Origin of the sequence: Burkholderia sp. SRS-W-2-2016, assembly GCF_001931485.1 — a bacterium.
GTDB lineage: Bacteria > Pseudomonadota > Gammaproteobacteria > Burkholderiales > Burkholderiaceae > Paraburkholderia.
Window position 1 is genome coordinate 1 of record NZ_MSDV01000060.1, and the last position, 57,671, is coordinate 57,671.

General features: G+C 61.5%; 41 protein-coding genes (1 of these 41 running past the window's edge). 32 read left to right on the forward strand and 9 right to left on the reverse strand.

From position 1 onward, the window contains the following. Positions 1–189 precede the first annotated feature (189 nt). The 3 genes from BTH42_RS25920 to BTH42_RS25930 form a co-directional block, all read right to left on the reverse strand. Entirely contained in the window at positions 190–1,302 is a 1,113-nt protein-coding gene (locus tag BTH42_RS25920) for a lipocalin-like domain-containing protein (protein WP_075304104.1), read from the reverse strand. Positions 1,303–1,445: 143 nt separating this feature from the next. Continuing rightward, positions 1,446–4,025, reverse strand: a complete 2,580-nt coding sequence (locus BTH42_RS25925) for an FtsX-like permease family protein (protein ID WP_075304033.1) — start codon at positions 4,023–4,025, stop codon at positions 1,446–1,448. Then, positions 4,015–4,752, reverse strand: coding sequence for an ABC transporter ATP-binding protein (locus tag BTH42_RS25930; protein WP_075304034.1), 738 nt, complete (start codon positions 4,750–4,752; stop codon positions 4,015–4,017). Before BTH42_RS25930 ends, BTH42_RS25925 begins: the two co-directional genes overlap by 11 nt. Positions 4,753–5,436: 684 nt before the next feature. On the opposite strand from BTH42_RS25930, the gene BTH42_RS25935 reads away from it, so the two are divergent. From BTH42_RS25935 to BTH42_RS25960, 6 genes are all read left to right on the forward strand, one after another. Further along, on the forward strand, positions 5,437–6,996 hold the full coding sequence (locus BTH42_RS25935; RefSeq protein ID WP_075304035.1) for a NuoM family protein: 1,560 nt from the start codon (positions 5,437–5,439) through the stop codon (positions 6,994–6,996). A 391-nt stretch (positions 6,997–7,387) separates the two neighbouring features. Next, positions 7,388–8,281: a ubiquinol oxidase subunit II gene (gene cyoA / locus BTH42_RS25940; protein ID WP_075304036.1), complete on the forward strand. Its 894-nt coding sequence runs from the start codon at positions 7,388–7,390 to the stop codon at positions 8,279–8,281. 3 nt (positions 8,282–8,284) lie between these two features. Then, a complete protein-coding gene (gene cyoB / locus BTH42_RS25945) occupies positions 8,285–10,300 on the forward strand; it encodes a cytochrome o ubiquinol oxidase subunit I (protein WP_075304037.1) in 2,016 nt (671 codons plus the stop codon). Next, positions 10,300–10,911: a cytochrome o ubiquinol oxidase subunit III gene (cyoC, locus tag BTH42_RS25950; protein WP_075304038.1), complete on the forward strand. Its 612-nt coding sequence runs from the start codon at positions 10,300–10,302 to the stop codon at positions 10,909–10,911. Before cyoB ends, cyoC begins: the two co-directional genes overlap by 1 nt. Then, a complete protein-coding gene (cyoD, locus tag BTH42_RS25955; protein ID WP_075304039.1) occupies positions 10,912–11,253 on the forward strand; it encodes a cytochrome o ubiquinol oxidase subunit IV in 342 nt (113 codons plus the stop codon). It abuts the gene before it with no gap. Positions 11,254–11,488: 235 nt separating this feature from the next. Then, entirely contained in the window at positions 11,489–11,839 is a 351-nt protein-coding gene (locus BTH42_RS25960) for a hypothetical protein (protein WP_075304040.1), read from the forward strand. Here BTH42_RS25960 and BTH42_RS35015 read toward each other — a convergent pair. Beyond that, positions 11,836–12,342, reverse strand: a complete 507-nt coding sequence (locus BTH42_RS35015; protein WP_143752209.1) for a hypothetical protein — start codon at positions 12,340–12,342, stop codon at positions 11,836–11,838. The genes BTH42_RS25960 and BTH42_RS35015 overlap by 4 nt on opposite strands. Positions 12,343–12,567: 225 nt before the next feature. Between BTH42_RS35015 and BTH42_RS25965 the strand changes: the two genes are divergently transcribed. The 22 genes from BTH42_RS25965 to BTH42_RS26075 all read left to right on the forward strand — a co-directional run bounded on the left by BTH42_RS25965 (position 12,568) and on the right by BTH42_RS26075 (position 47,768). Further along, a complete protein-coding gene (locus tag BTH42_RS25965; protein ID WP_075304041.1) occupies positions 12,568–13,353 on the forward strand; it encodes an SDR family oxidoreductase in 786 nt (261 codons plus the stop codon). 106 nt (positions 13,354–13,459) lie between these two features. Next, complete coding sequence (locus BTH42_RS25970) at positions 13,460–14,887, forward strand: LTA synthase family protein (protein ID WP_083654917.1); 1,428 nt, start codon at positions 13,460–13,462, stop codon at positions 14,885–14,887. Between the two features lie 2 nt (positions 14,888–14,889). Then, positions 14,890–22,581 carry a type I polyketide synthase gene (locus tag BTH42_RS25975; RefSeq protein ID WP_143752212.1) on the forward strand — a complete coding sequence of 2,564 codons (7,692 nt, stop codon included), beginning with the start codon at positions 14,890–14,892 and terminating at the stop codon, positions 22,579–22,581. After that, entirely contained in the window at positions 22,551–23,504 is a 954-nt protein-coding gene (locus tag BTH42_RS25980) for a UDP-3-O-acyl N-acetylglycosamine deacetylase (RefSeq protein ID WP_075304042.1), read from the forward strand. Before BTH42_RS25975 ends, BTH42_RS25980 begins: the two co-directional genes overlap by 31 nt. Before the next feature lie 32 nt (positions 23,505–23,536). Further along, the gene (locus BTH42_RS25985; protein ID WP_075304043.1) at positions 23,537–24,868 is read left to right on the forward strand and encodes an aminotransferase class I/II-fold pyridoxal phosphate-dependent enzyme; all 1,332 of its coding nucleotides are present in this window, start codon (positions 23,537–23,539) and stop codon (positions 24,866–24,868) included. A gap of 24 nt (positions 24,869–24,892) precedes the next feature. Further along, positions 24,893–26,062, forward strand: a complete 1,170-nt coding sequence (locus BTH42_RS25990) for a polysaccharide biosynthesis/export family protein (RefSeq protein ID WP_075304044.1) — start codon at positions 24,893–24,895, stop codon at positions 26,060–26,062. Between the two features lie 6 nt (positions 26,063–26,068). Next, the gene (locus tag BTH42_RS25995; RefSeq protein WP_075304045.1) at positions 26,069–26,887 is read left to right on the forward strand and encodes an ABC transporter permease; all 819 of its coding nucleotides are present in this window, start codon (positions 26,069–26,071) and stop codon (positions 26,885–26,887) included. Then, on the forward strand, positions 26,884–27,546 hold the full coding sequence (locus tag BTH42_RS26000; protein ID WP_075304046.1) for an ABC transporter ATP-binding protein: 663 nt from the start codon (positions 26,884–26,886) through the stop codon (positions 27,544–27,546). The genes BTH42_RS25995 and BTH42_RS26000 overlap by 4 nt, the downstream gene beginning before the upstream one ends. Then, positions 27,543–28,715, forward strand: coding sequence for a chain-length determining protein (locus BTH42_RS26005; protein ID WP_083654913.1), 1,173 nt, complete (start codon positions 27,543–27,545; stop codon positions 28,713–28,715). Before BTH42_RS26000 ends, BTH42_RS26005 begins: the two co-directional genes overlap by 4 nt. 162 nt (positions 28,716–28,877) lie before the next feature. Further along, complete coding sequence (gene wecC / locus BTH42_RS26010) at positions 28,878–30,149, forward strand: UDP-N-acetyl-D-mannosamine dehydrogenase (protein WP_075304047.1); 1,272 nt, start codon at positions 28,878–28,880, stop codon at positions 30,147–30,149. Beyond that, positions 30,142–33,198 carry an FkbM family methyltransferase gene (locus tag BTH42_RS26015; RefSeq protein WP_075304048.1) on the forward strand — a complete coding sequence of 1,019 codons (3,057 nt, stop codon included), beginning with the start codon at positions 30,142–30,144 and terminating at the stop codon, positions 33,196–33,198. Before wecC ends, BTH42_RS26015 begins: the two co-directional genes overlap by 8 nt. Positions 33,199–33,348: 150 nt before the next feature. After that, positions 33,349–34,458 carry a UDP-galactopyranose mutase gene (gene glf / locus BTH42_RS26020; RefSeq protein WP_256702271.1) on the forward strand — a complete coding sequence of 370 codons (1,110 nt, stop codon included), beginning with the start codon at positions 33,349–33,351 and terminating at the stop codon, positions 34,456–34,458. A gap of 95 nt (positions 34,459–34,553) precedes the next feature. Next, on the forward strand, positions 34,554–35,600 hold the full coding sequence (locus tag BTH42_RS26025) for an alginate lyase family protein (RefSeq protein ID WP_178392239.1): 1,047 nt from the start codon (positions 34,554–34,556) through the stop codon (positions 35,598–35,600). A gap of 161 nt (positions 35,601–35,761) precedes the next feature. After that, positions 35,762–39,292 (forward strand): glycosyltransferase, encoded by a 3,531-nt coding sequence (locus BTH42_RS34380; RefSeq protein WP_083654915.1) that lies wholly within the window; start codon positions 35,762–35,764, stop codon positions 39,290–39,292. Positions 39,293–39,403: 111 nt separating this feature from the next. Then, a complete protein-coding gene (locus tag BTH42_RS26040) occupies positions 39,404–40,573 on the forward strand; it encodes a nucleotide sugar dehydrogenase (RefSeq protein WP_075304050.1) in 1,170 nt (389 codons plus the stop codon). After that, on the forward strand, positions 40,570–41,682 hold the full coding sequence (locus BTH42_RS26045) for a glycosyltransferase (protein ID WP_075304051.1): 1,113 nt from the start codon (positions 40,570–40,572) through the stop codon (positions 41,680–41,682). The genes BTH42_RS26040 and BTH42_RS26045 overlap by 4 nt, the downstream gene beginning before the upstream one ends. Then, positions 41,679–42,230: a hypothetical protein gene (locus BTH42_RS26050; RefSeq protein WP_075304052.1), complete on the forward strand. Its 552-nt coding sequence runs from the start codon at positions 41,679–41,681 to the stop codon at positions 42,228–42,230. Before BTH42_RS26045 ends, BTH42_RS26050 begins: the two co-directional genes overlap by 4 nt. Positions 42,231–42,235: 5 nt before the next feature. Then, positions 42,236–43,207, forward strand: coding sequence for a polysaccharide deacetylase (locus BTH42_RS26055; RefSeq protein WP_075304053.1), 972 nt, complete (start codon positions 42,236–42,238; stop codon positions 43,205–43,207). Further along, entirely contained in the window at positions 43,204–44,517 is a 1,314-nt protein-coding gene (locus BTH42_RS26060) for a glycosyltransferase family 4 protein (protein WP_075304054.1), read from the forward strand. The genes BTH42_RS26055 and BTH42_RS26060 overlap by 4 nt, the downstream gene beginning before the upstream one ends. Before the next feature lie 5 nt (positions 44,518–44,522). Beyond that, positions 44,523–45,608 (forward strand): glycosyltransferase, encoded by a 1,086-nt coding sequence (locus tag BTH42_RS26065; RefSeq protein WP_075304055.1) that lies wholly within the window; start codon positions 44,523–44,525, stop codon positions 45,606–45,608. A 13-nt stretch (positions 45,609–45,621) separates the two neighbouring features. Beyond that, positions 45,622–47,121 carry a glycosyltransferase gene (locus tag BTH42_RS26070; protein WP_075304056.1) on the forward strand — a complete coding sequence of 500 codons (1,500 nt, stop codon included), beginning with the start codon at positions 45,622–45,624 and terminating at the stop codon, positions 47,119–47,121. Between the two features lie 2 nt (positions 47,122–47,123). Further along, the gene (locus BTH42_RS26075) at positions 47,124–47,768 is read left to right on the forward strand and encodes a GNAT family N-acetyltransferase (RefSeq protein ID WP_075304057.1); all 645 of its coding nucleotides are present in this window, start codon (positions 47,124–47,126) and stop codon (positions 47,766–47,768) included. Between the two features lie 610 nt (positions 47,769–48,378). Here the strand turns inward: BTH42_RS26075 and BTH42_RS26085 are convergent. From BTH42_RS26085 to BTH42_RS26095, 3 genes are all read right to left on the reverse strand, one after another. Then, positions 48,379–49,065, reverse strand: a complete 687-nt coding sequence (locus tag BTH42_RS26085; RefSeq protein ID WP_075304059.1) for an HAD family phosphatase — start codon at positions 49,063–49,065, stop codon at positions 48,379–48,381. Between the two features lie 84 nt (positions 49,066–49,149). Continuing rightward, on the reverse strand, positions 49,150–49,674 hold the full coding sequence (locus BTH42_RS26090; RefSeq protein WP_075304060.1) for a flavin reductase: 525 nt from the start codon (positions 49,672–49,674) through the stop codon (positions 49,150–49,152). A gap of 29 nt (positions 49,675–49,703) precedes the next feature. After that, entirely contained in the window at positions 49,704–51,098 is a 1,395-nt protein-coding gene (locus BTH42_RS26095) for an LLM class flavin-dependent oxidoreductase (RefSeq protein WP_075304061.1), read from the reverse strand. 168 nt (positions 51,099–51,266) lie between these two features. Between BTH42_RS26095 and BTH42_RS26100 the strand changes: the two genes are divergently transcribed. Continuing rightward, positions 51,267–51,836, forward strand: coding sequence for an XRE family transcriptional regulator (locus tag BTH42_RS26100; protein WP_075304062.1), 570 nt, complete (start codon positions 51,267–51,269; stop codon positions 51,834–51,836). A 126-nt stretch (positions 51,837–51,962) separates the two neighbouring features. On the opposite strand, the gene BTH42_RS26105 is transcribed toward BTH42_RS26100, so the two are convergent. Next, positions 51,963–52,343, reverse strand: coding sequence for a BON domain-containing protein (locus BTH42_RS26105; RefSeq protein WP_075304063.1), 381 nt, complete (start codon positions 52,341–52,343; stop codon positions 51,963–51,965). Between the two features lie 479 nt (positions 52,344–52,822). Between BTH42_RS26105 and BTH42_RS26110 the strand changes: the two genes are divergently transcribed. Then, complete coding sequence (locus tag BTH42_RS26110; protein WP_075304110.1) at positions 52,823–53,608, forward strand: IclR family transcriptional regulator; 786 nt, start codon at positions 52,823–52,825, stop codon at positions 53,606–53,608. Between the two features lie 95 nt (positions 53,609–53,703). On the opposite strand, the gene BTH42_RS26115 is transcribed toward BTH42_RS26110, so the two are convergent. Continuing rightward, positions 53,704–55,509 carry an acyl-CoA dehydrogenase gene (locus BTH42_RS26115; protein ID WP_075304064.1) on the reverse strand — a complete coding sequence of 602 codons (1,806 nt, stop codon included), beginning with the start codon at positions 55,507–55,509 and terminating at the stop codon, positions 53,704–53,706. A 277-nt stretch (positions 55,510–55,786) separates the two neighbouring features. Between BTH42_RS26115 and BTH42_RS26120 the strand changes: the two genes are divergently transcribed. Together BTH42_RS26120 and BTH42_RS26125 are read left to right on the forward strand one after the other, a co-directional pair. After that, positions 55,787–56,560 carry an SDR family oxidoreductase gene (locus BTH42_RS26120; RefSeq protein ID WP_075304065.1) on the forward strand — a complete coding sequence of 258 codons (774 nt, stop codon included), beginning with the start codon at positions 55,787–55,789 and terminating at the stop codon, positions 56,558–56,560. Positions 56,561–56,667: 107 nt separating this feature from the next. Next, positions 56,668–57,671 carry the 5' portion of an acyl-CoA dehydrogenase family protein gene (locus BTH42_RS26125; RefSeq protein ID WP_075304066.1) on the forward strand. 220 nt of this gene lie beyond the right edge of the window, so 1,004 of the gene's 1,224 nt are visible here — the first part of the coding sequence; its start codon is at positions 56,668–56,670; the stop codon falls past the right edge of the window.

Sequence of the window (57,671 nt, forward strand, 5' to 3'; positions counted from 1 at the left end):
GGACCGTGAAACGACTCTACGCCGATGATAGTGCGGATTGCCCGTGTGAAAGTAGGTAATCGTCAGGCTTCTTATGCAGTACGTCCAGAACCCCGGTGTCTCCGAAAGAGTGCCGGGGTTCTGGCGTTTACGAGCGGAAAAAGGCCACTGCGTACGGTACGGTACGCGAACCGGTCGCGGTTCCTGTCGTCACTGCCTTCCCATCCGCAACGCGTCCGCGTAGCCCGTCAGTTCCAGATACGCGTGCCCGACCTCCGCATTTGCACGGCTAACTCGCGCCGCACCTTCCCAATACACAGCACCGGTCGATTGTCGTGAATCGAGTTCCTGATCGTCCATCAGCGGATCGAGTTGCCATGTCAGCGCACCGGTCCTGACCGTCATCGACACGGGATACGATGCGCCCGTGCGCGGCGAGCGCCACGTGCGAACAGGCGTGAAGTCGACCTGATCGGGGGCGAAGTTCGTGATCCGCCCGTCGGCCTGGCGAAGCGTCGCGTGCGCCCAGATAGCGCCGCCGTCGCGGCGACGCATCTTGAATGCCATCAGCGCCGCGCCGTCCTTCAGATTGGCGCCCACCCAATCCCAGCCAACCGCATCGGTGGCGAGGTAGGTGCTCGACCATTCGTGATCCAGCCATGCCGTGCCTGTCACCGTCGTAGCGTGCTGCGACGTGTTGCGCGATACCGCCGGCCGTACGACGCTGCCGGTCACGCGCAATTGCGGCTCGCTGTAGTAATAGCTGGCCTGCTCCGGCCGCGGTCCTTTGCGCGAGTAACCGCGTTCGCCCTGAAGCAGCGGTGCCTGCGTCGGCGTCAACGCGAGATGCAACGAGAAGCCGGTCGCATCGACAGTGACGTCGTAATGGCCATCCGCGGCGCGGGTCATTTTCCAGCCGTCGAGCTTGACGTCGGTATTGGCGGGCTTCGCGTACGCGAGCCCGAAACCCTCGCGAGCGATACGCTGATCGTGAACTAGGTGTCCGATCGCCGGATCGCTCAACGCCGCATGCGCGATGATCAGTTGCGATGGTGCAAACGCGCTCGGATCGGCTGTGTCGTGGCCCGTCGCGGAACGGAAGAACGTGATCTGAAAGCCGAGCGGCTGGTTGTCGGGCGTGTTGAGCCAGCCGGTCGCATACCACCATTCGGTGCGAAAAGCCGGGTGTGCGCCGGTGTCTGCGGGAAAGCTGAGCGGATGATCGGGCGTGACCGCGGCGAAGGCGGCCGGGGCGGAAGCGGGTGCATCGCCGCCAGCGGCAAAGGCGGGAAAAACGCCGGTAAATGCGACGGTAGACGCCACGGCAGCAGCGACATACAGCAAGCGGGGAAGATGAGAGTAACGCGAGCGATGCATCGAACCGCTGCTCCTGCGGGCAGCAGTACTCGGTACTCCGAATAGAGCGTCCCGCACATCCACCGCCAAACGGCACATCTTCGTGCGCATCACCAATCCTCCTTCACCGCGCGCACCGCATCCACCGACACCGCGCCGCGTCCAGCGACCACCGCGGTCGAGCACGACAGAATCAGCATCACGAGCGCGACCGTGCCGAGCACGAGCCACGGCACATGCAGCGACATGCTCCAATGAAACGACTGCGGATTGACGACGAATACGAGGATCAGGCTGATCGCGAAACCGAGCGCGAAGCCGAGTGCAATGCCGCAAGCGGTGAGCAGGCCGCCTTCCGACGCGAGAATCGCAAGGATCTGGATGCGTGTCACACCGACGTGGCGCAGCATCCCGAACTCGCGGGCGCGTGCGAGCGTTTGCGCGGAAAACGTCGCGGCGACGCCGAATAATCCGATCACGATGGCCACCGCCTCGAGCAGATACGTGACCGCGAAGCTGCGATCGAAGATCACCAGCGTACGCGCGCGGATGTCACCCGGTTGCGACAACTCCAGCGACGCGCCAAATGGCAGCGCCCGCAACCCGTCGATCACGCGTTCGACGCGCGTACCTTGCGCGACTGTCACGGCGACATCGGTGGCGGTGGTGTCGCCGGTCAAGCGCCGGTAGTCGGCAAGCCGCATCTGGATTGCGCCGCTCTGGCGCGCGTAATCGCGCCAGACACCGGCTACGACGAACACCTGGCCAGGCGCGCCGAGCGGCAACCGTACGCGTTGACCCAACCGGTATCCATACAGATCGACCATTGCTTCGGAGACCCAAACAGGTATTTCGCCGGCGTGAAGCGCGGCAGGCGACAGTACCGCGCCGGTCATCTGCAGATTCGCGCCGGGATCGGCCGCGTCGATTTCGCGCGCAAGCAGCGCAACGTCCGGTCGTGCCGGATCGAGCGTCAGATGGGTGATGCGCGCAAACGCGGCGCTTCTGATGCCGGCCACTGCCGCGATCCGCTTCTGTTCGCCGGGCTGCAAGCCGCCGCTGTCGCTGCTATTGCCACCGGACGCTACCCGCACATACAGATCCGCGGACAGCAGATGCGTGACCCACGCATCGACGGACACGCGAAAGCTCGCCACCATGATCGCCATCGCGACGATCAGCGCGAAGCTCGACAGCACACCGCCCATTGCGATCGATGCCTGCCCCGGCGCATTCGCGAGACGCGCGATCGCCAGCGTGCCCGTCGCGCCGGCGCCGCCGCGTGCGCCGCGCACCCGGCTCGTCGCGCCGAAGATCAGCGCGGTCACGCGCGGCATCAATGCGATGCCGCCGACGAGCAGCAACGCGACCGCGAGATAACCGGCAATCGGCGTATCGAACCACGGCGGCAGCCGGGTCAGAACGCCGGCGATCGCCAGGCAGGCAAGCGCAGGCCACGGCGTCGCGAGCCGGGCCAGTGCGCCTTCTTCGGCGCCGGCCTTGAGCGCCGCAGCCGGACGGGCCCGCGCGGCATCGATTGCGGGCGCGATGCTGCCCAACACCGACACCGCGATGCCGAGCAACAGAAACACCGCGCTCGCGAGCGGCTCGAAACCGACCCGCGGCTGCACCCCGGGAAAATAGCCGCCGCCGAGATCGCTGCCGAAAAAGCGCAGCGCGCCGCTGGCCATCGCATAGCCGAGCACGAGTCCGCACAGCGATCCGAGCACCCCGAGCAACGCACCCTCCAGCAGAATCTGGCGCAACAGCTGCGCACGCGTGAGGCCGAGCACGCGCAGCATTGCGAACTGCGAGCGACGCCGCACGACACTCAGCGCCTGCGTCGAAAACACGAGGAACGCGCCGGTGAACAGCGCGACCAGCGCGAGCACGTTCATGTTGATTCGATACGCGCGCGACAGGCGGTCGGTGCGGCTTTCGGTGTCGCGCGTTTCGGCGACAACCCACGCGTTGCCGAGCCGCGCCTGCAGATCCCGCCTGAAGCGCTCCCGGTCGATGCCGCGTTCGAGCTGCACGTCGACGCGCGACAGCTTGCCGATTTTGCCGAAGCGCCATTGCGCGGCGGCGATATCCATCACCGCGAGCCGCTGACCCGGCCGCGTACGCCCGAGTCCGCCCGCGATGCGCAACTGCACGTTCGAGGTCCCGCTGCGCAGCGTTAGCCGATCTCCGGTTTTGACGTTCAGCCATTGCTGCGCGGCGGTCGACAGAAACACCGCATCGGGCGATAGCGTGTCGAGCGGCTGGTCCGGCGACGGCACGCCGAGCAGATCGGGTGTGATACGACTCGCCTTGAATACGTCGATGCCGAGCACCGGCAGCGCGTCGCGCTGCCCGGGCACCGTGACATCGAACGTGAGCACGGGACTTGCCAGCGCGACGCCGGGCCTATTCGCCAGCCGTGGATAAATCGACTCGTCGATAAAGGGCTGGGCGCCGCGTATCTGCAAGTCGGCCTGACCGGACAAGCTGCGGGTGGCCGCCGAGAATTCGTTGAACGCCGCGCTGTTGATCAACTGCACCGCATAACCGAGCGCGACGCCCAGCGCGATCGTGGCGATGGCGACCAGCGCGCGTGCCCGATGACTGCGCCATTCGGCGCCGAGCAGCCAACGCGCGAGCACGCGATGTCCGGGCGTGCGCGGCAGCGGGCGAAGTTCAGCGGCCATCGTCGTTCGAGCGGGCGGCGGCATGCGCAACGTGGGCAACGGCTCGTGCGGGCGCCGCGTGCAAGCCGCCGTCGCTGAGGATCAACACGCGATCGGCCACCGCGGCGGCCGCCTCCGAATGCGTGACCATGATCGTCGCCGCGCCGGTCGCCTTGCTTTGCGCGCGGAACAGCGCTAGCACGTCGTGCGCGGTGGCGGGGTCGAGATTGCCGGTCGGTTCGTCGGCGAGGATCAGGGACGGACGATGCACGAGCGCACGCGCGATCGCTACGCGCTGCAGCTCGCCGCCGGACAGTTCGCGCGGAAAAGCGTCGCCGCGTCCGCCCAGACCGACCGCCGCCAGCATCTCGAGCGCGGCGGCGCCCGGCAGGTCATTGAGCAGCAGCGGCAGCGCGACGTTCTGCGCGAGCGTCAGATGCGGCAGCACGTGAAACGCCTGGAACACGAAGCCGAGCTTTTGCCGGCGCAGACGCGTCGCGGCGTTGTCGTCGAGTTGCTCGACCGCGCAGCCGTCGATCATCACGCTGCCGCTATCGGCGCGGTCGAGTCCGGCGATCAGATTGAGCAGCGTCGATTTGCCGACTCCCGAGTCGCCCATGATCGCGACGAACTCGCCCGCCGCGAGCGTGAAGTCGAGCTGCGCGAGCACGATGCGGCCGCTGCCGTAACGCTTGCTGAGACCGCGACATTCGAGTGCGGGAGCGGCGGCGTCGGCGGGAAGCGTCATGCGGGAAGATCCGGAAAAGGGTGGCCGACGAGGGGCGTCGGCCGGACGGAACGAGTGTGCCTTGTCGCGCGGATTCGCGCAGCAAACCGACCGAGCGCCTTCGCTTTTTGTAAGGAAAATGGAAGTTTGGATGGCGTGACGGCAGGGTGACCCAGACGGTTCGTAAGGTCCCGCGGAAGCAGCTCTGCGCGGATATTCACGGGCAGATTTAGAGGGCCGCGCAAAAAATTTTTTATCGCGCGAGCCCCGGAATTTTGTCCTGGACGGTGAATACGCAGTTCTCAAACAGGCGAGGAGAGCAGGATCCATTCCACCCGTTCCGTCCCCGGAAAAAGCAAACGCTTAAAAGTTGTCAAATCCATCGAACTACGCGCCTTTTGCGGCCAAAAAATTTAGCGCCCGCAAGCGATCTGTAACAATGTGCAAGCGCACATTTTCATGCGTTTTGCAAGGGTGCGCGTCACAACAATAAATTGTGGCGCGGATTCTCGCGCTGTTGCGATGCAAAAATATCCTTATCTTGGTAATCTCCCACCCTTGGTTAGATGACCGCGGGTAAACGTGTAGCGGAAAACCCGTTTACATGTCCATTTCAGCGAACTCCAGCTTACATATCCATTTCAGCGCCAGCTGTTTTCAGTGGCGCTGAGGCGGCGTTTTGTACATCAAAGTTTGACAGAGCACATGCCATTGCCTCTCCTAAGTCTTCTCATCTGGATTCCCATCGTCGCCGGACTCGTGGTGCTGCGCGCCGGCTCCGACGCCGCGCGTAACCGCACGCGCTGGCTCGCGCTGATCGGCGCGGTGGCGGGTTTCCTGCCGGTGATCCCGCTCGTCGCGAACTTCCGTAACGACGTGACCTCGATGCAGTTCGTCGAGAACGTCCGCTGGTCGCCGACGTTCGACATCGCCTGGCATGTGGGGATCGACGGGATTTCGCTGTGGCTCGTCGCGCTGACCGCGCTGACCACGATCATCATCGTGATCGCGTCGTGGGAGTCGGTCACGCAGCGCACCGCGCAGTACTTCGGCGCGTTCCTGATGCTGTCCGGTTTCATGCAGGGCGTGTTCACGTCGCTGGACGGGATGATGTTCTTCATCGCGTTCGAAGCGACGCTGATTCCGCTGTATCTGCTGATCGGCACCTACGGTCACAAGAACCGTACGTATGCGGCGGTGAAGTTCTTCTTCGTGTCGCTGCTCGGCTCGCTGATGATGCTGATGTCGCTGCTCTATCTGTTCGCGCAGACCCACAGCTTCGACCTCGCGGTGTGGCGCGAGGCGCAACTCGGCATGGTGCCGCAGGCGCTGATCTTCCTCGGCTTCCTCGCCGCGTTCGGCGTGAAGGTGCCGATGTGGCCGCTGCACACGTGGCTGCCCGACGTCCACCTCGACGGCCCGACCGGTGCCGCGGTGATGATCGGTATGCTGAAGATCGGCGGCTACGGTCTGCTGCGTTTCGCGCTGCCGATCGCGCCGCAAGCGAGCCACTTCTTCGCGCCGATGATGATCACGCTGTCGCTCGTCGCGGTGATCTACGCGAGCCTGCTCGCACTCGTGCAAACCGACATGCGCCGTCTGCTCGCGTATTCGACGGTTGCGCACATGGGCCTCGTCACGCTCGGCCTGTTCGTCTTCAACCGCTTCGGCCAGGCCGGCGCGATCGTGCAGATGATCTCGTACGGCGTGGTGTCGGGCGCGATGCTGCTGTGTACCGGCATGCTGCACGACCGCACCAAGACCGCGTCGATCGCCGAATTCGGCGGCGTCGCGAACACGATGCCGCGCTTCGCCGCGTTCGTGATGCTGTTCTCGATGGCCAATATCGGCTTGCCGGGCACTTCGGGTTTCGTCGGCGAATTCATGGTGCTGATGGGCGCGATCCGTTTCAACTTCTGGATCGGCGCGATCGCCGCGAGCACGCTGGTGCTGAGCGCGGCCTACACGCTGTGGATGTACAAGCGCGTGATTTTCGGCGCGATCGCCAATGCGCGCGTCGCCAATCTGAAGGACCTCGGCAAGCGCGAATTCGCGCTGCTCGGCGCGATGGCGCTGCTGGTGCTCGCGATCGGTATCAATCCGAAACCGTTCACCGATGCGATCGACCCGTCGGTCGGCACGCTGCTCGCGCAGTCGGAACGCTCCGCGCTGCCGGGCGATGCGACGCCGGACGGCAACGAGCATCTTCAAGCTGCGACGCCGACACCGGCGCCGGCTGCCGCCGCCGCGCAAAACCCGGGTTAATAGAACAAGGCGCAAGAGCCGCTGTCGCATCCGCGCGTCGGGATGCGGCGGCGCTCTTGCGCTTTTGCGCGTCCGCATCGCCTCCTTGATTGAAAACGAAAGGCGTTAGGTCATCAAAGCCGCACGCTGTCCAGCGGTTTTCGAGGGCTTATTTGAGGGGGCTTTGCGACGCGTCAACTTTTCGATGCTTTGTTTCAAGGCGTCGCAAACGACGCTTGCAGGATCAGGTGTGTGGGGAATTGCGACAACGTGTCACACGATGTCGCAACGCAATAGATCGTTGCTAAATCGAGTGTTTATTGACAATCAGGGCACCCCTATTATGCGAGCGCTTATTAATGGAGAGCCGTCGAATGACGTTCGTTGAAGTCAAAAAAACGAGGCAAGGAATATGAAAGCAAGGGCTCTGACCAGGCCGGCAAGCGTTCTTTCCGCCAGCCTCTTGTTGCTGCTGTCGGGTTGCAGCAACCTCGATATTTTGAATCCGAAGGGCAGTGTGGGCGTGGCGGAGCGCGATCTGATCGCGACTTCGACGTGGGCCATGCTGATTGTGGTGGTGCCGGTGATCGCGCTCACCCTGTTTTTCGCGTGGCGTTATCGCGCGTCGAACAGGAACGCCGACTACCAGCCGGGGTGGACGCATTCCACCGCGGTTGAAGTCGTCGTCTGGACGATTCCGACTTTGATCATTCTGTTCCTCGCCGTGCTGACGTGGCGGACGACTCATGAGCTCGATCCGTATCGCCCGCTCGAGTCGCAGGTCAAGCCGATCAACGTCGAAGTCGTCGCGCTCGACTGGAAGTGGCTGTTCATCTATCCGGACCTGGGCATCGCTTCGGTCAATCAACTGGCGATCCCGGTCGGTACGCCAGTGAATTTCCGCATTACGTCGGACACGGTGATGAACTCGTTCTTCATCCCGCAACTCGGCGGCCAGATCTACGCGATGGCGGGCATGCAAACGCGCCTGCACCTGATCGCCGATCACGCCGGCGACTTCGCGGGCACCGCGGCGAACTTCAGCGGCAAGGGCTTCTCGGACATGAAGTTCCGCACGCTCGCCACTTCGCCTGAAGAGTTCAACGCGTGGGTCGCGAAGGTGCGCGCTTCGTCGGACCGTCTCGACATGGACCGCTATCACGCGGTGTCCGAGCCGAGCGAAAAGGATCCGGTGCGTTACTTCTCGACGGTCGATCCGAAGCTCTTCAACAACATCATCGCCCGCTACAACAACGGCAACGTCCTCGACAACATGCAGGACGCTAACTGTGCGCCTAAGGGGTAACGCATGTTCGGAAAACTAACGCTCGATGCGATCCCGTATCACGAGCCAATCATCGTAACGGCGGGCGCGGGGATGATCCTCGCCGCGCTGGCCGTGCTCGGCGCCATCACGTACTTCGGTAAGTGGCGCTACTTGTGGACCGAATGGCTGACCTCGGTCGACCACAAGAAGATTGGCGTGATGTACATCGTCATTGCTTTCATCATGCTGCTGCGCGGCTTCGCCGACGCGATCATGATGCGTATGCAACTGGCGCTGTCGTACCTGTCGCCCGGCTTCCTGCCGCCGCATCACTACGACCAGATCTTCACCGCGCACGGCGTCATCATGATTTTCTTCATGGCGATGGCGTTCATGGTCGGTCTGATGAACCTGATCGTGCCGCTGCAGATCGGCGCGCGCGACGTCGCGTTCCCGTTCATCAACTCGCTGAGCTTCTGGATGACGGCGGTCAGCGCGATCCTGATCAACATTTCGCTGGTGATCGGTGAATTCGCGCAGACCGGCTGGCTTGCGTATCCGCCGCTGTCCGAACTGCAGTTCAGCCCCGGTGTCGGTGTCGACTATTACCTGTGGAGCTTGCAGCTCTCCGGTATCGGTACGCTGCTGACCGGTGTGAACTTCTTCGTGACCATCGTGAAGATGCGCGCGCCCGGCATGACGTTCATGAAGATGCCGGTGTTCACGTGGACCGCGCTGTGCACGAACGTGCTGATCATGGCGTCGTTCCCGATCCTGACCGTCACGCTCGCGCTGCTCGGCCTCGACCGTTACCTCGGCATGCACTTCTTCACGAACGATGCCGGCGGCAACGCGATGCTGTACCTGAACCTGATCTGGGCATGGGGTCACCCCGAGGTGTACATCCTGATCCTGCCGGCGTTCGGTATTTTCTCGGAAGTCGTCGCGACCTACGCGAAGAAGCCGCTGTTCGGCTACAAGACGATGGTGTGGGCGACCTGCGCGATCATGGTGCTGTCGTTCCTCGTGTGGCTGCACCACTTCTTCACGATGGGTTCGGGCGCTGACGTGAATGCGTTCTTCGGTATCGCGACGATGATCATCTCGATCCCGACCGGCGTCAAAGTGTTCAACTGGCTGTTCACGATCTACAAGGGCCGTCTGCAGTTCACGACGCCGGTTCTGTGGACCATCGGCTTCATCATCACTTTCACGATCGGCGGTATGACCGGCGTGATGATGGCGATCCCGGGCGCGGACTTCGTGCTGCACAACAGCCTGTTCCTGATCGCTCACTTCCACAACGTGATTATCGGTGGCGTGCTGTTCGGTTATCTGGCCGGCTTCAACTACTGGTTCCCGAAGGCGTTCGGCTTCAAGCTGAACGAGAAGCTCGGCAAGGCATCGTTCTGGTTCTGGCAGATCGGCTTCTGGGTTGCGTTCACGCCGCTGTACGTGCTCGGTTTCATGGGCATGACCCGTCGTCTGAATCACTACGACAATCCGGCATGGCATCCGTGGCTGATGGTCGCCGCGTTCGGCGCGGTGCTGATCGCAATCGGTATTGCCTGCCAGCTGCTGCAGCTGGTGGTCAGCATCCGCGATCGCAACCTGAAGGAAAACCGCGACCTCACGGGCGATCCGTGGGACGGTCATACGCTGGAATGGGCGACCAGCTCGCCGCCGCCGTCCTATAACTTCGCGCATATCCCGGTGGTGCAATCGCTCGACGCGTTCACCGAAATGAAATCGCGCAAGGGTCCGCAAGTCGTGCCGCCGTATCGCGACATTCATATGCCGTCGAATACGTCCGCGGGTCTGATCGTGGGTCTGTTCTCGCTGGCGTTCGGTTTTGCGGCTGTGTGGCACATCTGGTGGCTTGCGATCGTCGGCCTGGTCGGCGCGATCGGCACCGTGATCGTCTACAGCTTCCAGAAGAACGAGGGCTACTACATTCCGGCCGACACTGTCGCGCTGATCGAAGAGAAACGCAGCGGCGGTGCTGCCGCCAGGACCGGCGCCGGTAACGGTGCGCAGGTCGCGCTGGAGGTTGACTGATGTTACAGAAGACTATTGCGGTTGAACCGCATCATCATCACGACGCGGACCATCCGCCGTCGCACTCGGTGTTCGGTTTCTGGCTGTACCTGATGACCGACTGCATCATCTTCGCGGCGCTGTTCGCAGTGTTCGCGGTGATGAGCCATCAGTTCGCCGGTGGTCCGAGCGGTAAGGATCTGTTCGAGATCCCGGGCGTCGCGCTGGAAACGGCGATGCTGCTGCTCTCCAGTATCACGTACGGCTTCGCGATGCTCGGCGCGCACAAGAACCGCAAGGGTGCGCTGCTCGGCTGGCTGGGCGTGACGTTCCTGCTGGGCCTCGCGTTCCTGGTGCTGGAAATGCGCGAGTTCTCGCACATGATCGCCGAAGGCGCGGGTCCGAGCCGTAGCGCGTTCCTGTCGTCGTTCTTCACGCTGGTCGGCACGCACGGCCTGCACGTGACGTTCGGCCTGATCTGGATGGTGGTGCTGGCCCTGCAGGTGATGCGTCATCGCGATCTGACCGAGCGCGACATGATCCGTCTGACGTGCCTGAGCCTTTTCTGGCACTTTCTGGACGTCGTCTGGATCGGCGTTTTCACCTTTGTTTATCTTGCGAGCGTGATCTAAATGGACCATAGCCATAGCGCCCACGGCGCGCACTCGGAAGGAGGCCACGGCAGCTTCGGCAGCTATATGGCCGGTTTCGTGCTGTCGGTGATTCTGACCGTCGCGGCCTTCGCGATCGTGATGACCGGCACGCTGACGGGCTCGAACGCGCTGTTCGCGATCGCCGGTCTCGCCTTCGTGCAGATCATCGTGCATCTGGTGTTCTTCCTGCACATGAACACGTCGTCGTCGCAGCGCTGGAACGTGACCGCGTTTGCGTTCACCGCGCTGACCGCGCTGATCGTGATCGGCGGGACGTTGTGGGTCATGCACAACGTCAGCATGCATATGATGTCGCGATAAGACTCGAGCGCGTTAGCGTTTCAGTCTGAAAGAAAAAGCCCCGCAAGGACTTGGTCCTTGCGGGGCTTTTTGTATTTGGGGCGGGGCTGGTGGTGCGCGGGTTGCAAGCGTTCGTGCAGAGCGTGGCATTGTCGGTTCACTGCGACGCGTGAAGGGGCAGGGAGGCCGGCAACGCGGCTACACTGACGCCAATGAAATCTGGGCCGCCGGATGCTGATACAAGGAGGACTTTCCGATGAATGCTCTGCTCGACTGGTTCGCGGCGGCGAGGTGGCGCATGTCCCTGTCTCACTGCCTCGAGGGATTGCTGGTTCAGGTGCCGATCGGGCTATTGCTGAACTTTCGGATTGGCGCGCTGGCCGTGATCGTCTGGTACTGGTCGAGAAAGAAGCTCGAGTGCGAGTTCGAAACCCTGGGTGCCGAGGAGTCGCTCGCTTTCGAATCGCATGCCTATACCTGGTCGATCGGGTGGCTGCCGTGGCAATGGGATGCTTACAAGGTATTGGACGTAGTGCTGCCGGCGTTGTCCGCGACGTTGATCGCAATGGTCATGCGTGATTACAAAGGGTTACTGCCGGTATTTTAGCGGCCATCCCTGTTGGTGATTTGAGCAAGGGACTCGCGAACAAAAGCGACTCGTGAAAGCACGGTGTATTGCGCGTGCGAGTCAGTGTGACCGCTATATTCATTGTCAAATCCGGATCGATCGCGCTGCTGTAGATGAACAACAATATCAGCCATTACTTCGACGTTAATTCGTTGCGGCTCTGCCAGATAATTAAATGATTTGCAATAGAAAAGGGCGGAAAAGGAGATAGGGAATTGAAAGTGTAGGCGACCTGCAAGCGGTGTGTAACCACGAAAACGTTTGTTCGTCACGCAATGCTCGTGATATTTGCTGTAACAGTTGGTAATTGATACCTGTTGCAAAGGCGCGACTTGGGGAAAAATCCTAAATTGTAATGGCCTGAAAGAATTCTCTTGCGGTATCATTGCGCCCGGCGCGCTACCAGCCTGCCATTTCGTCTCTTTCAGTGTGTCCGCCGGCCCAGTATTAGTCGGGTTGCGCGGTATTTTTTGCTCCCCCATCTCGATCTGAGATCGTGAAGGAATCGGCGCTGCAAGCGTTAGCTCTGCAGCTTCATCGCTTTGGCTGGCGCAAAGCGATGCTGGCGGTAGCAGTAGATGTCCTAATCCCGCATGTTTGCGATGTCAATTCGCGCGTTTTAAACAAAGCGTGCTGTTGCAAAATGAAAACGGATAACTCCATTTACAGATCATGCAAAAACAACATCGCGTGAAATCGAGGGGCCAGTGAGTACAAATGGGCCGCGTGTAGTCGTTGTCACTGGCGCTAGTGCCGGACTCGGGCGCGCGCTGGCCTTAAGTTATAGCGCTCCAGGCATCGCGCTGGGATTAATCGCGCGAAACGCCGAACGTCTGGACGCGGTCGCCGCGGAGTGTCGCGCGCGCGGCGCTGAAGTCGTGACTGGCTGCGTGGACGTTCGTGATGCGGCCGCACTGCAGGCGTGGATTTTCGAGTTCGACGCACAACACCCGATCGACCTGCTGATCGCCAATGCCGGTGTCGCCAGCACGCTGCGCTCAATGGACGACTGGGAAGGCACCGCTCGTACCGCCGAAGTTGTCAATACCAATCTCTACGGTGCTTTGCATGCGGTGCTGCCTGCCATCGAGCGCATGCGCGCCCGGCAGCGCGGCCAGATTGCAATCGTTAGTTCGCTCGCCGGCTTGAGAGGGATGGCAATCTCGCCGGCCTACTGCGTGAGCAAAGCCGCGCTCGTGGCGTACTGCGATTCCGTGCGTCCGGTTCTCGCCCGCGACCATATCGGCATTTCAGTCGTGATGCCCGGTTTCGTGCGAACCGCGATGAGCGACGTTTTTCCCGGCAACAAGCCGTTCATGTGGAGCGCCGAAAAAGCCGCGCTGTTCATCAAGACGCGCCTGCATCGGCGCCGCGTGGAAATTGCGTTTCCGTTCAGTTTGACCCTCGGTCTCAAGTTGCTGCGTTTGTTGCCCGCGACCGTCGCGGACGCAATCCTTGGTTTCCTGTTTCAGATCCCTCGTCGGAATATGTGAAGTGCTGCCCGGTTTGACAATCGCGGCCGCGCTGGTCGCATGCTCCTTTGCCGTCGAGGCGATCTCCGTCACGAGATCGTCGCTGCGTCGGCCGCCCGTTGCACTGATGTTGCATCTGGTGGCGCTCGCCGTCGTGACGGCGGGGTGCATCGCGCTGACGGGCCGGCCGTTATTTTCGACGGGCGTCGTGCTCGTGCTGATTGGAGTGCTCGCCGTCGTCGGCAATGCCAAATATGCGTCACTGCGCGAACCGCTGGTCTTCAGCGACCTGAGTCTCTTCAGCCAGGTTTTCTCGCACCCGCGTCTGTATTTGCCGTTTCTCGGTTTCGGAAAACTCGTCCTCGTACTCGCCGGCATTGCCGCCGCGGTTGGCGCGTTCATTGCCGAACCACCCACGGTACTCGCGCACCGAGGTGTCGCGGCCGTCGTTGCGTTGATCTGTCTGCCGGTGTGCATCGCGCTGGCGCGGCGCCTGCCGCTCACGCTGCAGCCTTTTGCGGATCAAGTCCGGTTCGGTTTCTTCGCTGCGTTCACGGCTTATCTGGTCAACGGTTTGAGCCGCGCGCAACGGCACGCGTTTGCTCGCGCGGCGGCTGCCGGCCCGTTTTCGTCGGGTCGTCCGGACGTTCAGCCGGACGTCATCGTGATTCAGAGCGAGTCGTATTTCGACGCTCGCCGGCTCGGCGGAGGTGTGTGCGGCGCGCCTTATACGCATTTCGATCGCGCACGGCGCGAGTCGTTCGAGCAGGGCGAGCTGGCGGTGCCGGCCTGGGGTGCCAATACGATGCGCAGCGAATTCGCGATGCTCACCGGCCTGACGTCCGCCGCGCTCGGTTACGCGCGCTTTTATCCGTATATGTTCGTGCGCCGGGCGTGCGCGTCGCTGGCGGGTTATTTCAGCCGCGGCGGCTATCGGACGGTGGCGGTGCACCCGTACTACGCGAACTTCTTCGGCCGTCGCCGCGCGTTCGCGCACATGCATTTCGACCGCTTTCTGGACATCGCGGACTTCGACGCCGCGGCTCGCGTGGGGCCCTACGTCGGCGATCTGGCGGTGGCGGACAAACTCATCGCTCTCCTGCAAACCCGTGATGACAAACCGCTGTTCGCGTTCGCGATCACGATGGAGAATCACGGGCCTTTGCATCTGGAGACGGTGTCCCACGGCGAAGCCGCGACGCGGCACACGCTGGGAGACGACGCGCGCTGGCACGATCTGACCGCGTATCTGCGGCACGTGGAAAACGCGGACGCGATGATCGGCAAGTTGACCGCTTATCTGCGCGAGCGCAAGCGGCCGACCGTCCTGTGTTTTTATGGTGATCACGTTCCTGCCATGTCTTCCGTATTCGACGCGCTCGAAACGGAACCGACGCGCAGCGACTACTTTATTTGGCGCAATTTCGGCAGCGACATCGGCACGCGCCGGGATGTGAGCGTCGAGACTCTCGGTTCCACGATACAGCGCGCGATGACGCCCGCGGAACGTGTCGGAACCGATTCGCGAAACAAGTTGCAGCAGATGCCGGCATGATGATTGAAAAAAAAATTGCGATTATTGGGATAGCGTGTCGCTTTCCCGGCGGAGTGACTGGGCCTGAAGACTTCTGGCAACTGCTGTGCGATGAGCGCGACGCAGTGACCGCCGTGCCTGCCGATCGATTCGGCACGGCGTTCTACCAGCATCCGTCCAAAAAGGAAGCGGGCAAGAGCTACACGTTCTCGGCGGGCGTGCTCGATAACGTGGCCGGCTTCGATGCCGCGTTTTTCGGCGTGTCGCCGCGCGAGGCAAACCAGATGGATCCGCAGCAGCGTCTGCTGCTCGAACTCGCATGGGAAGCGTTCGAGGACGCCGGTGTGCGTCCGGCGGAGATGCGCGGGCGCGACTGCGGCGTGTTCGTCGGCGCCGCGGCGATGGACTACGGCAACCGCAGCATGGACGATCTGAACTGGATCGATGCGTACTCGGCGACGGGCAACACGCTCAGCATCGCGTCGAATCGCGTGTCCTATCTGTTCGATCTGCGCGGGCCGAGCATGTCGGTGGACACCGCCTGCTCGTCGTCGATCGTCGCGCTGCATCAGGCCGTGCAGGCATTGCAGTCGGGCGAGACCGAAATGGCGCTCGCGGGCGGTGTCAATCTGCTGCTGCACCCGTTTGGTTTCGTGAGTTTTTCGAAGGCGTCGATGCTGTCGCCGCGCGGCCGCTGCCGTGCATTCGATGCAACCGGCGACGGCTATGTGCGCGCCGAAGGCGGTGCGTTCGTACTGCTCAAACCGCTCGAGCGCGCGCTCGCGGACGGCGACACGATTCACGCGGTGATCGCCGGCTCAGGCGTTAATTCAAACGGCCATTCGCATGGCGGCATCAGCGTGCCGACGACGGCGATGCAAGCCGACCTGCTGCGCTCGGTGTATCGCCGCGCGGGCGTCGATCCGCGCTCGCTCGCCTATCTGGAAGCGCACGGCACGGGTACCGCTGTCGGCGACCCGATCGAGGCGCGCGCGCTGATCGAAGCGGTCTCGGGCGCTCGCCCGGCCGACGATCCGTTGCTGATCGGCTCGGTCAAGACCAACCTCGGACACCTCGAAACCGCGTCGGGCATGGCCGGCCTGCTGAAGGCGATTCTGTGCCTGAAGCATGGCGCGGTGCCGCGCTCGCTGCATTTCGAAAAGCCGAACCCCGCGATCGATTTCGAAGGCGGCCGCCTGCGCGTGGTCGACCGATTCACGCCGCTCGCGCGCCGCGACGGCGCGCCGCTCACGATCGGCGTCAACTCGTTCGGCTTCGGCGGCACCAATGCTCACGTCGTGCTCGCCGAGGCGGGGGGCGTGTCCGCGCCCATCGCGCCTGCCGCACCTGCCGTGCCTGCCACGCCTGCCACGGCCAGCGCGCCGGAGGCGGACGCGGAGGCGGACGCGAATGCGCCGCTGGCGCCGCTCGTCCTCACCGCGCGCTCGCCGGCTGCGCTTGCCGCACTCGCCGCGCGCTACCTCGCGCGCCTGCAGGGCGGCGCCGATTGGGCCGCGCTCGCGGCCGGCGCCGCGCGTCGCCGCGAATGGCACGAGCAGCGCGCGGTCATCGCACCGCCGGATCTCGAAGCGGGCCGCGACGCGCTGCGGATGCTTGCGGACTCGTCCGCGCAGGCGCTGCCGGCTTACGTCGCCCAAGGCCAGGCGGTGGCGGCGTCCAGCAAGGTCGCGTTCGTCTATGCGGGCAACGGCTGTCAGTGGGCCGGCATGGGCAAGCAGCTCTATGCGGAAGACGCGGGATTTCGCGCGGCGCTCGACGAAGTCGACGCGCTGTGGTGCGCCGACGGCAGCGACTCGCTGGTCGACGTGCTGCGCGCGGGCGCGAGCGCCGAATGGCTCGCGGCGACGGAAAACGCGCAGCCGCTGCTGTTCGCGATCCAGGTCGGCATTACGCGCGCACTCGAAGCGCGCGGTATCGATTGCGATGCGGCGGTCGGCCATAGCGTCGGCGAAATCGCGGCCGCGTGGGCCGCCGGTGCGCTGACGCTCGCCGAGGCGGTGCGCGTGATCCGCATTCGCAGCGGCGCGCAGGGTCTGACGCGCGGCACCGGCAAGATGGCGGCGGTGGGCGTTGGCGAAGCCGACGCGCGCGATCTGATCGCCCGTCTCGGTCTCACGCAGACGGTCGAACTGGCCGGCACCAACAGCCCGGAAGCGGTCACGCTGGCCGGCTCGCCCGAGGGGCTCGAAGCGATCGGCGCGGCGCTCGCCGCGGACGGCAGCTTCTTCCAGGTGCTCGATCTCGATTACGCGTTCCATAGCAGCCGCATGGACGTGATCGAGCCGGTGGTGCGCGCGGGTCTCGCCGATCTGGCGCCGCGCGAAGGCACCAGGCGCTATGTGTCGACCGTCACCGGCGACACGCTGTCCGGTACCGCGCTCGACGCCGGTTACTGGTGGCGCAACATCCGCGAGCCGGTGCGGTTCGGTCAAGCGCTCGCGCGTCTTGCCGACAAGGGCGTGCGGATGTTCATCGAAATCGCACCGCACTCGATCCTGCGCCACTACGTGAAGCAGACCCTCGCGAGCCGCAATCTCGCGGGAGCGGTCGTGCCGACGCTCAAGCGTCATCACGACAGCGCGCAGATGCTCGCGCATTCGATCCTCGCGGCGGTCGCGCACGGCGCGCGCGTCGATCTCGACCGCTTCGTGCCGCTCGCGCCGCAGGGCTCGCAGACGACGCTGCCGACCTATCCGTGGCAGCGCGAACGCTACTGGCAGACCGCCACCATCGAGGGCTACAACCTCGTGAACCGGCGCGTCGATCATCCGCTGCTCGGCTACCGCCTGCACGAACATGCGTTCGGGTGGGAAAACCAGCTCGATCCGCAACGCGTGCCGATGCTCGCCGATCACGTCGTCGATGGCGGCGTCGCGTTCCCGGGCGCCGGCTATGTGGAAATGGCGCTGGCCGCGGCGCGGGTGTTTTTCGGCACCGCGGAAGTCGCGCTCGAGAACCTCGAAATTCGCATGCCGGTCGTGTTCCAGCCGCAGCACGGCAAGCTGTTCCGCTTCGTGATCGATGCGCGCACCGCGTCGTTTACGATCCAAACGCGCGAACGCATGAGCGATGGTCCGTGGAATCTCAACGTGACGGGCCGTCTGCTCGAAAGCGGCAGCACGCTGGATGCGCGGAGCGTGGCCGACGAGTCGGTGCTGGCGAGCGTCGAAGCGAACTCCGCGATGGACGGTGACGCGCTCTACGCAAGCACGAATGCGATCGGTTTGAGCTACGGTCCGGCGTTCCGCTGGGTGAGCAAGGTCCACGTGCAAGGCGACGATGCGCTGGCCGAACTGGCGGTGCCGAAGGCATTGGGCGGCGCCCAGGCGCTGGCCGGCTGGCTGCTGCATCCCGCGCTGATGGATAGCGGTTTCCATCCGCTGTTCGCGGTGCTCGGCCAGGCCGGCGCGGCGACCAGCGACGCGCGAGCGGCCTTCGTGCCGGTTCAGATCGGCCGCGTCGATTATCTGCGCGGCGACTCGGTGCGCCGCGTGCTCGCGCGTGTGCAGCGCCGCAGCCCGCATTCGATCGTCGCGTCGTTCGAATTCCTCGACGCCACTAACGCGATCGTCGCGCGCCTGTCCGCGTGCCGGTTCCGCCGCGTCGACCTGACGGGCCGGCGCCATGCCGCGCCGGCGCGCTTCGCTTACGCGCTCGAAGCGCGTCCGCTGCCGGAAGACTTCACGGCTGCCGCGCTGCCCGCGCCGGCTGCGCTGCTCGAGCGCGCGAGCGCGCGTGTCGCGTCGCCCGAGGGCAGCGCGCAGCGCACGAATCACCTGACCGAAACATTGCCGCTGCTCGACGTGCTCGCGGGCCTGTATGCGTTGCACGCGCTCGATGCGATCGGCGCGTTCGCGCAGCCGAAGCTGCCCGCGCTGGCCAACGCGCCGCTGCTCGCGCGCCTTGCGCAGATCGTCGTGGAAGACGGACTCGCCGGTTTCGAAGGCGAGCGTCTGGTGCGCGACGACGCGGCTTGCGCGGCGATGCCCGAACTCGACGCGCTGTGGCGCGACGTGCTGGCCAGTTCGCCGGCGCACGTTGCCGAACTGACGCTGCTCGCGCACGTCGGTGCGGCGTTGCCGCGCGTGCTCCGCGACAGTGCCGACGCCGCGCCGGCGTTGCTGTCGCCGACCGGGCGCAGCCTCGTCGAGCAATTTTTCGACGCGTCGCCGACGTGGTCGCATGCGCGCGCGCTGCTCGCCGCATGCACGCAGGAGGCGCTGGCAGCGTGGCCGCGCAAGCGTCGTCTGCGCGTGCTGGAAATCGGCGCAACCAGCGGCGACGTGCTTCAGCCGCTCGACCTCGGCATGCCGGCGGCGCAGTGCGAGCACGTGCTCGCGGGCACCCACCAGCAGCTTGCCGCGCTCGATGCGGAAGCGCACAGCCATGTGCAGACGCTGCTGCTCGGCGAAAACGACGCGCTGTTCGCGCATTGCCGCGACGCCGCGCCGTTCGACGTGATCGTCGTCAACCGGATGCTCGGCGAACAGGCCGAACCGCTCGCCGCATTGCAGGCGATTGCCGGGCGGCTCGCGCCGGGCGGCATCGTGGTGCTCGCCGACGCGCGCCGCAGCCGTTTCTCCGACCTCGTGTTCGGCACCGCCGGTCACGAAGTCGCGGCCCAGACTTACGGCGCGCTCGCGCCGGCCGCGCTGCAGTCGCTGTGCGAGCGCGCCGGTCTGCAGGACATCACGCGTCATCTGGAGCAGGATCTCGATCTGGAAGGCACGCCGACGCTGCTGGTCGCGCGCAAGCCTGACGTTGCGCAACAGCTGCAGGCCAGCCCGGCCGCGCAACAGCCGTGGCTGCTCGTGCAAGCGGACAACGACGCGTTCGGCGCCGCGCTTGCGCAGGAACTCGCGCGTCGCGGCTGCCGGGTGGCAACGACGAACGTGCGCGAAGCGGCTGCCTCGATCGAACGCGGCAATCCGCAAACGCAGATCGTGTTCGTCGCGCCGTTCGCAGCGCTCGACGACGCCAGCGGCGCCGACGTGATGCACGCGCAGCAGGGCGGCGCGCTCGCGCTCGCCACGCTCGCACGCGAACTCGATGCGGCCGGCGTCGCCGCGCAGGCGCGCGTGTGCGTGATCACGCGCGGCGGCGCACCGTTCGTGCAAGGGCCCGCCACGGCGACGCAACCGGAGCAGGCGAGCCTGTGGGGGCTCGGTCGCGTGATGGCGAACGAATACCCGGCGCTTGCGCTGCGTCTGCTGGACGTCGCGGGCGCCGCTAGCGAGGCGGTGCCGCAACTGGCGCACGCGCTGCTGCACGACGACGGCGAAGAAGAAGTGCTGCTTACCGCACAGGGTCGCTACGTGCCGCGCATGCTGCCGGCGCAAACGGCGCAGCGGCAGGCGCCGCATGACGCATTCACCGCTGAGCGGGCGGCCGGTCCGGCACCCGCGGTGCTGGCGTTCGACATGCCCGGTTCGCTGCGCAACCTCGAATGGTTTGCATTGCCGGCGCGCGAACTGAATCCCGGCGAAGTCGAGATCGCGCCGGTGGCCACCGGTCTGAACTTCCGCGACGTGATGTACTCGATGGGCCTGCTATCCGACGAGGCGGTCGAAACCGGCTTCGCGGGCGCGACGATCGGTATGGAACTGGCGGGCCGTATCGTGCGGGTCGGCGCGGGCGTCGAAGGCCTCGTGCCCGGCGACGCGGTGCTCGGTTTCGCGCCGGCTTCGTTCGCGACGCACGTGGTCACCCGTGCTAGCGCGATCGCGCGCAAGCCCGCGGCGATTTCGTTCGAAGCGGCCGCGACGATTCCGACCACCTTCTTCACCGCGTACTACGCGCTGTGCGAGCTGGCCCGGCTGCGCCGCGGCGAGCGCGTGCTGATTCACGGCGGCGCGGGCGGGGTCGGCATCGCGGCGATCCAGATCGCCCGTCACCTTGGCGCGGAAGTGTTCGCGACCGCCGGTGCCGACGAGAAGCGCGAGTTCGTGCGCCTGCTGGGCGTCGATCGCGTGTTCGACTCGCGCAGCCTCGCGTTCGCCGACGACGTGCGCGCCTGCACCAACGGCGAAGGCGTCGACATCGTGTTGAACTCGCTCGCGGGCGAGGCGATGGTGCGCGGTATCGATACGCTGCGCCCGTTCGGCCGCTTTCTCGAACTCGGCAAGCGCGACTTCTACGAGAACAGCCAGATCGGTCTGCGGCCGTTCCGCAACAACATCAGCTATTTCGGCATCGACGCCGACCAGCTGATGGGCGTACTGCCCGAACTCACCACGCCACTCTTCGAGGAAGTGATGGCGCTGTTCGAGGACGGCGTGCTGCATCCGCTGCCGTATCGCGCATTCCCCGCCGCGCGCGCGGAGGAGGCGTTCCGCTACATGCAGCAGGCACGCCAGATCGGCAAGGTGCTCGTCACTTATGGCTCGGGCACCCCCGCGCCGACGCGTGGCGTCGCGCAGCCGGTGCCGCGGCTCGATCCGCAGGCGGCGTATCTGGTCGTCGGCGGCACGGGCGGTCTCGGCTACGCGAGCGCGCGCTGGATGATCGCGCGCGGTGCGCGTCACGTGACGCTCGCCAGCCGCGGCGGCGCGCTCGACGCGACCCGGCAGCGGGAACTCGAACGCTTGCGCGACACGCATGGCGCGAGCGTGACCGTGGCGTCGTGCGACGTGACCGACGCGGCGGCGCTCGATCGCCTGATCGACAGCATCGAGGCGCGCGGCACGCCGCTCAAGGGCGTGCTGCACTCGGCGATGCGCATCGACGACGGCCTGCTGCGCAACCTCGACGACGCGCGCATGCTCGCCGTGCTCGAACCGAAGGTGGCCGGCGCATGGAATCTGCACCGCGCGACGCGTCGTTGCGCGCTCGACTTCTTCGTGCTGTATTCGTCGGCGACGACCTGTCTCGGCAATCCGGGCCAGGGCGCATACGTGGCGGCCAACAGCTTCCTCGAAGCGCTGGTCGCGCATCGCCGTGCGGCCGGGTTGCCCGCGACCTTCATGGCATGGGGGCCGATCGAGGACGTCGGCTTCCTCGCGCGCAACAGCGTGACGCGTGAAGCGCTGCAGGCGCGCATCGGCGGCGCGTCGATTACCTCCGACGAAGCGCTGACGGCACTCGGGCGCGCGCTGGCGAGCGGCGCGGCCGGCGAAGCGGTCGTGCGTCTGGACTGGGCGGCGATCGCGCGCGGGATGCCCGCGGCGCAGGCGCGCCGCTACATGGCATTGCAAGCCGGCGGCGGCACCGAGACGACGAGCGAAGACGGCGCGCTGCTCGAACAGTTGCGCGGCTTGCCCAAGGCCGAAGCGGTCGCGCTCGTCGAGACCGCGTTGCGTGCGCACATCGCGCGCATTCTGCACATGTCGCCGGAGCGCGTCGCGCTCGACCGCTCGGTGCTCGAACTCGGGATGGACTCGCTGATGGGCATGGAGCTCGGGATGGCGGTCGAGGAATCGTTCGGCGTGAAGCTGTCGATCATGGCGATTGCCGAAGGCGCGACCGTGCATACGCTCGCCGTGCGCATCGTCGACATGCTCGACGACAGTGCGGGCGACGGCGCCCAGGGTGCGTCGAACGATGCGACCGACGCGGTCGCCGCGCTGGCCGCGCGCCACGCGCTGGGCGAAGACGAGGCGCGCGTGCTGCTCGAACGCAATCGCGGCAATGCCGGTCAATCGAACGATCAACAAGGAGACCAGTCATGTCAGTCGACGTCGGCGTTCGTGCAGTAAAGCTGCCCGCGGGCTGGCAGGCGAGCGAAGGCACGCTCGCGCGGCCGCTCGAACTGTCGGGACATGGATTGCACACCGGACGGCGCGTGAACGTGCGCATTCTTCCGGCCGCTTCGGCGCGGCTCGACGGCGAGCGGCACGGGATCGTGTTTCGCCGCATTCACAAGGGGCGCCCGCTCGGTACGGTCGCCGCCGATCCGGCGCTGCGGCGCGGCCAGCCGCTGTGCACGATGCTGCACGGCAGCGACGGCCTCGGCGTGCGCACGGTCGAGCATCTGCTCGCGTCGCTGCTCGCGTGCGAGATCGATCACGCGGTCGTCGAACTCGACGCCGAAGAGGTGCCGATTCTCGACGGCAGCGCGCAGCCCTGGATCGACGCGCTGCGCGCGTGCGGGCGTACCGCGCTGGCGCAGCCGAAGCTGTTCCTGCGCGTGCTCAAAAGCGTGAGCGTCGCTGACGGCGAAGGCGCGGCGCGTCGCGAGATGCGGGTCGAGCCGGCCGACGACTATGCGCTCAGCGTGCATAACAACGACCTCAAAGGTTTCGGCGACATGGAGTGGCACGGCACGCTCACGCCGCGCGCGTTCGCCGATGAGATCGCGTCGTCGCGCTCGTATGGACAGATCAAATGGGCGGTGCCCGCGATCGTGGTCGGCTATCTGCGTGGTTGGCCGATTCTGCGCGGCGCGCGGCTCTCGTGTACCGCGGCGATCGTCGGCAAGCGGGTGGTCGGCGGACTGCGCCAGCCCGACGAGTTCGTCCGGCATCGCGTGCTGGATCTGGTCGGCGATCTCGCGCTCGCGGGCGCGCCGTTGCTCGGTCACGTGAGCGCGCGGCGGCCGACACATGAAATGAACTACCGGCTGCTCGCCGCGTTGCTGGGCACGCCCGGCGCGTACGAGTGGGTCGAGGCGCACGCGTAAGCGGCGCCGCACATACAGGCTGGATCGAATACATGGGACTCGGAGACACACTGCGGCAGCAACTGGCGGCGAAAGCACTGAAGCGCCAGCTGGAACGTGCAACCGATGCGGGCGCCGCGCCCGGCGTGCCGGATGCGCGGGCGGTACAGGCTGCGCAGACACTTTCCGCGCGCAGCCGCTTCGAAGCGATGCCGCAGTATCAGCAAGTCCGGCTGATGCGCGAACTGGGCGAGACGCTGCGGGTCGAGTCGCCGTTTTTTCGCGTGCACGACGGCATTGCGGGCGCGACGACGCGGATCGACGGTCGCGAGTACGTGAACTTCGCGAACTACAGCTATCTCGGCTTCGCGGGCGATCCGGCTATTGCTGCGCGTGCGAAGGCCGCGATCGACCGGTATGGCACGTCGGCGTCGGCGAGCCGCATCGTGGCGGGCGAACGGCCCGTGCATCGCGAGCTCGAGCGGGCTCTCGCCGACTTCTATGAAACCGACGACTGCGTCGCGTTCGTGAGCGGCCATGCGACCAACGTGACCGTGATCGGCTCGCTGTTCGGGCCCGGCGATCTGATCGTGCACGATGCGCTCGCGCACAACAGCATCGTGCAGGGCGCGCAGCTCAGTGGTGCGAAGCGTCTGAGTTTCGCGCACAACGATTGGCAGGCGCTCGACGAATTGCTGACGCGCGTGCGCGGCGAGTATCGCAACGTGCTGGTCGCGATCGAAGGGCTGTACAGCATGGACGGCGACCTTCCCGATCTGCAGCGCTTTTGCGACGTGAAGGAGCGGCACGGCGCGTTTCTGCTGGTCGACGAAGCACATTCGCTCGGCGTGCTCGGTGCGACGGGCAGAGGCATTCGCGAGCACTGCGATGTCGCGTCCGGGCGCGTCGATCTGTGGATGGGGACCATGAGCAAGACGCTCGCGGGCTGCGGTGGATTTATCGCTGGATGTCAGCCGCTTGCGGATATGCTGCGCAATCTTGCGCCGGGGTTTTTATATAGCGTGGGCCTTGCGCCGGCGCTTGCGGAGACGTCGCTTGCGGCGTTGGAATGCTTGCGCGCACAACCGGAGCGGGTTGCGCAGTTGCGTGCGCGCGGGCATCAGTTTCTGGCCGAAGCGCGCGCGGCCGGGCTCAATGTCGGCACGAGCGCGGGCTATGCGGTCGTGCCGGTGATTACCGGCAGTTCGGTGAAGGCCGCGCAGTGGGCGAATGCGCTGTTCGAAGAAGGCATCAACGTGCAGCCGATCTTTTATCCGGCCGTCGAGGAAAAGGCGGCGCGGTTGCGGTTTTTTATCTGTTCGACGCATGAGGCGGAGCAGATTAGCCGGACGGTGGCGGCGGTGGCGCGGTTGGCTGCGGGTTGAAGCGAATCTTGAGTTGATAGGTCAATGAAGAAGAATTTTCTGGCAGTGTGTCTGCCCGTGGTGTTGACGCTTTCGGGGTGCGGGACGTTTCCCGCGTGGTTGCCTGGATCGGGCGCGAGTCGCGAGCAGATTCAGGAAGTGAGCAGCGCGCCGGGTATCGAGGGTATCCAGTTGGTGGATGTCAACGACGCGGTGACGCGCAAGCTGGCTGCGGCGAAGCAACTCGATCAGTTTTCGGCTGCTTTTTCGAGCAAGATTGCCAACAGCTATGTGATCGGCCCGGGTGATGTCATCGAGGTGACGATCTGGGAAACGCCGCCCGCGATGCTGTTCGGTTCGTCGGCACCGGTTTCGCTGCCGTCGCCGGGTGGCGGCGCATCGACGAGCGTTACGCTGCCGGCCCAGATGGTTGCCGCCGACGGCACGATCTCGATTCCGTTTGCGGGCCGTATCGGCGTGGCTGGCCGGACCACGGAGCAGATCGAGTCCAGCATCGTCAGCCATCTGAAGGGCAAGGCGAATCAGCCGCAGGTACTCGTTGCGGTCAAGAAAAACAATGCGTCGAATGTGACCATCGTCGGCGAGGTCAATACAAGCGCGATGATGCCGCTGACGCCGAAGGGCGAGCGTCTGCTGGATGCGATCGCGTTTGCCGGCGGTTTGAAGCAGCCGGTCAGCCACATGGCAGTGCAGCTTTCGCGTGGCGACACCACGGCGACGATGGCGCTCGACTCCGTGATCCGCGATCCGAAGCAGAACGTGATACTGAAGCCGGGCGACGTGGTGACCGCGCTGTTCCAGCCGCACACGTTCTCGGTGCTCGGCGCGACCGGCAAGAACGACGAAATTCCGTTCGAGGCGCAGGGCATTTCGCTCGCGCAGGCGCTCGCCCGTTCGGGTGGCCTGAACGACAACCGCGCGGATGCGCGCGGCGTGTTCGTATTCCGCTTCGAGGACGCGAAGCTGGTGGACAACAAGGACGCCTCGGTCAAGACGGCCAACGGTAAAGTGCCTGTCGTCTACGAAATCAATCTGCGCGATCCGTCGGCGTTCCTCGTCACGCAGAATTTCCCGGTTCAGAACCACGACGTGATCTACGTGACGAATTCGCCTGGCGCCGAGTTCCGCAAGTTCCTGACGTATGTGGTGCTGGTTGCCGATCCAACGGTCGCGTTTACTCGTGATTTCCAGTAACGGGTTATGACTGTCAGAGTTCGTACACCGTTCGAGGTCACGTTTTCGGTCTGGCGTGCAATGTTTTTGCGCGAGGCGCTCGATCGTCTGTTTGAGGCGCGGGCGGCGTGGCTTTGGCTATTGATTGAGCCAATTATCTACATTTCGCTCCACGCGTTCGGCTTCGAGTCGATGCACATTCGCCAGGTCGGAGGGATGGCGATAAACATGTGGATCATCGCCGGATTCTGCGGCTTTCTTCTTTGGCGCCGCACCTGGACGCAGGTGCTGCACGGTATCGACTCGAACAAGGCATTTTTTGCCTATCGGCAAGTGAAGCCATTTGATGTCGCGATCGTAAGAGCTGCGCTTGAAATGTTCCTGATGCTGCCGATCTCGTTCATTATTTTTGCGCTCGCAGCAGCGACCGGCCACGGGATGACGCGTGACGCGGTGAATCCGCCTTTGCTCCCTGCTGATCCTTTGCTGGTTATCGTTAGCTTCGTCGGACTGTGGCTGCTGGGACTCGGTTTTGGTCTCGTTACCTCGGTCGCAATGAGGTTTGCTCCAGAGCTGGATCACATCTTTAAACTGATCTATCTGCCTCTTTACTATATTTCCGGTGCACTGCTTCCGATTGCGCTGTACGTGCCCGCACCCTATCAGTATCTGTTCGTTGCGAACCCTATCGTCAACGGACTCGAATTGATGCGCTTGGGGTTTCTTCCGACCTATCACGCTCTCGAGGGCGTCAGTCTCGCTTATCTCTACGCCTGGGCGTTGGGCTTGATGTTCGTTGGGTTAGCGCTCTATAAGCGCTATTTCAGAATGTTGGTGATGCGGTGATAGTGATCGAAAACGTCCACAAGCGCTACCTGACTGAGCACGGCGCCGGCAAATGGGTATTAAAGGGCATCACCATGACGATCCCGCCGCGTCGAAGTGTGGCCCTGATCGGTCACAACGGCGCTGGCAAGTCCACGCTGTTGCGGATCATCGGCGGCATTGATTTTCCAACTAAAGGGAAAGTCACGCGGTTATGTCGTGTTTCATGGCCGATGGGTGGAGGCGGGCTGGAAGGCACGCTAACGGGGCGACAAAATTCGAAATTCGTTTGCCGCGTTCATGGTCACCAGGACGAGCTTCCGAGTCGTCTGGCGTTCATTCAGGAGTTTGCCGAGTTGGGCGACTCGTTCGACGAACCCGTGCACACGTATTCGTCCGGTATGCGCTCGCGGCTGCAATTCGCGCTATCTCTGGCGTTCGATTTCGATGTCTATATCTCTGACGAGGTAACCGCGGCGGGCGACGCTCGTTTCAGAAAGAAAGCTGCCGAAGCCTTCAGAGGAATGGCCAAAAAAGCCAGCATAATTATGGTTTCTCACGACGAGGCCACACTCAAACAATTTTGTCAGTCGGCGATCTGGATCGACGAGGGCCACGCGCACTGGTTCGACGATCTCGCTGATGGACTGCAAGCCTATAAGGCCAAACTTCTCCCATGAAAGAACCACTGGCAATTGAAAGTTTTCGAACCGGCAACGGGTGGGCTGCCGCCGTCGAAAAAGCAAAAAGCGCACTGCTTTCCGTTCGCATATTCAAGTTGATCATGCGGTTGGTGATGATCCTTGCGATCGTATCCATTCCCTATTGGCTATTTATCGCGTCCGATCGTTACGTTTCTCAGGCGACGGTAATCATTCAACGAACGGACCAGATTAGCGGTCCGAGCGCGGCGCTTCCGGTAGCGCTTTCCACAGTCGGAGGGGCCAATGCCGCCGACCAGCTGCTATTGCTCGAATATCTGCTTTCGGAGGACATGCTTGCAAAGATCGATGCAAAGCTGGACCTTCGAGCGCACTACAGCAACTGGCACCGTGATCCAATTTCGCGTATGTGGTTCAAGGATGCGCCGGCGGAGTGGTTCTATCAGTACTGGCTCAATCGCATCGATGTGGGATACGACGACTACAGCGGCGTTGTACGAATTCAGGTGCAAGCTTACGACGCGAAAACCGCTCAAGCCATCGTGGACCTCATGGTCGAGTTCGGCGAGCAGCATATGAACGCACTGGGCCACCAGCTCGCTCAGTCTCAGGTGGACTTTTTGCAGAAGCAGGTTACCTTCGCGCACGATCGTCTCATGGACGCATCGCAAAACCTGCTGGCGTTCCAGGACCGGAAGGGCTTGGTCGCGCCTGCGTCGACAGCGGACAGCATCAATGCGTTGATCGCGAGACTGGAGGGGCAGAAGGCGGATGTCCAGACGCAGCTTGCCGCGTTGCCGCAGAATCTGAGCCCGAATCAACCTGTGGTAGTGATGCTCAAGAAGAATCTCGCGGCGTTGGATCAGCAGATTTCGCAAAAGCGTGCCGAGTTGGCGGCGCCGACGAGCAAGACACTGAATTCAACGATCGATGAATTCCAGCAGCTGCAGTTGCAGGTGACTTTCGCGCAGGATCTATACAAAACCGCGCTTTCGGCATTAGAGCAAGGCCGTATGGATGCAGCACGAACGCTGAAGATGGTGTCGATTCTGCAATCGCCCACCATGCCAGGCTATCCGATGCAACCGCGGCGTATCTACAACGCATTCGTTACGTTGCTGATCGCATTGGTATTGATCGGCATGATCAAACTGCTCGAAAGCATCATTCTCGATCACGTAGATTGAGGTCGGTAAAGGCAATAAGTACCCCGGCTGTCGTTGGAGCATCGACCGCAGGCGACCGAATGGCGCCTCGGGTCGAAGTGATGAACAACAACCGGGGCGTCGGGAAAAAGGTCGGTGTGACAGCGCAGCATCGCAGCGCATTCGCGAAATTCTGGTGAACGCATCTTGCATACAATATCAATAATAGGTCTGGGCTATATCGGTTTGCCGACGGCGACGTTGTTCGCGTCGCGCAAGATGCGAGTGGTCGGTGTCGACGTTTCCGAATATGTCGTCGATACCATCAATCGCGGAAATATTCATATCGTCGAACCTGAACTGGACATTCTGGTTCAGGCGGCGGTGGGCGCCGGTTATTTGCGCGCAACCATGCAAGCCGAGCCCGCCGATGCGTTCGTGATCGCGGTGCCGACGCCGTTGACATCCGAGCAGAAGCCCGACGTGAGCTGCATCGAGGCCGCGGCCAGATCGATTGCGCCAGTGCTTGCAAAAGGCAATCTCGTCATTCTGGAATCCACGTCGCCGGTGGGTACCACGGAAAAACTCGCGCAATGGCTGGCCGAGATGCGTCCCGACCTGATATTTCCCCAGCAGGCCGGCAACGATTCCGACATTCGCATCGCGTACTGTCCGGAGCGGGTGTTGCCCGGGCGCATCGTGCACGAACTCGTTGCCAACGACCGGGTGATCGGCGGCATGACGCACAAATGCTCGGAGGCAGCGGTCGCGCTTTACAAGTCGTTCGTGCACGGCGAATGCGTGGTGACACAGGTGCGTGCGGCCGAAATGTGCAAGCTGGCCGAGAATAGTTTCCGCGATGTAAACATTGCGTTCGCCAACGAGCTGTCGATGATTTGCGACGACCAGGGCATCGATGTGTGGGAATTGATCCGTCTTGCAAACCGGCATCCGCGCGTGAATATTCTGCAACCGGGTTGTGGCGTGGGCGGTCATTGCATTGCCGTCGATCCGTGGTTCATTGTGAACAATGCGCCGGAAACGGCCAGGCTGATCGCGACCGCGCGCTCCGTCAACGATACAAAACCCCAATGGGTGCTTGAAAAAGTCGATGAAGCAATTGCGGAACTGAAAACGCACGGGATGACGGCGACGGACATCAGCATTGCGTGCTTCGGTATTACGTTCAAACCGGACATCGACGATTTGCGGGAAAGCCCGGCGCTGCATATCGCGGAGGCGTTGGCAGATCGTCATGCAGGCAAGGTTTTTGTGGTCGAACCGAATCTGGAAAGTCTGCCTGAATGCCTGACAGACCGTCGCGTTGCGCAGATGGATTTGAGCGCCGCGATCGAGCGCGCGAGTGTCCTTGTGTTGCTCGTCGACCACTCGCAGTTCAAGAACATCTCTCCGCAATTGACTCGTTTTCAAAAACTCATCGATACCCGCGGCGTCTGGGAGAAGAAACATGGCTAACAATACTGGTACTAACGAACAGTTCGAATCCCGAGTCACGGAACTTCAGCAGGAAAACGAGTTGTTGCTCGTTCAGCTTCATCACGCCCAGGAGGAGTTGGAGCGCAATTATTCAAGGGCCGAACCTGCTGTCCCCAAAATGACGGCCGATTCGAAGTCAGGTGCGGCGAATGCGTCCACCATCGCGAGCGTTTGGGTTGCCGATGAACTGCCGGAAATGCACGCGGAAAATCGACGTCTGCGGGCGCTCGTCGAGGCGCAGAAGAGGATTCATGAACGTGAATCGAATCACGCGTTGAATGCCCGACTAGGCAATATTCTGATTGAGGGCGTGGACGCACCTGGTTCACTTCTTTCGATGCCTGGCAAACTCGTCAGGATATGGCGTCAATCGACTCGCCGGACACCGCCCGCCGCGCTGGGCGGCAAAGATTTCAGCAAGATCATCGCTGCGTGGCAAAGCGGTGGGTTCAACGCGGTCGAAAAGGCGATGGGCACACGGTCCGTCGCTCCGGCGATGCAGGCCCAAGGCTATACCGCACTCGCACGGCACCTCGGAAAAGGCGATCGGGCAAATGCGGCGGAAGCGGCTCGCCGTGCGTATGACCTCGATCCAAAGTCGTTTCGTCTGAAGTGGCTGGCGTTCCGGCTGCATGAAGCAGGTGAGGTCGTCGAGGCGGAGGCCATGCTCGAATTGCTGCCTGTCGACGTTCAATTCAGCGAGTCTGAGGCTCGTCAGGCCAAACAACTTCGCAATGAAGCAAAGCGTGCGCGCGACAGTGAAGCAAAGCAGCAAACCGCGTTTGCAGAGCGTCGCGCGGCTGCTGACAAGCAGTTGAGCAATCTCGCTCACGAACGTGATCAACAGTCCCGGCTCGCAACCGACCGGGCGCGCGAAGTCGCAGCGCTGAAGCAGTCGAAGGCGAAGCTGGAGCAGGAAAAGGTTGCGCTGTCGGCACGCTACGAAGCGCAGGTTCGTTTGCTGGACGAATGCAATCGCGAACTCGAAGCGATCAAGCGCGCAAAATCGCAATTACAGAACGAGAATGCGGTTCTGGTCGCGCAATGCGATCAAAACGAAACCAGATTGCGCGATGCGCTCGATATGTCGATCCAGAAGAGCGACGATAACGAGTTGCTGTTGGCGAATCTACATCGGGTCCAGGAAGAACTGGCACAGGTTTTTGCCGAGCGCGAGAGTCTGCAAAGCGCGAATGTGCAACTGGAGACACAAGTGCGCGATACGCTCGATGTGTCGATCCAGAGAAACGGCGACAACGAACTGCTGCTGGTGAATCTACATCGGATTCAGGGAGAACTGGAGCAAGTTCGTGCCGAGCGCGAGAGTTTGCAAAGCGCTAATGTACAACTGCAGACGCAAGTGGACGAGGCGCTCGATGTGTCGATTCAGAAGAGCACCGATAACGAGTCGCTGCAGGCGAATCTACATCGGATTCAGGCAGAACTGGAGCAGGTTCTTGCCGAGCGCGAGAGACTGCAAAGTGCTAACGTGCAACTGGAAACACGAGTGCGCGACGCGGCAGAGCGTGCGTCCGAAATCGAAGCGCTGAAAAAATCGGCTGCGGGTATGGAGCAGGACAAGCGCGCACTCGAATCCAGTTACGAAAAACTGCGCGAGCTCGCACAAGAGAGGGCCCGCGAACTCGAGGCCGTCAAACTGTCGAAATTGACCATTGAGGACGAGAAGCAGGTGCTCGCTGTGAGGCACCAGGTTGAACTTCGTATCGCCGAGGAGCGTCACCGCGAACTTGAAGCGCTGCGGCTCGCGAAAACGCTGATGGAGCAGGAAAAGCAGTCTTTGACTGTCAAGTACGAGCTGCAATCGGCTGTCGTTGTCGAGCGCGTGAAAGAAATCGACACTTTGAAACACGCCGCGAATCAGTTGAGGAAGGAAAAGCAGTCGCTCAGCGAAGCGCGCGATGCTCAATCACGCCTTGCCGAAGATCGCAAGATCGAAATGGAAGCGCTGAAACAGGCGAAGGCTAAACTCGAGCAGGACAAAGTCGCTCTAAAAGAGAAGCACGACTCGCAGGTGAAGGTTGCTGAAGCGCGAAATGTCGAACTGCAGGCTGTGAAGCAGGCGCAGACCGACCTCGAACAGCAAACTACGGCTCTGCAAGCGGGCCGTGATGCGCAACAGAAGCTCGCCGAGGACCGTAATCGGCAAGTGACGACGTTGAAGGAAGAGAAAGCAAAGCTTGAGCAAGAAAAATCTCTTCTGGAAAAGCAGAAGCGCAGCTCGGTGGGCAGTGAAACCCGCGGTGATGCGGACATTGATGATCTGATTGCCGACCTGGAATTGTTCTTTAATGGCAAATCGATCATCTACGTGGACGTCGGTGCCTACATGGGCAACGTTTTTATGAAGTTCAATCGCTCGATCGAGAAATTCCGAATTCACGAGGCGCATCTTTTCGAGCCCAATCCGGTTAGCTATCAGCAGTTGTTGAAAAAGACAGCGGGCATGGACAAGCCAGTCGTGCACACGTATAACCTCGCAGTGAGTGAGGCACACGAGACGCACAGGTTCGTTCCTGCCAAAACGATGACAAAGGCTATCGCGCCAGAGATCGACTCCGCCAATGTCTCCGGCGATATGTTTACTGCGTCCTGCGTCAGTTTGGACAAACAGTCCACAATCTTCACCGACGGAAAGATAAACCTGCTCAAGATTGACGTCGAAGGCAAGGAACTTGACGTGCTGCGCAGTGCTCGCCAATTGCTGGCTGGTCAAAATGTAGATGTTTTATACATTGAGGTTGGTTTTAATCGCACTGGAACGCAGCAAACTTATTTTGCGGAAATCGATCAGTTTCTTCAGGAATTTGGCTATCGAGTACTCCGGATTTATGAGCAAAAAGAAGAGTGGATGAATGATTCTCCGCTGTTGCGTCGTGCGAATATCGCATATATGAGCGAAAGATTCGCAAATGCTCATCCGCTGAAGTTGATGAAAGAAATCGGCGAGCTGAAGGATCGAATTAACGAACTATCTCTGGGTGTGCGGGATTCGAAAGTGGAAAATTAATAAAAGGCTTGGTGCGATTGGCCGGGATTGAAGTTGGTTGTGAGCGCGCTAACATGGTGTCGCAGCAAACTTGTGTGAAAAATTCGATAAGCTAAATTGGCTTGGTTTAATAGATTAATGATGATGGCAAGGCAGCAAGAGGAGAAGGCCGTGAAATATGATTATCTGGTCGTTGGCGCAGGTATGTTTGGTGCAACATTCGCACGTTTGGCTGCAGACGATGGCAAGACGTGCCTTGTTATCGACAAGCGCAATCATATTGCGGGGAATTGCTATTCCGAGGAGCGGGAGGGTATCCACGTCCATGTGTATGGTCCTCACATCTTCCATTGCAATGACGACCGAATTTGGCAGTTTGTAAATCGTTTTTCGCGATTCAACAATTTTAGAAATCAGCCAATTTCGATTTCGGATGGAAAGGTTTATTCCCTTCCGTTCAACATGTATACGTTTAATCATATGTGGGGTGTGACTACGCCAGACGAGGCGATGAAAAAGATCGCCTCGCAAAAACTCGATCTGGATGGTCGCGACCCGCAAAATCTTGAAGAACAGGCGCTTTCGCAAGTCGGAACCGATATCTACGAAAAACTCATTCGCGGGTATACGGCGAAGCAGTGGCAGCGCGATCCGAAGGAACTCCCCGCTTCAATTATCAAGCGACTGCCTGTGCGCCTTACGTGGGACAATAACTATTTTAACGATACCTACCAGGGTATTCCGGAAGATGGTTACACGGTCATGTTTGAAAAGATGCTGGACGGCATTGAAGTCAAGCTCGGAGAGGACTATCTCGGAGACCGTGATAAATGGAACGCGATGGCGAAGAAAGTCGTGTTTACCGGAAAAATTGACGACTACTTTGGCGGCAAGTTTGGTGAACTCGAATACCGGACGCTAGACTTTGAAACCTGGGTCGAAGATACCGAGAATTATCAAGGCAATGCAGTGGTAAATTATGGCGATGAAAATGTGCCATGGACTCGTATCATTGAGCACAAGCATTTCACGCCCGGAAACAAGAGTGAAAAGACGGTTGTTACCAAGGAAATTCCGGCCGCCTGGTCAAGTGACAAGGTGCCTTATTATCCCGTTGGCGACGCGTTGAACAGCGAAAGATATTCGAAGTACCGCGATCTGGCCGAAAAAGAGAGCGGCGTAATCTTCGGTGGTCGCCTGTCAGAGTATAAATACTATGACATGCACCAGGTAATTGGTTCTGCTTTTGCGAAATACAAGGCAGTATCTCTCGCCGAGTGATCTCGAGACTAGTGAGGTCGCTGATTTTAATTTCTGATAATAGGACTACGTCATTGATGGTCGCTCGGCTTTTTCAGAGTCTACTGTGTGTTTGCGTGTTGTCGCTCTCACCCGCATGGGCAGGGCCGGTTAGCCTGGATGCAAAGCAGGTTCCGGCTTTGCGGGACCTTGTCCGGCAGGATCCGGAAGCGGGCGGTCAATACCAGAAATTGTTCAGAATGGCGAATCAGGCTCTGAACGACACTCCCAATCCTGTTCCACAACTGGTGAGTGAAGGCAAGCTTCAATCGAATCCGGAAAAAGTCAGGACCATCGCGGCCTTAAAGGACATGCCGAAAATATCCGCTTTGGCATGGGTGTGGCTAGTCAGTCAGGACGAGAGATACGCCACCAAGGGAAGTCAGTACATTTTGGCTTGGGCCCAAAGTAACAGGCCAGACGGCGATCCGATCAACGAGACGACACTTGAGCCGTTGGTCGTGGCATATGACGTCCTTCGTCCGAAATTTACTCCCCAAAACAGAGCCTTCGTCGATGGGTGGCTGCACAACCGCGCGGTCGTCCTCTGGAATGATCCTAGACACCGTACGGAAAATTGGCAAAGCCACAGACTCAAGATGGTGGGGTTGATTGCCACGGTGGTTCATGACGATGAACTCTGGAAGGTGGTCGCAGACGGATTTCAGGAACAAATGGATCGCAGCTTCTTGCCTGATGGTGAGACTACCGATTTCGGGCAGCGAGATGCAATGCACTATCAGCTGTATGGCATGCAGCCATTGTTAACATTGGCTTGCGTCGCACAGCAAAGAAATCACGACTGGTACCACTATCAGGCACCTTCCGGTGCATCTCTGAAGCGAGCGGTTGGTTTTGTCGAGCCATATGCTTTGGGTGAAAAGACGCATGTTGAGTTCGTTCACTCCAAAGTGAAATTCGATAAAGCTCGCGCGCAAGCCGGGGAAAAGGAGTACATGCCCCATAATTGGGATACGTGCGAGGCTGGTCCGACATTCGTGGAGGCCGGTTGTGTTGATCCCAACGCGGCCAAAGTTGCGCTCCAGATTTCGTGTGGAGAATCGGAGCACAAACGCTTCGTCGACTGGGAAAGCGTTCTGAATTACGTCAAGCGCGGAAGTTAATCACATCGGTCGTTGACGAAAGCGCCGCCTCACTCATCTCAGATGAGACGAGGCCGCGTTTGAGATGAATGGGAAAGAGCGTTGGCGGTGTGTACTGCCGCGTTCGCGCAGTCCGAAAGAAACTGTTGTAGTGCCAGGAATAATCGAAGGTCTTATTGGATATGTCAGCATTGTCGATACGAGAAACTCTTAAACCTTTTGGTGACGCCGGATTAGTCTCCCTCGCAGTTGCTGCAAATAGGCTCTTTGAGAAAGGCAGCTACGTAGACGCCTGGTTGGTCTACGAACTGCTGCAGCAATGGAAGCCGCAATTTGCAGAGCAGATCGAACTCGTGCGCGAAGCGCTGAGGCATCAATCGGATGGCGGCGCCAAACTGGCATCGAAAGAGACAATTCATTCGGACGTGTCGACCGACTTGCAGAAACGCTTGCGCGTAGCCCATGCAGTGAGCGCATTGGGCGATGAAGCGTTGGTCAACCAGGCGTTTGCTGACGTAGCGCCTTCGAAGACTCCGGCAGAGCTGTGGTTGGCTCGCGCAAATTCGATATCGACCGCTTCGCGCCAGGGATGGTGGGGAGAATGGCTGACGCGCGTCAATCAATATCTGCAAGCCCACTCATTGCCTCCTCTGACGCTACTTCCGAAGCAGATGAGGGGAAGCGAGGCGCTTTACATGAACCTGGAGGCTACCAGCCAGAAGCGCGAGGCTGGTCCTCTTGTCTCCATTCACATGTCGTGCTTTAACGCCGAGGCCACCGTTGAACTCGCAATTCGTTCTCTGCAGGCGCAGTCGCACGAGAATTTCGAGTTGCTGATTTTTGATGATTGTAGTTCGGACAGCACGGCCAGCATTGTACGGCGCCTCGCGCAGAGCGATTCCCGGATTAGATTCGTGGAAAATACGTCCAATCAGGGCGCATACGTAAATCGGAATCAGGCGCTCCAGCAGGCGCGAGGTGAATTCTTTACCGTTCACGACTCGGACGATTTCGCGTTGCCGCACAGGCTGGCATGGGCGGTAAATCATCTCAAGAGCAATCCCGCACACGTTGCTGTCGTTGGTCAATGGCTACGAGTCAATGAGCGAGGCCATTTCCTCTTCAAGTCTGGCTGGGGCGGAGTGTACCAACACATCGCAGTCGCAACGCTCATGTTGCGCACGAAGCAGGCGGTTGAAAGCGTTGGCTATTGGGATTCGGTGCGATTTGCCGCTGATACGGAGTACTTTGAGCGCCTCAAACTGGTGTACGGCGAGAAGAATGCTCCTGTGATGTCAATGCCGGTCGCTCTGGCTCTTTCGCACCCGGGCAGTTTGACCAATCATCCCACGCACGGAATCGATGTCAACGACAAGGAAGGTTGGTCACCAGTTCGGAGTGAATATGCTCGATCCTGGAAGCGGTGGCATGCCACAAACGTCGCGGCTGCCGGTAAGGGAAGTGATGCGTCGTTGAAGTTGAAGGAACTGCTTTATATGCCTTTTCCAGCTGCACAGCGTCCATTCAAGGTGCCGGATGCGCTTCTTTCCACGCCGGCGCAGCAGTCTGCCGCTAGCGTAGCACCGCAGAATGCTGACTCGTTGGAGGGCGTGACGTCATGCATTTCGCGAGGCAACAGGCTCTGGAGAAGTGGAGACCTGCACAATGCTCTTCGGGAATACAGAAGCATCAAGCCCGACTCCCAATTGTTTTCGCACGCACAATTCAACATTCAAATGATTGAGCGCGCGCAACGGCGCGGCCAGTCCAACGTGCCCGACAGCAAGCAGTCGTCCAAGGTTGCACGGGACACGATTGAGGGTTCGCGGAGCCTGCGCGTGCAAAACAGTTCAGCAGATTGTCCGCTGCTGTCGATCATCATGCCGGTGTATAACGTTGCGCCTTATCTCGACACGGCAATCGTATCGGCGCTCAATCAGCATTGTGCTGACTTCGAACTTATCATCGTGAATGATGCGTCGACGGATGGATGCCGTGAGATCATCGATATGCATGCAAGCCAGGATGCCCGCATTCGTGCGGTGCATCTGGAGCACAACACACTTGGTGGCGCGGGTATACCGAGCAATATTGGTTTGCGCATGGCGCGCGGTCAATATATTGGATTCATCGATAGCGATGATTGGGTAACCGCAGAGGCGTTCGCGCAGATGCTTGCGACGGCGGGTGATTTCGATGCCGACGTGGTGATCGGCGACTTCCGCACATTTTCCGAAGAAGGACGTGTGGTCTCGCCTGCGTATGATGGCAAGCGCTATGAAGGACCGCTGAATCAACTTGTGAATGCGGCGGAAACGCCGAGCCTGCTGCGTCTTTCGGCAGTGCCGTGGAGAAAAATTTACAAGCGCTCCTTCATGCAGGAGCACAATATTGCGTACCCGGAAGGCGACTACTTTTACGAAGATAATCCGTTGCATTGGTTCGTTCTGACTCGTGCCAAGCGTGTGATCGTGACTTCGCAACTCGTTAGTTACCACCGGATGGGTCGGGAAGGGCAGACGATGTCGTCGAACGCGTACAAGCTTTCTGCGATGACGAGTCACCTCAATTCAATCTGCAAGTTCGTCGATGCCGGTAGTTCGTCGCTAATTGACGGTAATGTCGTAGCGGATGAGTTGTGGCGCTTCTGGCGTGGGGCGAACTGGATCGTCAAACGGCAATCGCAGCCAGCCGCCGAATCACTCATCAAGAAGCGACTAGGCCAGCTTGCGGAGCGTATTAACAAACTCGCTCCGGCGCCCGGCGATATTGCACCGAAGGTTGAGGCGGAGCGTTCGGAATATGCGCAAGCGTATCCTGACGTTGACTTGACGATCGTTATTGCCGCCTACAACGCAGCCGATGTGATCCGTGAAACAATCGATTCTGTATTGCGGCTTGACGGTTTGCGCTACAACCTTTTGTGCATCGATGATGGCTCTACTGACGGGACATTGGAGATTCTGCAGTCTTACGAAAGCGACCACGGGAATATCCATGTGTTCCAGCAGGGGAACCGCGGCGCCGGGCGCGCCCGTAACATGCTGATTCCGCTTTGCACAGGTACCTATACGTATTTCCTCGATGCGGATGACACGATTGACGCGGCAGCTCTCGTGTCCGCCGTCAAGGCTGCGATCGCGAACGAGGACGATCTTACGTTCTTCAAGTACCGCATTGATTACGTGGATCAAGGTAAGTCGCGTGGAATGTTCGACAGCGACGCGAAATTGTGGGCGGCGCTTTCATCTCAACAGAGCGTTTCCGAGCAGCGTGCTACGTTGTCGGCGTTGATTAACTATCCGTGGAACCGGGTGATCCGCACACAGTTGTTGCACGACGCGAACGTCTTTTTCGGTCCTACGATTGTTCACAACGACATTCCTTACCATTGGTTGAGTATCGTTTCAGCCCGGAAGATCGGATATGTGGACGTTGAGGTGTGCACGCACAAAAAATTTGCAGAGCGAGCACAGATCACGAATGTCATGGACGAGCGCCGCATGGGGTTGTTCGAGGCATTGCGATATACGCAGGAGCGATTGACTCCGTATTCGGAGTTCGCCGATGTCCGTGAAAATTGGGTGAAATTTGCGACGCATCTATTGGACTGGGCAAAGGACCGGATTGAGCCGGGAATGCATCAGGAATTTGATCGGCGCAAGGAGCGGTTTCTTTCCAGACTTCCTGTCTTGAATGAGATGGTTGCTTAAGTAGTCAATCGGAAGGTACTCAGCCGAATCTGATCGTTCTGACGTACAAATTCGGCTTGCTCGTTCAACGAAGGTTTGAACGAGCTCAAAGGATCTTGAAAAGGTAAGTCAATGAAAATCGCAATCGCCGGCACCGGGTACGTCGGACTCTCTCTCGCTGTACTGCTTGCTCAGCATAACGAGGTCATCGCTCTGGACATCATCCCGGAGAAGGTGGCGATGCTGAACCGCAAGGAATCGCCGATCGAGGATGTCGAGATCGAGGAATTCCTCGCGCACAAGCCGCTTAACTTCCGCGCTACGCTGAGCAAAGAAGAGGCCTACGCGAACGCGGACTTTGTCATCATCGCCACGCCGACCGACTACGATCCGGAGACGAATTACTTCAACACCCGGTCGATCGAAAGCGTCGTTCGCGAGGTCAAGGAGATCAATCCGAAGGCGGTCATGGTGATCAAGTCGACCATTCCGGTCGGCTATACGGATCGCACGCGCGAAAAGCTGGGCACGAAAAATCTGATCTTCTCGCCGGAATTCCTGCGTGAAGGCAAGGCGCTCTACGACAACCTGCATCCGTCGCGGATCGTCGTCGGTGAGCGGTCGGAGCGCGCGGAAGTTTTCGCCAATCTGCTCAAGCAAGGTGCGCTGAAGCAGGACATCCCCACGCTCTTCACCGGCAGCACGGAAGCAGAGGCGATCAAGCTGTTCGCCAACACCTTCCTCGCGATGCGGGTCGCGTATTTCAACGAGCTCGACACGTACGCCGCGCAACACGGCCTCGACACGCACCAGATCATTCAGGGTGTGTGTCTGGATTCGCGTATCGGCTCGCATTACAACAATCCGAGCTTCGGCTATGGCGGCTACTGTCTGCCGAAAGACACGAAGCAACTGCTCGCGAATTACAGCGACGTGCCGCAAAACCTGATTCATGCGATCGTCGAATCGAACGGAACGCGCAAGGACTTCATTGCCGAAAGCGTATTGAAGCGCAAACCGAAAGTGGTCGGCATTTACCGGCTGGTGATGAAGGCCGGGTCCGACAATTTCCGCGCGTCGAGCATTCAGGGCGTGATGAAGCGCATCAAGGCGAAGGGCGTCGAAGTGATCGTCTACGAACCGGCAATGCACGAATCGACGTTCTTTAACTCTACGGTCGTGAAAGATCTGGCCGAGTTCAAGCGTTCGGCGGATGTGATCGTCGCAAACCGCATGATGGCCGATCTGGCCGACGTGGCGGATAAGGTGTACACGCGAGATCTGTTCGGCGGCGACGCATGAACGATCCGCAACCGGCTCGCAACGACTCGACCGGCTCGCAGCTTCCCCGCATTCTGTTTTTCAACGTGAATGGCTCAGGTATGGGCCATCTGAATCGTTGTCTTTCATATGCGCGGCGGTTGCGCGGTCGTGCGCGACCGGTATTCTTTTCGCTGGCTTCGGCTATCGAACTGATCGAAGAAATGGGATTTGAGGCGGATTACTTCGTTTCGCCGTACTGGTCGGCGAGTTCCACGTTTGCGTGGAATAGCGAACTGGCTGTCCGCTTCGGCATGATGCTCGAACGCGTACGTCCCGATGTGATCGTCTTCGACGGCACCTGGCCGTTTCAGGGCTTTCTGGCGACGTGCGAGACGTTCGGCTCGCCGGCGCTCGTCTGGTCGAACCGAGGTCTGCTCAAGGAAGGCGGTAAAACCGTCGCCGTGGACGAGTCGCGTTTCGATCTCGTGATCCAGCCCGGCGAATTGGGCGCGCAGGAAAGCGAGAGGCCGCTCGAAAGCGGTGGCACGCGTGCATTGGTACCACCCGTGTGCGTGCTCGACGACGATGAGTTGCTGGATCGCGCCACAGCGCGCGACGCGTTGAACCTTCCGCAGGACGGCCGCTTCGTGCTGTTTGCGCTCGGCCCGGGCAATTTGAAGGACGTGGCGGGAATCGGGCACGGTCTGATTCGTGTGTTCGAGAAGGCCGGCTTCAAGGTGGTTTGGGTGCGTGCGCCCATTTCGGTGCGCGACATCGAATTGCCGGCCGGCGTGATGCCACTGACGGTCTATCCGCTCGCGCGCTATTTGCGTGCGTTCGACGTCTTTGTCGGCGCCGCCGGCTACAACACCTGCTGCGAACTCGTGCAGGCGGGAGTGCCCGCGCTACTCGTGCCGAACGCACAGCTCGCCGATGACCAGGTGCGTCGCGCGCATATGGTCGCCGACGTCGTGCCGGCTGTTGTGTCGGCCTGCGAAACCGACGACGAACGAGAGGCCGCGGTCGGCAAACTCCTTGGCATGCTGAGCGCCGCGCCCGCTGAACGCGCAACGATTCCGATGAATGGCGCTGGGTTGGCCGCGGAAAAGATCCTCGCTTTGGCAGCAAGACGGGAGCGCATGCGGTGAGCGTGATTGCGGAAACCAAAGCATTGCGGCGTCAGATTCGAGCGCTTGCAGCCAAACCCGATTGGGATTTACTCGCCCGTTACGACCTGCTCGGGAAAAAAACGCCGCCCACGTTGCACGAGCGCGTGTGGCGGCGCATTCGCCGTCTGTTGGCGTCGGTAGGTCTGATTTCGCCGCACGTGACGCGATATCCGTGGCTGTCGACCCTCAAGCACAGGCCCGTTTCTGCCGATGTGAAGACAGTGATGATCTGGGCGCTCGGCGCCGATCGTCATCAGTTGCGCGCCGCGTGCGAGGGCTTGTCGAAGAAGCTTCAAGGCGGTGATGATCTGGCGCCGGTTCTGGTGACGGATATCGCCGATTTCGCCTTTTATTCCCGGCTGGGTTGGCTGGTGGAATACGTGCCGTCATTGAGCGGCGAAGGCCCATCGCTACAACAGAGAAAGCAGGCATATCTCGCGTGGCGCTATCGCGATGCAATGGTCGTGCCGCTGAGTGCTGGTTTGGCCAGCGACGCGGAATGGCATGCATTGCTGAAATCGAGCTAGGAAAGATGCAAAAGAATCGCTATGCGATGTTGACGGTCGATACCGAAGCGCTGCCCAAGCGCGCGCCGCACGATCACGTCAAGAGACTCATGTGGGGCGTACACGAACGTGGAACCGCTGGAATTCGCGAGATGGCGGAGATCGGCGACGAGTTCGGCGCCAAGCACGTCTATTTCGTCGATCAATGCGGCGCATGGTCGTATCTGGAAGAAACGCGTGAAGTCGTGCGCTGGCTCGATTCTGTAGGGCAGGACGTACAACTGCACACGCACCCGGAATATTTGCCTGATTCGTTCTGGGCCGAGCATGGGCTCCCGCGCCGTCCGCAGTATATGAATCAATATACCGACGACGCACGCGCGGAATTCGTGATTAAGCATTTCGGCGGCCTTATCTCGGAGCAAACCGGCAAGCCGATTCTTGCGCATCGGGCTGGTTCGTTCCGCTGGAATGCGGCCACGATCCGCGCGCTCAAAGCCGCTGGCGTGCAGGCGTCGTTCAACAATTCGATGTGCGCGGTGCACGCGAAACAGGCCGTTTTCAGCGAGCCGACGAATCTGCCGTACGCGTGGTCGAACGGCGTGATCGAAGTGCCGATGACGGAAAAGAAGATCTTGCCGAAAGTGGGCAAAGACGAATGGTGGGCGCGCCTCACCTATCCGGAATCGCCTTATTTCCGCTTCCGTCCGTGGTGGGGCAAATTGCTGCTCGATGCGTTCAGCGGCAGCCCGACGTTTTCCATTTTCCTGCTGCATTCCTGGTCGCTGTTGTACTGGGATGAAAAGGGCTACGCGACTTATCGCGACGATCAGCGCGTCGAGGGCTATCGCAAACTTCTGCGTCGGTTGACTAAAGACTACGACGTGATCACGACCGCCGAATTCCTCGATCTGCACGCGCGCGGCAAGATCAAGATGTCGGCAACGGTCGATCTCGCTCGCGCTGAACTCAAGCCACAGGGGACCGTGCGGGCATGAGCAGCGCATTCGATTCTCTGCAAACGTTCGTAAGCGAACCGTACCTGGGATTGAGCCGATGGCTAACGGTCCGTACGCTGGATCGCAAGGCAAAACGGCGTGCGCCCGCCCGGTCGTTCGACGCCGACGGCGGGGGGCTTCTGTATGTGGCGGCCAGCGCGTTGCCGTATCACACCAGCGGCTACACGACCCGCACGCACGAGGTGATTCGGGCGATGACGTCAGCGGGCGGGCGTGTGCATGCAATGACGCGGCCAGGGTATCCGTTCGATCGAATCGATCGCCTGAACGACGCGTTGAGCGAACAGACCCAGGTGGGCGAAGTACAGTATCTGCACGCGGCGGGACCCGCCAATAATCGGCCGGTGTTGCTGTATGCGATGCAGGCGGCGCGCGTAATCGCGCAGCAGGCGAAGCAACATCGCGTGTCGATTATTCACGCCGCGTCCAATCACGTGAACGCGTTGCCGGCTTTGCTGGCCGCGCGCCAATTGGGCATTCCGTTTCAGTATGAAATGCGGGGCCTGTGGGAACTCACGCGAATTTCGCGCACGCCGCATTACGAGGGGCGCCAGGGTTTCAAGCAGGGCCTTCAGCTGGAAGGGCTCGTCGCGCGCCATGCTGACCGCGTGTTCGTGATTTCGGAGCAGTTGGGGCGCTTCGCGCGTGCGCGCTGGGGAATCGACAAGGAACGTATGTTCCTGCTGCCCAACTGCGTCGAACCCGAGCGCTTCGCGTCGCTCGCGTCGCATGAAATACAGCATGACACGATCGGCTATGCAGGCTCGTTGATGGCCTATGAGGGGCTCGACACGCTGATCGACGCGGTGGCGCAACTGCGCACACGCGGCGTGCGGATTTCGGTCAGTCTCATTGGTGATGGCGAGGCGCGTGCGTCGCTCGAATCGCAGGTGCAGCGGCTCGGCTTGTCGGAGCAGATCCGCTTTCTGGGCCGTATGTCACCGCAAAATGCGCAGGAAACACTGAGCCGCTGCGCGCTGGTGTGTATTCCGCGCAAGCCGTTCAAGGTCTGTGAAATCGTGCCGCCGATCAAACTCGTCGAGGCGATGGCAATGAGCAAGCCGGTCATCGTGCCGGATCTGCCGGTGTTTCGTGACGAAATGGGCGAGCGTCCGGCGGGATGGTTTTTCAAGGCCGGCGATGCAACCGATCTTGCACGCGTGATCGAGACGGCAATGAGTGATCGCGCGGCCCTTGCCGCGCTGGGCGAACGAGCAAAAGAATACGCGACCAAGCAGCGTTGCTGGCGCGACTTTGTCATTGAAGCACTACCGGGACGTACGGGGTAAGAGGAATGGTCGGCAGGGTTATTAGAAAACTGGGTTCGATCGTCTACGATCACCCGACGGTCGCAGAGGATGCCGAGCGGCACGGGCGTTTTGGCCGTCTGAAAATCGCGCTCGTCACGGATTACTTCACGGCCGACTGTCTGTCCGTGGAATGCCGGATTCGAGTGATGACGCCGAAGAACTACCGCGACGTGATCAGCCATTGGAAACCGGATCTGGTACTGGTCGAATCCGCTTTTCACGGCGTGGACGGCAGCTGGCGCTACGAACTGGCGAAGCAGCCAAGGTTGCTGCGCCTGACCAAACCGAAGGCGATTTTCCGTCTGGTCGATTTCGCGAGGAAGGCGGGCGTTCCCACGGTGTTCTGGAACAAGGACGACGGTCCATTCTTCGACGCGTTCATCGACGTCGCGAAGTCGTTCGACTATGTCTTCACGACCGACGAGGAATGTCTGGAACGTTATCGCCAGCAGGTGCCGGCGCACGTACCCGTCAATTCGCTGATCATGCCGTTTCAGCCGGTATTTCACAGCTTCACGGGCTTCAATTTCACGCGCAATGAAGTCTGCTTTACCGGCAGTTATTACCGGCGCATCCTGAACGAGCGGCGTCGTTTTCTCGACATGGTGTTCGAGATTTGCGAGCACAACGAGATGCCGCTCAACGTGTTCGATCGCAATCACGACCGGCTGTCGCGCCATCTCGAGTTTCGTTTTCCGAAGACGAGTCAGATGCGCTTGCACGGGAAAGTCGCGCATCGCGAGACCGCCAATGTCTACAAGTCGCACGCGGTATCGCTCAACGTCAACTCGGTCACGAGCTCGGAAACGATGTTCTCCCGTCGCCTGCTCGAAATTATCGCGTGCGGCGGGATTGCGGTAACCAACCCGAGTCGGGCTGTCGAGCGTCATTTCCGCGATTTCTGCCACGTCGTGAACACCTACGAAGAGACACGCGAACTGTTCGGGCGTCTGCGTCATGGCCCGGCGCAGGACGATCTGGATCGCGCCGAAGCCGGTGCGAAATACGTGCGAGAGCATCACACCTGGGCACATCGGTTAGAGGAAATCTGCGCCGTCGTGAAACTTTGAGGAACTGATCACGATGCTTGCGCTGTTTTCGTGGATTTGCCAGGCGGTATTTCTCGTCGTGGTCGTCTATTTCGCCGTGTACGTACTGCTCGAGTTGCGGGTATTCCTGATTTCGCAAAAGGTCGAGCGGCGGAAGTTGACGGAACTCGTGCATGCGGCGGCTAAAGCTGAAGCTGGAAACGAGACGGAGAACTGGCCGGCTGTGAGCGTGTTATTGCCGGTCCGAAACGAATCCGAAGTGGTGGAGCGGCTGATCGACGCGGTGTGCCGTTTAGATTATCCGGGCGAATTGCTCGAAATTCTGGTGCTTGACGATTCGTCGGATGGCACTACCGCACTCGCACGTCGACGCGTGGATTGGCATGCGGCGAAGGGAGTCGACATTCGTCTCGTCAAGCGGCTCGATCGCAAAGGATATAAGGCGGGTAATCTCGTCAACGGCATTCAGCAGTCGCATGGCGAGTTCTTTGCGATCTTCGACGCGGATTTCCTGCCGCCCGCTGATTTCCTGCTCAAAACGATCCCCTGTTTCAAGGACCCGCATCTGGGCTTTTTGCAGACGGGCATTGGTTACGAAAATCGCGACGTGTCGTTTCTCACCCGCTTTCAGGCGATGGAAATGGGGCATCAGCAATACGTGACTGTGGGTCTGAGCGAAGACGGCGACATGGCGTCGCTTAGCGGAAGTTCGTGTGTATGGCGCAGGACGTGTGTGGATGCGTTGGGCGGCTGGAATGCTTCGACGGTGACCGAAGATGTCGATCTGGGCTATCGCGCCCAGTTCGGCGAATGGAAATACGCGTATTTGCGCGATGTCGTATCGATGTCGGTATTGCCTGAGACGATCAGTGCCTATCGCATCCAGCGCGAACGCTGGGGAAGGGGGCTGATTCACAGCGGTTTCAAACACATCAGGCAAATGCTCTCGCAGCGCATGCCGCTGATGAAACGCATGCACGCAATCTCCGTGATGTTTTCGTCGGTACTGCTCGCGTCGATTTATGTACTGACGTTGCTGAGCCTGCCGTTGACTTATTTAATGCATTTCGACGGCGCGGGTATGCGATGGGGCGCGCTCGCGTTTTTCGCGCTTGTCGTGTTGTGGGGACTGGAAAATGCGTTCGGCGCGCGCAGAGGCGCGCGCTTCAGCAACAAGCCTAACGTGCTGAGGGATGTATGGGATACCTATCTGTATATCTCAATGTTCCTTCCGATGGCCTGGTATTACTTCGCTGGCGGGGTGCGCGCGCTGTTTGGCGTTCACGGCGATTTTCATCGCACGCCCAAGGGCAAGGACGGCTACGGCGTGATCATGCCGCGTATTAACTCGGTGTTGCTCGCCGGTGAGGTTTTCACGTTTTTCTACGCGCTCGTGGCGGTTTGGGCTGCATGGCGAAGCGCGAATTACTTTTTGGTTCCACTCGACGTGACCGCGTGCGTTGGCTTCGGTATGGCGCTGTATTGGTCGTGGCAGGAGCGCTGCGCACATCGGCGCGAGAAGCAGGGCGTTTGAATATGTCCATCAATCTTACGTTTCGCCCGGCGCGTGCAAGCGATGCAGTAGCCTGCGCGCCGCTTGTATTTGAGTCCGGTGAACACGAGTTCGAGTTTTTTCTAGGCGTTCCGGCGGCACGATGCATTGCGTTTCTCGAATACTCGTTCGCACTTTCGGCCGGACGGTTTTCGTGGCGCCGGCATGAAGTTGCAGTTGATGCGCGAGGCGAGATTGTAGCGGTGCTGGCGGCGCACGACGGCCGTCGCATCCTCGCGGACGATGCTCATATCGTGTGGGCGCTCTCGCGCCATTTCGGACTGTTCCGCGCTGTGCCGATGCTGTTGCGCGGCCTCGTGCTCGAAACGGAATTGCCCAAACCCAAACGCGCGCAGACGCTCATCGCGCACTGTGCAACGAGCGAAGACGTGCGCGGCATGGGAGTTTTTAGCGCGTTATTCAAGCACGCTTTACGCGCAGACGTCGCAGCTCAGCGAGGTCTCGAAGTGAGCGAACGTGACATCGTGCTCGACGTGCTGGTGAGCAACGAGCGCGCGGCGTCGCTTTATCGACGGCTTGGATTCGTCGAGCTGCCGAGGCGCAAACCGCGCTCGGCGCGCTTGCCGGTGGCGTTGGAATCGGTGCGTATGCGCTTCGAAACTCACTGATAGTTTCGGAAGCTCCGGCCGATTGGTTGGTAAATGGGAGAGCTAAAGGCGTGCAAACGAACGCCGCGATCCGCTCATTCCGAAAGCGGGCCGCGGCGCTGCACCGAAAACGCAACTGGAACCGCCTCTTACAACGGCACCACATGCAAAGGCTGCGGATAGCACCCCGGCGCACGAACCGGCTCGCACCCATAGTGCACCGGCGGCGGGCAGGGGTTCCAACGCGGCGGGACGCAGACCCGTGGCGGTTCGGGGTGACACCACTGCGGCTCTTCGCGCTTGTAGCAGGCATTACCGCCGCGTACCGCTTGCGCTTCCGCGCGGTCGAGTTCGCCACAGTGGGACAGGTCGCTGAGAATAAGGCTGGTCATGATGGATCTCCGGCAAGGGTGGAAGGGCTACGAGCACGTTATCGCCGTGCTCGGGCCTTTAATCGCACGCACCATGCCATGCGCCGGAAAGCCCCGCGTACAGGAGACCTACAGTATTCGCCCGGTCGAATCCACAGGAAAGTGACCGCCATCGGCCAACTTGCGCCAGCCAAGGTGTCGTCGCATCACCAACACGTTGCCGACTCAGAAAAGCCGACTCAGAGAAGCCAATCAACCAATCACGCGCGCACCCACCCCGCGAGCAACCCCGGCAACTCAGCCATATCCCTGAACACGTGCACGACTCCCGCGCCATGCAACGCGGTCGCGCTGCTATGGCCGAGTTGCGACGGGCAATAACCGAACACCGTCGCACCGGCCGCAACACCGGCGGTCGCGCCGGTCACGGTATCTTCCACCACCGCGCAACGTTTCGGATCGACACCCAACGCAGCAGCGGCCGCGAGATAAACATCGGGAAACGGCTTGCTGCGCGGCATTTCATGGCCGCTAAAAATACGCCCTTCGAAGCAGTCGAGAATCCCCGCTTTAGCGAGCTGCAACTCGACCTTCACGCGGTCCGCGCCCGACGCCACCGCAATGCGTCCATTCAGCGTCTGCTTTAGCGCGCGCACTGCATCGGCGGCGCCGTCGATCGCCTGCAACTCGCTGTCGAGCGCCGCATTGCGCCGCGCGCGAAATTGCGTGAGCCACTCGGGCGTGATCGCAAAGCCGGTGCGTGCTTCGATCAGCGGCGCGTCGTCCTTGACCATTTTGCCGACGAAAATGCGCATCGCTTCTTCGACGCTCAGATGCCAGCCAAGCTCGCCGAGCATTTCGGTGAGCACGCGATTGGTGATGGGTTCGGAGTCGACCAGTACGCCGTCGCAGTCAAACAGTACGGCGTCGAAGGGGAAATCGGACATCGGGCAGGGAAGGAGAGAGATCGAGGAACCGGCAAGGATACCTCACCGGCCGGTGCGACGCGTGCCGCGCGCGTCGTTCTCCCGCTACGCCGCGCGCGCTATTGCATGCGCGGTATGCACCGAATCCGCGCCGACCCGATGATAGCGACGGCCGTAATAGATCAGCGCGTCGCGCGCGCCGTCGTGCGTGCGCGCGGCCTTCACCGCGCAGAAGAACACCGTATGCGTGCCGACCTCGGTGACCGACTCGATCTCGCAGTCGAGCGACGCGAGCGCGTCCTGCAACACCGGCGCACCGGTCGCGAGACGCTCCCATTTGGCGGCGGCGAAGCGCTCGTCGATCGCCAGCGAGCCGGTGGCGAAGTGCGCGGCGAGTGCCTGCTGCTCGGCGCCGAGCACGTTCACGCAGAGCTTGCCGTTCGCGTGGAACACCGCGTTATTGCGGCTGCTGCGATTGATGCAGACGAGCAGCGTGGGCGGCTCGTCGGTGACACCGCAGACCGCCGACGCGGTGCAGCCGGCCAGCCCGGCTTCGCCGTCGCTGGTGATGATGTTGACGGCCGCGCCGAGCCCGGCCATCGCTTCGCGGAACGTGCTCTTGTCAAGCATGGGTGCCTCGCCTCGTCAGTTCTCGTCAGTCAGTTCGATGCCGCGTCAGCCGGCGCCGCCGCGCAGGCCGGCGAGCGGAAGCGCGCGGCCGTATGGCTGTCGGGCAAACGCGCATGACCGAACAGCTTTTCGCGCAACGTGCCGTCGCGATACCCGCGCTTGTACGCGCCGCGCTCCTGCAGCAGCGGCACCACCAGCTCGATGAAATCGTCGAAGCATTCGGGCACGACGGTGCGCGACAGATTGAAACCGTCGACGCCTGTCTGTTCGGTCCACTCGATCAGTTCGTTAGCAATCCTGTCAGCCGAGCCGACCAGCGGCTGCTGCCGGCTGCCGAGCACCATCTGTTCGAGCAGCTTGCGTTTGGTCCATTGCGGGCCGGCCGCGCGCGTCATCGCCTCGACGTTCGACACGATCGCCTGGCTCTTGCCGGTCTCGATCGGCTCGTCGAGGTCGTAGCGCGCGAAGTCGATCCCGAGTGACGCCGCCGCATGCACGAGCGCGGCCTCCGAGCTCACATAGCGCCGGTACTCCGCATACTTTTCCTCGGCTTCGCGCTCGGTGCGTCCGGTGATCACGGTCTGGCCGAGCAGTACCTTGATGTCGTCGGCGCGCCGGCCGCCGGCCACCGCATGCTCGCGGATATCGTCGACGATCGCCTTGACCGCCGGCTTCGCCTGGCCGTTGACGAACACGCATTCCGCGTGCGCCGCCGCGAACTGCTTGCCGCGCGAGGACGAGCCGGCCTGATACAGCACCGGTGTACGCTGCGGCGACGGCTCGGCCAGATGCATCGCATCGACCCGATACTGCTTGCCGTGGTGATGGATCACATGCACCTTCGATGCATCCGCATACACCCCTCGCTCGCGGTCGCGCAGTACCGCGCCGTCTTCCCAGCTGCATTCCCACAGCTTGTAGACCAGCTCCATGTATTCGTCGGCGAGGTCGTAGCGGTCGTCGTGCGCCATCTGGCCGGTCAGGCCGATCGCGCGCGACGCGCTGTCCAGATAGCCGGTCACGATGTTCCAGCCGACCCGGCCGCGCGTCAGATGATCGAGAGTCGACATCCGCCGCGCGAACAGATACGGCTGCTCGACCGACAGGTTCGACGTGACCCCGAACGACAGATGGCGGGTGACCGCGGCCATCGCCGGAATCAGCAGCGTCGGGTCGTTGACCGGCACCTGCACCGCGCCGCGGATCGCGGCGTCCGGGTTGCCGCCGTAGACGTCGTAGACGCCCACCACGTCGGCGAAGAAGATGCCGTCGAACAGGCCGGCTTCGAGCTTGCGCGCGTAGTCGGTCCAGTACTGCAGATCGGTGTAGCGGCTGGACTGATCGCGCGGATGGGTCCACAGACCTTGCTGGATGTGACCTACGCAGTTCATGTCAAACGCGTTGAGAACGATTTCCTTCGGCATGGCGGGTTCCGGCTAGAGTGGCGGACGGTCAAGCGGTTTCGTTTAATATAGTAGACGAAAAATTACTATGCAAGACATAGTTGAGCGACGCGTTGCGAGCGCCGTACGCCCGCCGCCGGGACGCATCGATATAATTCGCGGTACTCATTTCCGCCCCGACTACCCGCCATGTCCGAATCCTCCGCCATCGATCTCAGCCAGGCGATCTCCGCGCGCGTCAAGACCGAGCGCGAGGCGCGCAACTGGTCGCTCAGCGAGCTGGCCGAGCGCTCGGGGGTGTCCAAGGCGATGATCAGCAAGATCGAGCGCGGCGAGGCGAGTCCGACCGCGACCGTGCTCGGGCGCTTGTCGGGCGCGTTCGGGCTGACGCTGTCGACCTTGCTCGCGCTCGCGGAGCAGACCGGCGAGCGGCTCGTGCGCCGTGCGGACCAGTCGCTGTGGGAAGACCCCGAAACCGGCTATACGCGGCGGCGCATTTCACCGCCGACCGGCGGCGTGCTGGAGTTGCTCGAAATCGAATTGCCGGTGGGCGTGCGGGTGCCGTATCCGTCCGATGCGTTCGTGTTCCAGCATCAGCAGATCTGGGTCACGCAAGGAGTCCTGACGTTTCGCGAAGGCGTGCTGACGTATCGGCTCGAAGCGGGCGACTGCCTGCAACTGGGCGCGCCGGTCGAATGCGAGTTTTTCAATGCGGGCACCGAGGTGTGCCGCTATGTGGTGGGGTTGGTGCGTCGTTGAGGATCAGGAGGAGGCGCCGCATGCACCGTTGACGGCGGCGCCTCGTCCAAGCGGATTCAGACGGATTCCAGAGGATTCAAGCGGATTCAGGCAGATTCAAGCGCTCGGGCGAGCGCCGCCCGGCGCTCAGCTCCCGCCGCTCCCGCCGCCGGAGCGCGGACTGAGGGTGAGCTTGTTGGCCACCGAGGTGACGCCCGGCACGGTTTTGGCGACGTCGCCGGCCTGCTGGATCATGCTGCCCTGAGGCACCGAGCCGGTCAGCGTCACCGCGCCGCCGCGCGCCCGCACGAACACGTTCGACACATTGAAGCCGGACGTCCGCGACAGCGCCCGCCGCACGTCGCGGCCGAGCTTGCGATCCGCCTGCTTCGTGGCCTTCGGATTCGCGGCCGACGCGGCGGCCGTGTCGGCGGGCGGTTGCGCGTCGGACGCCTGGGCATAGACGCTCGACGCGCTCGCCACGCACAGCGCGATACCGAGTGCTTTCAAGAGATTGACTGTTTTCACGTTTTCACCATCCTCGATAAATGGAGTTCGCTTCGTTGCCGGCAAAAATGCTGCGCCTGGGTCGAGCAGGTCTGGACTCTGCGGAAACGCCTGTCTTATAGAAGAGTGCCGTTGCGGCGCCTCCGGCGCGCTTAAACGATACTCCACGCGGCGCGCGGACGCGAAGAAAATGCGGCGATGCATGCGCATCGAGTGGGCGGAGCAGGGGCGCGCACGACGACAGTGATGCTTCGCGGTGGCCGCTGCGCGGACCCGCGACCGGCTAAAGCCGGCCTGCATTTGAGACTATAATTCTGCATCCCGGATCGCCAGATCCGTTTCAAGGTGCCGGTTTTCACGCCCGCCACCGCCTTCGGGGAGCCCGTTTCCTCTTGAATAAAATCAACTACAGCCCGGCCGATGCGGGCACCGACCTCCCCAACGCCGACGATTCTCCGGCCGCCTCGCTGGCCGCCGCGAAAGCGCCCGGCACGCTCGCGATGCGTACCGCGCATGAATTGCATAAGGACGATCGCCATTTCGTCACCGCGCTCGCGCGTGGACTCGAAGTGCTCGCGTGCTTCCGTTCCGGCGATAAATCGCTGAGCAACCAGGAGCTGGCCGCGCGCTGCCGGCTGCCGAAATCGACGGTCTCGCGACTCACGCATACGCTGACGCTGCTCGGCTATCTGATCCATCTGAAAGAGAGTGGCAAGTACCGGCTCGGCACCGCGTCGCTCGCGCTCGGCAGCGCGATGCTCGCGCGTCTGGACGTGCGCAAGATCGCGCGGCCGGTGATGCAGGAACTCGCGGACGTATGCGGCGCGACCGTGTCGCTCGGCACGCGCGACCGGCTGTCGATGATCTACGTCGAGAATTGCCGCGGCTCGGTCGCATTGACGCTGACGCTCGAAGTCGGCTCGCGCATTCCGGTCGCGACCTCGGCGATCGGCCGCGCGTGGCTCGCGGCGCTGCCCGAACACGAGCGCCTCAGTTTCATGGAGCAGGTGCGCGAACTCGATCATGTCGCGTGGCCGAAGACCCGGCGCGGGATCGAAAAAGCGCTCGACGATTACCGCACGCTCGGCGTGACGACCTCGTTCGGCGACTGGCAGAAGGAAGTGAACGGCATTGCCCGTGCGTTCCAGCCGGGCGGCGAATTGCCGATCATGGCGATCAACGTGGGCGGGCCGGCGTTCAAGCTGTCGAAGGAATTTCTGCTCGAAGAAGTGCGGCCGCGTTTGCTCGAGGTGGTCTCGCAACTGGAAACCGCGCTGTCGCATTGAGCGGCGGCGCGGTCCGGTTCCGCAGATAGGCGGGCGGTAAATAGTGCGGTTTATCAGTGGCCGCGCTGGCTATCCCGCGCGGCCAGCTGGCTCGACTAGAACCACTGCGGCGACATGCTGAGCGTGGTGTCGTCGAGCGTGCGCAGCGGCGCCAGCATCGCGGCGACGCGCGGCAGTTCGCAACGGAAGAACCATTGGCACGCGTGCAGCTTGCCGCGATAGAAGTCTTCATCCGCCGCGCCGTTCGCGCGCGGCAGCGCGGCATGAGCGACCAGCGCCTGGCGCAACCACGTCCACGCCAGGACCACATGACCGAACGCTTCGAGGAACGCATTCGCATTGGCGAGCGCGCGGTCGGCATCGCTCGCGAGCGTGGGCAGCAGCGCTTCGAGTGTGCTCGTCACGTCGCGCCACGCGGCGGCGAGCGCATCGGCATGCTGCTTCAGCGGCTCCTGCTCGCGCGCGGCGTCCATCGTGCGTTGCAGTTCGCGGGAAAACAGCTTCAGCGCGGCGCCTTGCTTCATCGTGACCTTGCGGCCGAGCAGGTCGATCGCCTGAATCCCGTGCGTGCCTTCGTGAATCATGTTCAGGCGGTTGTCGCGATAGAACTGCTCGACCGGATACTCGCGCGTGTAGCCGTAGCCGCCGTGAATCTGGATCGCGAGGCTGTTCGCTTCGAGACACCATTGCGATGGCCACGACTTGACGATCGGCGTCAGCAGATCGAGCAGCAGCGCCGCTTCGGCGCGCGCGGCATCGCTCTCGCCGGTGTTCTGTTCGTCGACCAGCCGCGCCGCATACAGACTCAGCGCGTAAGCCCCTTCCACATAGGCCTTTTGCGCGAGCAGCATGCGACGCACGTCCGCGTGTTCGATCAGCGGCAGTTGCGGATCGAGCGGATTCTTGTTGGTCGGGTGGCGTCCTTGCGGGCGTTCGCGCGCGTAGTCGAGCGAGGCCAGGTAGCCGCGATAGCCGAGCATCACCGCGCCGAGACCGACGCCGATACGCGCCTCGTTCATCATATGGAACATGTACGCGAGCCCATGATGCGGCTCGCCGACCAGTTCGCCGACGCACTCGCCATGCTCGCCGAACGACAGCATTGTCGACGTGGTGCCGCGCCAGCCCATCTTGTGAATCAGACCCGCGAGCGCGACGTCGTTGCGCGCGCCGAGGCTGCCGTCGTCGTTGACGCGAAACTTCGGCACGGTGAAGAGCGAAATGCCCTTGACTCCGGGCGGCCCGCCCGGAATCCGCGCGAGCACCAGATGCACGATGTTTTCGCTCAGTTCGTGGTCGCCGCCCGAAATGAAGATCTTGTTGCCGCGCAGCGAGTAGGTGCCATCCGCATTCGGCGTCGCGCTGGTGGTCAGATCCGACAGGCTCGAACCCGCCTGCGGTTCGGTCAGCGCCATCGTGCCGAACGCGCGGCCTTCGAGCAGCGCGCCGAGGTACTTGCGCTTCTGCGTTTCCGAGCCGAAGCGCTCGATTACATTTGCATTCGCACTCGTTAGCATTGCGTAAGACGAGGTCGCGATGTTCGCGCTCTTGAACAGCGACAGACACGCGAACGACATCACCGCCGGCAACTGCATGCCGCCTAGTTCGTAGTCCTTGCCGGCGGCGAGAAAGCCGGTGGCGCGCAACGCATCGAGCGCGTCTTTCACTTCCTGCGGGATGCTCACGCGCTGGCCGTCGAACTGCGGCTCGTGTTCGTCGGACAGGCGATTGTGCGGCGCGAATTTCTCGACCGCGACCGCATGCGCGGTTTCGAGCGCCGCGTTGAAGGTCTCGCGGCTGTGATCCGCGTGACGCGCGCGCTGCGTCAACGTCTCGGCTTCGAGGACTTCGAACAGCTGGAATTCCAGATCCCGCGTATTGATGATTTGCGCATCTTGCATCGATGTAAGCCCATTCAAAGGTAAGCCGCTAGGCGGAACAGCATCGCGTGACGCGGGGTGCGGGCGCTCGCGTATGCAGGTCGGATCGACATTGATGAACGTTTGAAACACGCGCGCTACGGGTAAGTCCTGAGGAACCTTCCGTCGGCGATGCGTGCCAGTTTATACCCGAAAAGAATGATCGTGCTTTTATTTACACGCTGAATTTCGGCACGTATGATTGTCGAACAATTTCGGAATTCAAAACCGCATTGCAGAACAACTGGAGGAGCGTCGCATGTCAGTGAAGGACCTGTTTAACCTCGACGGCAAGGTTGCATTGATCACCGGAGGCTCGCGCGGACTCGGTCTGCAAATGGCCGAGGCACTCGGCGAAATGGGCTGCAAGATCGCGATCTCCGCGCGCAAGGCCGACGAACTCGCCGAAGCGAAAGAACATCTGCACTCGCGCGGTATCGACGCGCGCACCATCGTCAACGATCTGCAGCGCTTCGACGGCATTCCGGCGCTGGTCGACGACGTAATGAACGCGCATGGCCAGATCGACATTCTGATCAACAACGCGGGCGCCACCTGGGGCGCGCCCGCCGAAGAGTATCCGGACGACGCGTGGCACAAGGTGATGAACCTGAACGTCAACGCGCCGTTCTTCCTCGCGCGCGAAGTCGGCAAGCGCAGCATGATCCCGCGCCGCGCGGGCAAGATCATCAACGTCGCGTCGGTGGCCGGGCTGAAGGGCTCGCCCCCGGGCATGAATACGATTGCGTACAACACGTCGAAGGCGGCCGCGATCAACTTCACGCGCGCGCTCGCCGCCGAATGGGGCAAGTACAACATCAACGTCAATGCAATTTGCCCCGGCTTTTTCCCGTCGAAAATGTCCGCGGGACTGCTCGACAAACTCGAGGACACGATCGTTGCGCGCACGCCGTTGCGGCGTCTGGGCGGCGACGAGGACCTGATGGGGCCGGTGGTGTTTCTCGCCAGCGAGGCCTCGCGCCATGTGACCGGCCAGTATCTGGCGGTGGACGGCGGCTCGATCATTATCTGAGTACTCGTACGACCCCGCGCGGTGGGTGAGCGCGGGGTAAGCGGCGCGCTTCGCGCAGCCGCTCGCGCGCGCATGCATGCACGAAAAACAAACTGTGGAGACGCTGAATGAATTTCGAGTACTCGGAGAAAGTCAGAAGCCTGCAGAAACGCCTGACCGCATTCATGGACGAATACGTCTATCCCGCCGAAGCCGTATTCGAAGCGCAGATGGACGCGGCCCGCGACGCGGGCAATCGCTGGCAGCCGGCGCCCATCATCGAAGAGCTGAAAGAAAAGGCCAAAGCCGCCGGCCTGTGGAACCTGTTTCTGCCCGAGTCGAAATACGGCGCGGGCCTGACCAACCTCGAATACGCGCCGCTGTGCGAAATCATGGGGCGCTCGCATATCGGCGCCGAGCCGTTCAACTGCTCCGCGCCCGACACCGGCAACATGGAAACGCTGGTGCGTTACGCAACGCCCGAACAGCAACAGCAGTGGCTGTTGCCGCTGCTCGACGGCACGATCCGCTCGGCGTTCGCGATGACCGAGCCGGAAGTCGCGTCGTCGGATGCGACCAATATCGCCGCGAGCATCGTGCGCGACGGCGATCATTACGTGCTGAACGGCCGCAAATGGTGGACCTCCGGCGCGAACGATCCGCGCTGCAAGATCCTGATCTTCATGGGCAAGTCCGATCCCGATCATGCGAGCCGCCATCAGCAGCAGTCGATGATCCTCGTGCCGATGGATACCCCCGGCGTCAACGTGCTGCGTCATCTGCCGGTGTTCGGCTACGACGACGCGCCGCACGGCCACGCGGAGATCGTCTTCGACAACGTGCGGGTGCCCGCGACCAACATGCTGCTCGGCGAAGGACGCGGTTTCGAAATCGCCCAGGGCCGGCTCGGCCCGGGCCGCATCCATCACTGCATGCGCCTGATCGGCCGCGCCGAGCGCGCGCTCGAAGCGATGTGCCGCCGCTCGCTCGACCGCGTCGCGTTCGGCAAGCCGATCGCGGAGCAGGGCGTGACGCGCGAACGGATCGCCAACGCGCGGATCCTGATCGACCAGACGCGTTTTCTGGTGCTGAACGCCGCGTACAAGATGGACACGGTCGGCAATAAGGAAGC

Bases quoted from the DNA above. Each gene is read 5' to 3' on its own strand.
- BTH42_RS25935 (WP_075304035.1), top strand. From the start codon at position 5,437: ATGCCATTGCCTCTCCTAAGTCTTCTCATCTGGATTCCCATCGTCGCC.
- cyoB (WP_075304037.1), top strand. From the start codon at position 8,285: ATGTTCGGAAAACTAACGCTCGATGCGATCCCGTATCACGAGCCAATC.
- BTH42_RS25990 (WP_075304044.1), top strand. From the start codon at position 24,893: ATGAAGAAGAATTTTCTGGCAGTGTGTCTGCCCGTGGTGTTGACGCTT.
- BTH42_RS25970 (WP_083654917.1), top strand. From the start codon at position 13,460: ATGTTGCATCTGGTGGCGCTCGCCGTCGTGACGGCGGGGTGCATCGCG.
- BTH42_RS25930 (WP_075304034.1), bottom strand. From the start codon at position 4,752: ATGACGCTTCCCGCCGACGCCGCCGCTCCCGCACTCGAATGTCGCGGT.
- BTH42_RS26095 (WP_075304061.1), bottom strand. From the start codon at position 51,098: ATGCCGAAGGAAATCGTTCTCAACGCGTTTGACATGAACTGCGTAGGT.
- BTH42_RS26015 (WP_075304048.1), top strand. From the start codon at position 30,142: ATGGCTAACAATACTGGTACTAACGAACAGTTCGAATCCCGAGTCACG.
- BTH42_RS26110 (WP_075304110.1), top strand. From the start codon at position 52,823: ATGCGTACCGCGCATGAATTGCATAAGGACGATCGCCATTTCGTCACC.
- BTH42_RS26100 (WP_075304062.1), top strand. From the start codon at position 51,267: ATGTCCGAATCCTCCGCCATCGATCTCAGCCAGGCGATCTCCGCGCGC.
- BTH42_RS26060 (WP_075304054.1), top strand. From the start codon at position 43,204: ATGAGCAGCGCATTCGATTCTCTGCAAACGTTCGTAAGCGAACCGTAC.
- BTH42_RS26090 (WP_075304060.1), bottom strand. From the start codon at position 49,674: ATGCTTGACAAGAGCACGTTCCGCGAAGCGATGGCCGGGCTCGGCGCG.
- BTH42_RS25995 (WP_075304045.1), top strand. From the start codon at position 26,069: ATGACTGTCAGAGTTCGTACACCGTTCGAGGTCACGTTTTCGGTCTGG.
- BTH42_RS25925 (WP_075304033.1), bottom strand. From the start codon at position 4,025: ATGGCCGCTGAACTTCGCCCGCTGCCGCGCACGCCCGGACATCGCGTG.
- BTH42_RS26065 (WP_075304055.1), top strand. From the start codon at position 44,523: ATGGTCGGCAGGGTTATTAGAAAACTGGGTTCGATCGTCTACGATCAC.
- BTH42_RS26040 (WP_075304050.1), top strand. From the start codon at position 39,404: ATGAAAATCGCAATCGCCGGCACCGGGTACGTCGGACTCTCTCTCGCT.
- BTH42_RS26070 (WP_075304056.1), top strand. From the start codon at position 45,622: ATGCTTGCGCTGTTTTCGTGGATTTGCCAGGCGGTATTTCTCGTCGTG.
- BTH42_RS35015 (WP_143752209.1), bottom strand. From the start codon at position 12,342: ATGGGGGAGCAAAAAATACCGCGCAACCCGACTAATACTGGGCCGGCG.
- cyoC (WP_075304038.1), top strand. From the start codon at position 10,300: ATGTTACAGAAGACTATTGCGGTTGAACCGCATCATCATCACGACGCG.
- BTH42_RS26085 (WP_075304059.1), bottom strand. From the start codon at position 49,065: ATGTCCGATTTCCCCTTCGACGCCGTACTGTTTGACTGCGACGGCGTA.
- BTH42_RS26045 (WP_075304051.1), top strand. From the start codon at position 40,570: ATGAACGATCCGCAACCGGCTCGCAACGACTCGACCGGCTCGCAGCTT.
- BTH42_RS26120 (WP_075304065.1), top strand. From the start codon at position 55,787: ATGTCAGTGAAGGACCTGTTTAACCTCGACGGCAAGGTTGCATTGATC.
- BTH42_RS25985 (WP_075304043.1), top strand. From the start codon at position 23,537: ATGGGACTCGGAGACACACTGCGGCAGCAACTGGCGGCGAAAGCACTG.
- BTH42_RS26055 (WP_075304053.1), top strand. From the start codon at position 42,236: ATGCAAAAGAATCGCTATGCGATGTTGACGGTCGATACCGAAGCGCTG.
- BTH42_RS26005 (WP_083654913.1), top strand. From the start codon at position 27,543: ATGAAAGAACCACTGGCAATTGAAAGTTTTCGAACCGGCAACGGGTGG.
- BTH42_RS25960 (WP_075304040.1), top strand. From the start codon at position 11,489: ATGAATGCTCTGCTCGACTGGTTCGCGGCGGCGAGGTGGCGCATGTCC.
- cyoD (WP_075304039.1), top strand. From the start codon at position 10,912: ATGGACCATAGCCATAGCGCCCACGGCGCGCACTCGGAAGGAGGCCAC.
- BTH42_RS34380 (WP_083654915.1), top strand. From the start codon at position 35,762: ATGTCAGCATTGTCGATACGAGAAACTCTTAAACCTTTTGGTGACGCC.
- cyoA (WP_075304036.1), top strand. From the start codon at position 7,388: ATGAAAGCAAGGGCTCTGACCAGGCCGGCAAGCGTTCTTTCCGCCAGC.
- BTH42_RS25980 (WP_075304042.1), top strand. From the start codon at position 22,551: ATGTCAGTCGACGTCGGCGTTCGTGCAGTAAAGCTGCCCGCGGGCTGG.
- BTH42_RS26115 (WP_075304064.1), bottom strand. From the start codon at position 55,509: ATGCAAGATGCGCAAATCATCAATACGCGGGATCTGGAATTCCAGCTG.
- BTH42_RS26075 (WP_075304057.1), top strand. From the start codon at position 47,124: ATGTCCATCAATCTTACGTTTCGCCCGGCGCGTGCAAGCGATGCAGTA.